The organism is Neobacillus nitrireducens, assembly GCF_030915405.1.
In the GTDB taxonomy this organism is placed as follows: domain Bacteria; phylum Bacillota; class Bacilli; order Bacillales; family Cytobacillaceae; genus Neobacillus.
On the sequence record NZ_CP133262.1, the window covers coordinates 2537539 to 2595209 of the forward strand.

Annotated in this window: 47 protein-coding genes and 2 pseudogenes (1 of these 49 running past the window's edge); 9 read left to right on the top strand and 40 right to left on the bottom strand. The window is 39.5% G+C overall.

Features of this window, described 5'->3' with window-relative positions:
• Nucleotides 1-265, bottom strand: the 5' portion of a protein-coding gene (locus RCG22_RS12245) for a hypothetical protein (RefSeq protein ID WP_308107028.1). It extends 5 nt beyond the left edge of the window; the window shows 265 of its 270 coding nt (coding positions 1-265); its start codon is at nucleotides 263-265; its stop codon lies beyond the left edge, outside the window.
• A gap of 175 nt (nucleotides 266-440) precedes the next feature.
• Between RCG22_RS12245 and RCG22_RS12250 the strand changes: the two genes are divergently transcribed.
• Complete coding sequence (locus tag RCG22_RS12250) at nucleotides 441-1343, top strand: DMT family transporter (RefSeq protein WP_308107029.1); 903 nt, start codon at nucleotides 441-443, stop codon at nucleotides 1341-1343.
• 33 nt (nucleotides 1344-1376) lie between these two features.
• On the opposite strand, the gene RCG22_RS12255 is transcribed toward RCG22_RS12250, so the two are convergent.
• From RCG22_RS12255 to mvk, 4 genes are all read right to left on the bottom strand, one after another.
• Nucleotides 1377-3737, bottom strand: a complete 2361-nt coding sequence (locus RCG22_RS12255; protein WP_374049451.1) for a nitric-oxide reductase large subunit — start codon at nucleotides 3735-3737, stop codon at nucleotides 1377-1379.
• A 101-nt stretch (nucleotides 3738-3838) separates the two neighbouring features.
• On the bottom strand, nucleotides 3839-4987 hold the full coding sequence (locus RCG22_RS12260) for a phosphomevalonate kinase (protein ID WP_308107031.1): 1149 nt from the start codon (nucleotides 4985-4987) through the stop codon (nucleotides 3839-3841).
• Between the two features lie 59 nt (nucleotides 4988-5046).
• The gene (gene mvaD, locus RCG22_RS12265; RefSeq protein WP_308107032.1) at nucleotides 5047-6021 is read right to left on the bottom strand and encodes a diphosphomevalonate decarboxylase; all 975 of its coding nucleotides are present in this window, start codon (nucleotides 6019-6021) and stop codon (nucleotides 5047-5049) included.
• A gap of 64 nt (nucleotides 6022-6085) precedes the next feature.
• Entirely contained in the window at nucleotides 6086-7036 is a 951-nt protein-coding gene (gene mvk / locus RCG22_RS12270; RefSeq protein ID WP_308107033.1) for a mevalonate kinase, read from the bottom strand.
• An 821-nt stretch (nucleotides 7037-7857) separates the two neighbouring features.
• On the opposite strand from mvk, the pseudogene RCG22_RS12275 reads away from it, so the two are divergent.
• A pseudogene (locus RCG22_RS12275) lies at nucleotides 7858-8999 on the top strand (IS110 family RNA-guided transposase).
• Between the two features lie 339 nt (nucleotides 9000-9338).
• Here RCG22_RS12275 and RCG22_RS12280 read toward each other — a convergent pair.
• The 7 genes from RCG22_RS12280 to RCG22_RS12310 form a co-directional block, all read right to left on the bottom strand.
• Nucleotides 9339-10049: a Crp/Fnr family transcriptional regulator gene (locus RCG22_RS12280; protein WP_098262999.1), complete on the bottom strand. Its 711-nt coding sequence runs from the start codon at nucleotides 10047-10049 to the stop codon at nucleotides 9339-9341.
• Between the two features lie 25 nt (nucleotides 10050-10074).
• On the bottom strand, nucleotides 10075-11979 hold the full coding sequence (locus RCG22_RS12285) for a heavy metal translocating P-type ATPase (RefSeq protein WP_374049452.1): 1905 nt from the start codon (nucleotides 11977-11979) through the stop codon (nucleotides 10075-10077).
• A gap of 187 nt (nucleotides 11980-12166) precedes the next feature.
• A complete protein-coding gene (locus RCG22_RS12290; protein WP_098262997.1) occupies nucleotides 12167-12388 on the bottom strand; it encodes a heavy-metal-associated domain-containing protein in 222 nt (73 codons plus the stop codon).
• Between the two features lie 84 nt (nucleotides 12389-12472).
• Nucleotides 12473-13336 (bottom strand): hypothetical protein, encoded by an 864-nt coding sequence (locus tag RCG22_RS12295; RefSeq protein WP_308107034.1) that lies wholly within the window; start codon nucleotides 13334-13336, stop codon nucleotides 12473-12475.
• Between the two features lie 192 nt (nucleotides 13337-13528).
• Nucleotides 13529-14032 carry a DMT family transporter gene (locus tag RCG22_RS12300; RefSeq protein WP_098262995.1) on the bottom strand — a complete coding sequence of 168 codons (504 nt, stop codon included), beginning with the start codon at nucleotides 14030-14032 and terminating at the stop codon, nucleotides 13529-13531.
• Nucleotides 14033-14066: 34 nt separating this feature from the next.
• Complete coding sequence (locus RCG22_RS12305; protein WP_308107035.1) at nucleotides 14067-14762, bottom strand: Crp/Fnr family transcriptional regulator; 696 nt, start codon at nucleotides 14760-14762, stop codon at nucleotides 14067-14069.
• 29 nt (nucleotides 14763-14791) lie between these two features.
• On the bottom strand, nucleotides 14792-15217 hold the full coding sequence (locus RCG22_RS12310; protein ID WP_308107036.1) for a DMT family transporter: 426 nt from the start codon (nucleotides 15215-15217) through the stop codon (nucleotides 14792-14794).
• 171 nt (nucleotides 15218-15388) lie between these two features.
• Between RCG22_RS12310 and RCG22_RS12315 the strand changes: the two genes are divergently transcribed.
• Nucleotides 15389-16594 carry a CynX/NimT family MFS transporter gene (locus RCG22_RS12315; protein ID WP_308107037.1) on the top strand — a complete coding sequence of 402 codons (1206 nt, stop codon included), beginning with the start codon at nucleotides 15389-15391 and terminating at the stop codon, nucleotides 16592-16594.
• A 38-nt stretch (nucleotides 16595-16632) separates the two neighbouring features.
• Here RCG22_RS12315 and RCG22_RS12320 read toward each other — a convergent pair whose 3' ends face one another.
• From RCG22_RS12320 to RCG22_RS12365, 10 genes are all read right to left on the bottom strand, one after another.
• The gene (locus tag RCG22_RS12320) at nucleotides 16633-17934 is read right to left on the bottom strand and encodes an MFS transporter (RefSeq protein ID WP_308107038.1); all 1302 of its coding nucleotides are present in this window, start codon (nucleotides 17932-17934) and stop codon (nucleotides 16633-16635) included.
• 106 nt (nucleotides 17935-18040) lie between these two features.
• Nucleotides 18041-18832, bottom strand: a complete 792-nt coding sequence (locus RCG22_RS12325) for a 2-keto-4-pentenoate hydratase (RefSeq protein WP_308107039.1) — start codon at nucleotides 18830-18832, stop codon at nucleotides 18041-18043.
• Between the two features lie 100 nt (nucleotides 18833-18932).
• The gene (locus RCG22_RS12330; protein ID WP_308107040.1) at nucleotides 18933-19823 is read right to left on the bottom strand and encodes an alpha/beta fold hydrolase; all 891 of its coding nucleotides are present in this window, start codon (nucleotides 19821-19823) and stop codon (nucleotides 18933-18935) included.
• Nucleotides 19824-19922: 99 nt separating this feature from the next.
• Nucleotides 19923-20906 carry a DODA-type extradiol aromatic ring-opening family dioxygenase gene (locus RCG22_RS12335; RefSeq protein ID WP_308107041.1) on the bottom strand — a complete coding sequence of 328 codons (984 nt, stop codon included), beginning with the start codon at nucleotides 20904-20906 and terminating at the stop codon, nucleotides 19923-19925.
• 22 nt (nucleotides 20907-20928) lie between these two features.
• A complete protein-coding gene (locus tag RCG22_RS12340; RefSeq protein ID WP_308107042.1) occupies nucleotides 20929-21744 on the bottom strand; it encodes an FAD synthetase family protein in 816 nt (271 codons plus the stop codon).
• Between the two features lie 21 nt (nucleotides 21745-21765).
• The gene (locus RCG22_RS12345; protein ID WP_308107043.1) at nucleotides 21766-22245 is read right to left on the bottom strand and encodes a flavin reductase family protein; all 480 of its coding nucleotides are present in this window, start codon (nucleotides 22243-22245) and stop codon (nucleotides 21766-21768) included.
• A 64-nt stretch (nucleotides 22246-22309) separates the two neighbouring features.
• Nucleotides 22310-23494, bottom strand: coding sequence for an acyl-CoA dehydrogenase family protein (locus tag RCG22_RS12350; protein WP_098262985.1), 1185 nt, complete (start codon nucleotides 23492-23494; stop codon nucleotides 22310-22312).
• Nucleotides 23495-23773: 279 nt separating this feature from the next.
• Nucleotides 23774-23929 carry a helix-turn-helix domain-containing protein gene (locus RCG22_RS12355; protein ID WP_308107044.1) on the bottom strand — a complete coding sequence of 52 codons (156 nt, stop codon included), beginning with the start codon at nucleotides 23927-23929 and terminating at the stop codon, nucleotides 23774-23776.
• Nucleotides 23926-25641 (bottom strand): V4R domain-containing protein, encoded by a 1716-nt coding sequence (locus RCG22_RS12360; RefSeq protein WP_308107045.1) that lies wholly within the window; start codon nucleotides 25639-25641, stop codon nucleotides 23926-23928. Before RCG22_RS12360 ends, RCG22_RS12355 begins: the two co-directional genes overlap by 4 nt.
• Before the next feature lie 207 nt (nucleotides 25642-25848).
• Entirely contained in the window at nucleotides 25849-26175 is a 327-nt protein-coding gene (locus tag RCG22_RS12365; protein WP_098262983.1) for a winged helix-turn-helix transcriptional regulator, read from the bottom strand.
• 261 nt (nucleotides 26176-26436) lie between these two features.
• Between RCG22_RS12365 and RCG22_RS12370 the strand changes: the two genes are divergently transcribed.
• Nucleotides 26437-27168, top strand: coding sequence for a GTP cyclohydrolase II (locus RCG22_RS12370; RefSeq protein WP_098262982.1), 732 nt, complete (start codon nucleotides 26437-26439; stop codon nucleotides 27166-27168).
• Between the two features lie 107 nt (nucleotides 27169-27275).
• On the opposite strand, the gene RCG22_RS12375 is transcribed toward RCG22_RS12370, so the two are convergent.
• The 4 genes from RCG22_RS12375 to RCG22_RS12390 all read right to left on the bottom strand — a co-directional run bounded on the left by RCG22_RS12375 (nucleotide 27276) and on the right by RCG22_RS12390 (nucleotide 33840).
• Nucleotides 27276-28094 carry a DUF2935 domain-containing protein gene (locus tag RCG22_RS12375; protein WP_374049471.1) on the bottom strand — a complete coding sequence of 273 codons (819 nt, stop codon included), beginning with the start codon at nucleotides 28092-28094 and terminating at the stop codon, nucleotides 27276-27278.
• Nucleotides 28095-28323: 229 nt separating this feature from the next.
• On the bottom strand, nucleotides 28324-28821 hold the full coding sequence (locus tag RCG22_RS12380) for a GreA/GreB family elongation factor (RefSeq protein WP_308107047.1): 498 nt from the start codon (nucleotides 28819-28821) through the stop codon (nucleotides 28324-28326).
• A 685-nt stretch (nucleotides 28822-29506) separates the two neighbouring features.
• Nucleotides 29507-32545, bottom strand: a complete 3039-nt coding sequence (locus tag RCG22_RS12385; RefSeq protein ID WP_308107048.1) for an efflux RND transporter permease subunit — start codon at nucleotides 32543-32545, stop codon at nucleotides 29507-29509.
• A 290-nt stretch (nucleotides 32546-32835) separates the two neighbouring features.
• Entirely contained in the window at nucleotides 32836-33840 is a 1005-nt protein-coding gene (locus RCG22_RS12390; RefSeq protein ID WP_308107049.1) for a DUF3231 family protein, read from the bottom strand.
• Nucleotides 33841-34451: 611 nt separating this feature from the next.
• On the opposite strand from RCG22_RS12390, the gene RCG22_RS12395 reads away from it, so the two are divergent.
• A complete protein-coding gene (locus tag RCG22_RS12395; RefSeq protein WP_308107050.1) occupies nucleotides 34452-35954 on the top strand; it encodes a malate:quinone oxidoreductase in 1503 nt (500 codons plus the stop codon).
• Nucleotides 35955-36560: 606 nt separating this feature from the next.
• On the opposite strand, the pseudogene RCG22_RS12400 reads toward RCG22_RS12395, so the two are convergent.
• The 3 genes and pseudogenes from RCG22_RS12400 to RCG22_RS12415 form a co-directional block, all read right to left on the bottom strand.
• Nucleotides 36561-37720, bottom strand: a pseudogene (locus RCG22_RS12400) (IS3 family transposase).
• 119 nt (nucleotides 37721-37839) lie between these two features.
• Complete coding sequence (locus RCG22_RS12410) at nucleotides 37840-38868, bottom strand: LacI family DNA-binding transcriptional regulator (protein WP_308107052.1); 1029 nt, start codon at nucleotides 38866-38868, stop codon at nucleotides 37840-37842.
• Nucleotides 38869-39051: 183 nt separating this feature from the next.
• Complete coding sequence (locus RCG22_RS12415) at nucleotides 39052-42237, bottom strand: glycoside hydrolase (RefSeq protein WP_308103186.1); 3186 nt, start codon at nucleotides 42235-42237, stop codon at nucleotides 39052-39054.
• Between the two features lie 514 nt (nucleotides 42238-42751).
• On the opposite strand from RCG22_RS12415, the gene RCG22_RS12420 reads away from it, so the two are divergent.
• Nucleotides 42752-44122 (top strand): MATE family efflux transporter, encoded by a 1371-nt coding sequence (locus RCG22_RS12420; protein WP_308103187.1) that lies wholly within the window; start codon nucleotides 42752-42754, stop codon nucleotides 44120-44122.
• Between the two features lie 144 nt (nucleotides 44123-44266).
• On the opposite strand, the gene RCG22_RS12425 is transcribed toward RCG22_RS12420, so the two are convergent.
• From RCG22_RS12425 to RCG22_RS12440, 4 genes are all read right to left on the bottom strand, one after another.
• On the bottom strand, nucleotides 44267-44614 hold the full coding sequence (locus RCG22_RS12425; RefSeq protein ID WP_308107146.1) for a VOC family protein: 348 nt from the start codon (nucleotides 44612-44614) through the stop codon (nucleotides 44267-44269).
• A gap of 145 nt (nucleotides 44615-44759) precedes the next feature.
• On the bottom strand, nucleotides 44760-45935 hold the full coding sequence (locus RCG22_RS12430) for a GNAT family N-acetyltransferase (protein ID WP_308103188.1): 1176 nt from the start codon (nucleotides 45933-45935) through the stop codon (nucleotides 44760-44762).
• 39 nt (nucleotides 45936-45974) lie between these two features.
• Entirely contained in the window at nucleotides 45975-46463 is a 489-nt protein-coding gene (locus RCG22_RS12435; RefSeq protein WP_308103189.1) for a peptide ABC transporter substrate-binding protein, read from the bottom strand.
• A gap of 135 nt (nucleotides 46464-46598) precedes the next feature.
• A complete protein-coding gene (locus RCG22_RS12440) occupies nucleotides 46599-46757 on the bottom strand; it encodes a hypothetical protein (protein WP_176525603.1) in 159 nt (52 codons plus the stop codon).
• A 417-nt stretch (nucleotides 46758-47174) separates the two neighbouring features.
• Here RCG22_RS12440 and RCG22_RS12445 point away from each other — a divergent pair, with 417 nt between their 5' ends.
• Entirely contained in the window at nucleotides 47175-48281 is a 1107-nt protein-coding gene (locus tag RCG22_RS12445) for a glycosyl hydrolase family 18 protein (protein ID WP_308103190.1), read from the top strand.
• Nucleotides 48282-48463: 182 nt separating this feature from the next.
• On the opposite strand, the gene RCG22_RS12450 is transcribed toward RCG22_RS12445, so the two are convergent.
• The gene (locus tag RCG22_RS12450; protein WP_308103192.1) at nucleotides 48464-49099 is read right to left on the bottom strand and encodes a LysE family translocator; all 636 of its coding nucleotides are present in this window, start codon (nucleotides 49097-49099) and stop codon (nucleotides 48464-48466) included.
• A 275-nt stretch (nucleotides 49100-49374) separates the two neighbouring features.
• On the opposite strand from RCG22_RS12450, the gene RCG22_RS12455 reads away from it, so the two are divergent.
• On the top strand, nucleotides 49375-50589 hold the full coding sequence (locus RCG22_RS12455) for a translocation protein TolB (RefSeq protein ID WP_308103193.1): 1215 nt from the start codon (nucleotides 49375-49377) through the stop codon (nucleotides 50587-50589).
• An 88-nt stretch (nucleotides 50590-50677) separates the two neighbouring features.
• Here the strand turns inward: RCG22_RS12455 and RCG22_RS12460 are convergent, their stop codons facing one another.
• From RCG22_RS12460 to RCG22_RS12480, 5 genes are all read right to left on the bottom strand, one after another.
• Complete coding sequence (locus RCG22_RS12460) at nucleotides 50678-50836, bottom strand: hypothetical protein (RefSeq protein ID WP_308103194.1); 159 nt, start codon at nucleotides 50834-50836, stop codon at nucleotides 50678-50680.
• A gap of 319 nt (nucleotides 50837-51155) precedes the next feature.
• A complete protein-coding gene (locus RCG22_RS12465; RefSeq protein WP_308103195.1) occupies nucleotides 51156-51881 on the bottom strand; it encodes a 3-ketoacyl-ACP reductase in 726 nt (241 codons plus the stop codon).
• Nucleotides 51882-52542: 661 nt separating this feature from the next.
• Nucleotides 52543-53205 carry a dihydrofolate reductase family protein gene (locus RCG22_RS12470; protein WP_308103196.1) on the bottom strand — a complete coding sequence of 221 codons (663 nt, stop codon included), beginning with the start codon at nucleotides 53203-53205 and terminating at the stop codon, nucleotides 52543-52545.
• Nucleotides 53206-53233: 28 nt separating this feature from the next.
• Nucleotides 53234-53587, bottom strand: coding sequence for a hypothetical protein (locus RCG22_RS12475; RefSeq protein ID WP_308103197.1), 354 nt, complete (start codon nucleotides 53585-53587; stop codon nucleotides 53234-53236).
• A 171-nt stretch (nucleotides 53588-53758) separates the two neighbouring features.
• A complete protein-coding gene (locus RCG22_RS12480; RefSeq protein WP_308103198.1) occupies nucleotides 53759-54175 on the bottom strand; it encodes a hypothetical protein in 417 nt (138 codons plus the stop codon).
• A gap of 163 nt (nucleotides 54176-54338) precedes the next feature.
• On the opposite strand from RCG22_RS12480, the gene RCG22_RS12485 reads away from it, so the two are divergent.
• Nucleotides 54339-54737 (top strand): (deoxy)nucleoside triphosphate pyrophosphohydrolase, encoded by a 399-nt coding sequence (locus tag RCG22_RS12485; protein ID WP_308103199.1) that lies wholly within the window; start codon nucleotides 54339-54341, stop codon nucleotides 54735-54737.
• 18 nt (nucleotides 54738-54755) lie between these two features.
• Here the strand turns inward: RCG22_RS12485 and RCG22_RS12490 are convergent, their stop codons facing one another.
• Nucleotides 54756-57569 carry a DEAD/DEAH box helicase gene (locus RCG22_RS12490; protein WP_308103200.1) on the bottom strand — a complete coding sequence of 938 codons (2814 nt, stop codon included), beginning with the start codon at nucleotides 57567-57569 and terminating at the stop codon, nucleotides 54756-54758.
• Between the last annotated feature and the right edge of the window lie 102 nt (nucleotides 57570-57671).

A 57671-nucleotide genomic window follows, 5' to 3' on the forward strand; every position in this document is an offset into this window, starting at 1 on the left:
AGAAGAACGGTGAAAATCCAAATCCAACAAATGGGAAAAAGACAGGTGGTCTAAATCTTCTAAAAAATGGGGGTCTAAAAAACGGTCTCCGACCAAAAAAGCCAAATCCATATCCATCATTAGCACTTGAAGAATTTAATTCTTCGATTTCAAGACCATCACTTTTTACCTTTGCAACCCTTCCAATGGACCATTCCCCTTGACTATTTTTAAACTTTATCATTTGACCCTCTAAACGACGCGCTTGCTGATAATCTAATTGCATGTAAATCCTCCTTCATAAGTGAACTTACTCTTAAAATATGAAGCAAGTCCTTAATGTGTAAAGGCAAACACCCTAAACCTGTCCAATTATATAAAGAGAGGAGTTTTATTCCCTTACTTCTGTTTGTATAATGGTAATATGTCATCTTATGGATTAAAAAATGGAGGAAATCGTCTTGAAAGGGAAAATGAGACTTATCATGACCATGCTTATTTTTGGAAGCATCGGGGTATTTGTAAAAAATATTGATCTATCTTCAAGTGAAATTGCATTCTTACGAGGGGTAATCGGAAGTCTCTTTCTGCTGATAGCAAGTTTCCTTGTCAAACAAAAGCCATCTTATCAAGCATTAAAAGATAATGCTCTGCTGCTGTTATTATCAGGGGCAGCGATTGGCCTTAATTGGATATTTTTATTTGAATCCTATCGGTATACGACGATATCCAACGCCACCATTAGCTATTACTTTGCGCCAATTTTTGTAATGATTTTAGCACCTTGGGTTCTGAAAGAAAAACTAACGAGTGTAAAAGTTATTTGCATCATTACGGCAATGATTGGTCTATTTTTAATCGTTAATCCTGGAGCTGGCAGTGCTAACAGTTCGCAGAATCATATCATAGGTATTATCTATGGTCTTTTAGCGGCCGCATTATATGCAAGTGTGATATTAATGAACAAATTCATCAAAAATTTATCCGGTTTTGAAACCACGTTAGTGCAATTAATGGCGGCCGCTTTGGTCCTTCTTCCCTATATACTTTGGCAGGGAAATCTTAATTTTACTAGTCTAAACTCTACTTCGATTATTTTTATCTTCATCCTTGGTATTGTGCATACGGGTTTCGCATATTTTTTATATTTTACTTCGATTCGAGAACTAAAAGGACAATCGATTGCGGTGCTTAGTTATATTGATCCGATATCAGCCGTAATCATCGCCGCGCTTTTTTTACATGAAGGCATGACATGGATACAAATAATTGGCGGCATGCTGGTACTTGGCTCCACTTTCTTAAGCGAAAAACGAGAATTAAAAGTTGCAAAAAAAGGGCAGACTTCCACTACCTCACCGTAATGGAAGTCTGAAAGGAAACCAAAGGAAAACCTATTAGTCTTCCTCCAACGTTAAATCCTTGACCGGCAGTGGCTCATTTTCACCATGTGTCGGTTTGCGAAGATTAAAGAACACTTTTATACAGAAGTAAACTAAGCCAATTACCCCAAGCAAGAAAATCGTATCTGGAACCGCACGTATTAAGAGCAAATTATGCACCAAATCTTGACCATAAAAGATTTTCGGATCACGCGAAGCCCAATAGCCCTGTTCATAAGCAAGCTTCAACTGAACCAAACCGATTGGCAGCAAGGTAATGAAGACCATCCCTGCTAATCCAATGTTTAACAACCAGCAAACAATTTTGAGCAATTTGTCATTCCAGACCTTCGGATCGACTACATTTCGTAAAGAAAACAGAAGTAAGGAAATGGCGAACATTCCATACACGCCCATCATCGCTGCATGACCATGAGCAGGGGTTAACTGCTGACCATGTTCAAAATAATTGACAGCGGGAAGGTTAATCAAGAATCCTAAGACACCTGCACCCACTAAATTCCAAAGTGCGGTTGAAATTAAGAACCAAAAAGTTGATTTATATGGGAAATCGACTCCGCCATCACGAAGCATTTTATATTGTTCATAGGCTTCAAGAATCAGTAAGGTAAGTGGAATAATCTCTAACGCCGAGAATACAGAACCTAATCCAATCCAAACTTCTGCTGAACCATTATAGTAATAATGGTGACCAATTCCGATTACACCACTGCCTAGTAATATCGTAATTTGGAAATATAAGGACTTAACCGTGGATTTCTTTGTTACCAGCTTCATTTGAACTAATAAGAACCCAATAATAACAACGGCAAAGACTTCAAAAATCCCCTCCACCCACAAATGAACAATCCACCAGCGCCAGTAATCTGCCATCGTATAGCTAGTATCTGGTTGAATTAAAAAGGCAAATCCATAGAATAACGGCACGGCAATTGAGGCATAAAAGAGCAGATGAACAAGACCGCCTCGATCGGACTCACGCTTTAGCGCGCTCCTTATTCCTCTATACACAATGAATAACCAAATAATCATTCCAAGTGCTAAAATATACTGCCAGAAGCGCCCTAACTCTAAGTACTCCCAGCCTTGGTGGCCAAACATAAACCAGTTGTTACCTAGGTATCCTTTTACTCCTAACCATTGCCCAAGCATACTGCCAAACACCAATACGACTAATGCCCAGAATAAAATATCGACAAGCAGCCCCTGGCGCTTTGGTTCGTGACCGCCCACAAGCGGGGCCACATAAATACCTAGTCCCAACCAGGACGTCGCAATCCAGAAGATAGCAAGTTGGAGGTGGATTCCTTTCGCGATGCTAAACGGCAGTAATTCTGCAATCCACTTTATTCCAAAGAAGCTCTCAGGTTCCGTATAATAATGAGCTAGAAGCGCCCCGAACATAACTTGAATAAAGAAGAGCAACGAAACGATTACGAAATACTTAACCGCTTTAACTTGTGATAAAGTAACAGGGATCGTATTCAAGTTTATTTTTGGAAAATTACCAGGCGTATACGCCTCTTTCATTCCTAAATGATATCGGTAGAACACATACAAAATCAACGCCATAAAGAGTGAAAAAACGGTAATACTGACCCCACTCCAAAGAATGGATGAGTAGGTCATTACATTCCCCGCATCTTCATAATAAGGCCAGTTATTAGTAAAGGAAATTTTATCGCCTGGACGGTTGGTACTTGATAACCACGCAGTCCAGAAGAAGAAATCGGCAACTTGTGTAATTTGATCACCTTTTGCTACCCATGCACGGTTAGTACCAGGTAAATCCTTTTCTTTAATTAACTTACCCTGTAGGCCCCAGCCATCACCTTTCGTAAATACTTCGTGATAATAACTTCTGACTTGTTGTAAACCGTAAACCTGCGCCTCTGTTAAAACAAGTGTATCCTTGTTTTTATGATAACGATTATGGCGCATTTCCTCCTTTACCGTTTCACGGATGACTATTTTCTCTGCTGCTGTTAGATTCTTAAATGGAGTATTTTCATTCTTTTGAGCATAGAATTCATGCATACCTTCTGTATAGATTTTTAATGCTTCCGCGGTATAATCTGGACCCATGTACGAACCATTACCTAATACACTTCCATAATCCATCAGGGCATATTTTTGAAAAACTGCTTGTCCGCCTTTAATAGAGTCTTTCGTAAAAAGCACTTCTCCATTTTCAGTGACCACAAGTGGTCTTGGTGCTTCTGATTTAAAGATCCAGAATCCACCAACTAAAAGAACAGTAAAAACCAATAATAACGTACCGACACAAATAGATTTCAAGAAACTATTCCTCAGGCCCTCTTGCCTTTTCCCTTGGTTTATACCCATTTTTTTCATTTCCATAACTAGCACCTTTTTCCGAAGTAGTTTTTCCACCCTTTAAAAGTTATAAGTTTGTTAAATAAATCACAAACAATTTTACGGGCATCTTAACAATGTTAAACACTAACTAAATATTCTTTTAAAGACATCTCACAAGTATATTCGGTAACAAGTGCCCCGTTTGAAGAAACGCTTAAATTTAACGGGGTAATTCCGTGATTTCGCCAAACATTATTTAATTCCTCTGCCTGATTTTCTTCTTCCATGAAGGCAATACCACAATCCCCGCCCCCGGCCCCTGATGGTTTACCACTGCCATACTTTTCAGCGGCATCGCATAAATCCTTTAATTTTGATGTTTCCAATCGGATATTGGCCTGTTGACTAAGCATCAACAACGCTTCCCGATTTTGTCTTATGCTTGAAATAGCTTCGAGACGATCGTCCTTCTGAAAGCTCTGCACTAAGCGGTCAACTGCCATTGAGCTTTCCACTAAGAATTGGTCGTATGGTTCTCGATTTCGTCTACGAAATTCTTGGACCATCTTAATCATTGGGGCTGTTGATGACGACTCCTTCGTCCAACCAACACTTAAATGGAAATGTGCTGCTGGTTTTATCGGGGTAATCGATAGATTAGGCCAAGTTTTTTTTACAAGCGCTCTTAAGGTGTTCCCTTCCAATAATTGCTTCAACACCCACTTAGCGTTGAAGGCTGAATAGACTAGCCATCCTCCATATGTTGAAGCGGCAATATCAATTCCTGAACCATTTTTTTGCGATTTTAAATGGGCGATTGCGGAAAGCTTAAAGATTTGATCAAGAGTAGGAGGAACATTCCCCCCACTATTTAACCGTAAAATGGCTGAAATGACGGCAACTACAAGAGCGGCACTGGATCCAAGCCCATATTTACAGCCCGTTGCGGGATCATTTAGCTCACTTCTAATCGTTAAATGAAATGGCCTTAGTGGGATTGAATTTTCCTGTAAAAATCGACAGGCCACTTCGATTGAACTTTCAATAAAGTGTAAGCGTCGATCAGAAACACTAAAGTGAACCTTGCTATGATTGAAATCCCAGATCACATTCTCCAATCCAAACAGTGGAAGCGACAGCTGGTTCTGCCAGCATGGTTCTATCGTTGCTGTTATATATCGATTGACGGCCATCACAATTGCTTGCTGCTTAGGTTCAAGAACAGCGTAATCACCAGCAATGACTAGTTTTCCGGGTACAGAAACCCGATAGCTTGAATAAGTCATATTTTCTCATCCCTTCGTTAGTACTCGATTAAGGTCTACTTCCAATTCCAGTGTTACGATTACAAATAGGTAAGACCAGGTCCCGGATGGCACAGGTAGGTATTTTGAACATTAGGTAATTTTTCTAGGGATTCCCTTACGGCCTGCTCATCTTTAGGTTGACAAAGAACCTTGACATTAGGCCCAGCATCAATCGTAAAATAGGCTTGGATACCGCCGGAGCGAAGCGATTGAACCTCTTTAATCACATCTAGTGTTGCACTATTCCAATACATAAAGGGAGGATTGGCTCCTAGGGTTGTTGCATGCATCTTTAATGCGTTTGACTCGATGATGCTGCCCAGTAATTCAAAATCATGATGGATTAGTGCTTCTTTTGCGTGTAGAAAATCTGCTTCAACACTGTCCAGCCAGCCCGAATAAAAGGGAGAAGTTTCAACTGTTCGTTTCATTCCCTCTCGACTAGAGACCGTCTTAGGTGTATCGGTTACTAGAACAGAAACGATACTTAAATCCCAATCCCCCCCCTCTAGAACTGGCTTGGCAAAGGAGTCCGTTCCATCATTCTTTTCACCCTTTTGCCATTCAACATACCCTCCATAAATGGATCGGCATGCGGATCCAGATCCCAGCCGAGCCAATTGGGATAAGGCTTTATTACCCAAATCTAGACCAATAGCTTTTGTCGAAGCCGCAGCTAATGCTGCATAACCAGATGCAGAAGAGGCAAAACCAGCAGCGGTGGGAAAATTGTTTGTAGAATGCACGACTGCATGCCAACTTTTTCCTGACATACCTCTGACCCGATCTAGAAAATGTGTAATCCTGGCCATTTCCGTGCTACTTGCTAATTGATTATTCATAATAAACAGATCAACTGGAAGACAGGGACAAAATTCAACCGCTGTTGTGGTGTGGAACTTATCCAATGTAATCGAGAGGCTGTTGTTCATTGGTAAGAACAGGGACTCATCACGTTTCCCCCAGTATTTAATTAATGCAATATTTGTATGTGCTCGTGCAGTCGCCTTCAAGTAGACCCCCACTTTCCTCAATTTTGAATCAGCAATTCCTTGTTTCCGCTAAACAGATGCCAGATTATCCATTGCCATCTAAGCGAAAATACCAGGTGTTTGATGCCCCAGCCTTTATTAAGGTATTGGCTATCCTTTTTGCATGTGCTAGATTCTTAGCAAGCGCCAGGACACAGCCGCCCCGGCCGCCACCTGTTAATTTTGCTCCGAGTGAGCCTGCCTTTTTGGCCGTATCTACTAGTCTATTAATACTGTCATCACTGACGCCAAGATCGACTAACTCAGCTTGAGCCTGATCAAATAAGCTTCCCAGCCACGTCAGATTGCCGGCTGAAAGTGCTGCCCGTGCCTCAAGCGTAATAGCTCCAAGTTGATTCACTGATTTTTGTGTACTTTCAGGGGAAGCTCTAAACTTATCCCTTACACTTAACACCGCAGCACGTGTATCGCCAAAATGACCTGTATCAGCGACAATTAGAAAAAGCGGCCCTCCCAATTGCAAATTCCTTATCTGTTTTCCTTTTTGAAACCAAATCGGGGAATCACTAAGCGCTGCAGCCATGTCTATTCCGCTTGGAGTTCCATGCGCAAAGGTTTCTGCCTTGTGGACAAGGGACATCAACACCTTCGGATCAAGATTTTGCCTATAGAAAGCAAACAGGCTTTTGACAATCGCAATCGCTATGGCCGCACTTGAGCCTAATCCGCGGCCAATCGGAATCGAGGAATGCAGTCGAATCAACAGTCCCTTCTCAGGCTGATTTAAAATGTGCAGCGTCTCACTAATACATGAGGCTATTCCTCTTAATTTTTGCGGGACTTGCCCAAGAGGACCACGATAGTAGTCACATATAAGCGTTATTTGATCAGATATTTCCTCAACGGTAGAAACCACTTCTAATAGCGGGAAGGGCAGGGCAATTGCCGGCATTCCATAAACAACGGAGTGCTCACCCAGTAATATCAACTTACTATGTGCACTGCCAATGGCGGGCCTTTGCGTGATTTGATTCATAGTTTTCTTTCACCTCATTAAAGGGGATTTCCCCCCAAAGATTTGCCTTACCCAACTAGTTCCGTAATGATCCAGGGAGCCGAGTGGATGTTGACAAGATCCTCCCATACTTCAATATTATTCTTCTCTTTCTCATCTCTTTGAGAATCACTATAATCTTTTTTGTAGATATCAATCGTATTACTGTACCTACATTATAGTGATAATGATTATCATTGTTAATTGACCTTCATCAAGTTTTCGTTTTTTATATATAAAAAGTCTCTGTTATTATTCATTGTTGATTTTCGTGTAGGTATGAGAATTCATAGGCGGAAAATTTCCGGCTAATGTATATAGAGGAAGCTTAAAAGCAGATATAAGCGGAGATATTCCGATTAACTGCTCTAAATAAGACAAAATCTAAAGATTTGGATATTATAAACGGAAAAACTCCCCTTATTTTTAAGGAAATATGGGTATTTCCCAATTTAAACGGAACTTTTCCGCTTATTTGATAGTCTCTTGCTGGATCCCCATTTGAATGGAAGATCGATAGACATAAGAAACCCACATGATTTGTCGACTCACACCCCTGGATGAAAATATTTCATCAGGGGTTTTTCTTTTTGCCTAATTCCCCATACTGATTAAGGCTATGGGAAGTAAAGTTGACGAGCGCTTTTGTGGTGGTTCTACCCTGTATAAGAAACTGTTTGGAATTTGCCTTGTGTACACCCCTATGTCGACTCTTTGTTTTTTGAAGATGTTCACGGACAGAAAAATGCTGTTTGACCAAGCTTATTCCACTTTCCATAGACACTATTTGGAGGTCGTTTCATTTGGAAGTTTTATTAACCAATGTCGCTGGCATGGATGTACATCAAAAGGAAATTGTCGTTTGTGTTTTATCAGGTACGGAAGATGGCTCTCTTCAAAAAGAAATCAATACCTTTTCTACCCTTACTAAGAGTTTATATGAACTATTAGAATGGCTAGAAGAAAGGCAAGTCACTCATATTGCCATGGAGAGTACCGGAATTTACTGGAAACCTGTTTACAATATTCTAGAGGGTTACTTTGATATTACCCTTGCGAACGCTCAAAGAATAAAGAATGTTCCTGGACGCAAAACAGATGTCTCTGATTCCGAATGGATTGCCAAACTTCTTCGTCATGGATTAATTGAGAAAAGTTTTGTCCCTTCACAGGATCTTCGTGAATTACGGGATTTGACCCGTTTGCGAAAAAAATGGATTGGCAACTTAACCGCTGAGAAAAATAGAATATCTAAAGTTCTTGAGTGTTCAAATATTAAACTTGGGTCTGTTATTTCCGATATTTTTGGTGTTTCAGGACGTAAAATGCTTACTCGTTTAGTAGACCAGGGCTACCTAGACCAAAATGATGTGGATGCATGTATACATCATTCTCTAAAGAAAAAGGCTAACACAATCTCCGAGTCACTTTTTGGAACTTTAAATGACCATCAAATTTTTATGATTAGAAGCTCTTGGAATCATATTGAATATATAGAAAAATCGATCCAAGAGTTAGAAAAAAGAATTGATGCCTTACTTCAATCTTATCAAGAAGAGAAAGAACTCCTACTATCTATACCAGGTGTTAAGGAGCATACAGTAGCTTGCATCATAGCTGAAATAGGTACAGACATGAGTCAATTTCCCACATCACGGCATTTAGCTTCATGGGCTGGAGTATCACCTGGCAACAATGAAAGTGCTGGTAAAAAAAAAGTGGAAAAAGTGTTCAAGGAAATCCCCATATCAAATCAGCACTTTGTGAAGTAGCTTGGGCAATATCAAGGACAAAAAGTACTGGAATGTCATCAACCTTTTGGGCATTATCCGCAAGGAGAGGAAAGAAAAAAGCATTACATGCCATAGCACACAAGGTACTTAGAATTATTTATACATTGTTAATTAATAAACAAGCCTATACTGAACCACGACTAGCAGTCTAACCCATAGAACCAATACTTTTCCAAGGTTGTGTTTTTTTAAAAATTTTAATTACACACCCTTAATTTCCTATTGCTTTTTTACCCCCCAAACCGTTTCCCTAAGAGAAGATCTATGCCCCAGTTTTGTTTATTTTCACAGAAAAAGCGCAAGCGCCCTGTTCAGCGGCGTATGGCCTGGAGCTCTCCAACTGAGATAAAGGAAACACGAAGAGCCGGAGGCGATTCGATGTTGACTTATCGTAGGGCGGAGAGCGAAGGACACTAGCCGCTAGGGAGCTGGAGCTGGACAATTTTCAAAGTCGAAATTTATACTTTCTTATCTACAAAATAAAAGCTCCTTTACACAAGGAGCAGTCCATCTAGATCTAATATTTCAATGATTTTGTGTGGCTTTTGTTTGATTAAACCCGCTGCTTCTAAGTCAGCTAACCTGCGGCTGATCGTTTCGGGCGTCGTCCCCAAATAAGAGGCTAAATCTTTTCTACTCATCGGTAGTTTAACCTCTTGTGGTTGGCCTCCATTTGGCAGACACTCTACTAAGAACAGGGCAATTCTTGTGTCCACTTTCTCGGTTGCAAATCGGGTCGTTTGTTTTTCCGACTGCTCCAATCGATTTGAAAACTCTGCTAATATTTTTAATGAAATCGAAGGGTATTTTAATAGAAACTCCTGTAAGTCTGAACGATTGATCATACAAACTTGGGTCTCTTCCATTGCTTCAGCAAAAGATTCATGAAGGGCTTCATTAAATAAAGCCAGTTCTCCCGTAAAATCGCCCGGATTGAGGATACGTACCAACTGCTCTTTACCCGATTCAGCTAACCGGTAAATTCTTATTTTCCCTTTATTTACAATATAAAGAGCGTCTGATTTGTCTCCTGCTTGGTAAATAATTTCTCCTCTTTTATAAGAAACGGAGTTTGTCGTCTTCATAATCTCGTTCATTTGTTTTTCTTCTAAGTGATTAAAAATCGGCACCAAAGAAACACACACTTTATGTGTTCCTTTGGAATCGGTATGATTACAGCAGTAGGCATTCGTTTCTACCATTTCCTTCACTCCTAGCTTTTAGATTTCATATGGATGGATGGATAACAGGTACCTTTCTAGACTCTTTTGTTCTTCTATTATTAAAGCGAATTAATCTCATCGCATTCAAAATTACTAGTAATACACTTGCTTCATGGATGAACATACCAGCGGCCAAGTGGACGGATCCAACCAAAACACCAATTAGTAATACAACTACAGTCAATACAGCAAAAGTGGTATTTTGTTTCATATTCCGCATCGTTGCTCTGGATAAGGAGTAGGCATGTGACAATTGCAATAACTTATCCGCCATTAGAACAATGTCCGCTGTTTCCATTGCTACATCCGTTCCACCTTCGCCCATGGCAAGTCCGATATCTGCAATCGCAATAGCCGGGGCATCATTTATTCCATCACCGGCCATGGCAACCACATAACCTGCTTCTTTTTGTTTTATTACATAATTGGCTTTGTCTTCTGGGGACAACTCGGCAAAAAAGTCATCTAATCCTAATTTCTTAGCTACCAATTCTGCTGTATGTTGGTTATCACCCGTTAACATGATCATCTTCTTTATACCACTGTTTCTCATAGCTCTTAGGGCTGCATGGGCATCCTCTCGAATTTGATCGGCAATCGAGATAATCCCCTCTAACTCACCGTCAACTGCTGCAAAAACAGCCGTATTCCCTGCCTTTTCTTGACTTTCCACATACTCAGCAGCCACTTGTGAAATGTGTATATGTTTGCTATCCATCAATTTTCGGTTCCCTGCAGCAAGGGTATGGCCATTAATGGTTGCGAGGATTCCACGCCCCCTAATGACCTCACCCATTTCCGAATCGCTATTCCAAGAAACGTGTAATTGTCTTGCCAGGGCTTCTTTAACAATCGTTTGCCCTAAATGGTGTTCTGAAATGGTCTCGGCTCGGGCTACCAGCTGCAAAAGTTCATTCTCTGGCCTTTTGTTAAACGTCTTAATAGCTGTTACTTCGGGCTTTCCTTTTGTTAGCGTTCCCGTTTTATCAAAAATGATCATATCCACCTTGGAGAAGGTATCGATGATTTCCCCTCCCTTCACCAGGACACCATTCTTCGCGCCATTTCCGATACCAGCGACACTTGAAACGGGCGCACCAATAACTAAGGCACCTGGACATGCAATCACTAGAAAGGTGATCGCCAATCTTAAATCCCTTGTGATCACATAGACCAAAACAGACAAGATAACGATCGTTGGGGTATATATACTTGAAAACTTATCAAGGAACTTTTCGGTCTTTGTTTTTGATTCCTGTGCCTCTTCAACCAGTTCAATAATCTTTGCAAAAGTAGTGTCATCCCCTACTTTTTCAGCAACAATCTCAATATATCCATTATCCACCATTGTACCACTAAAAACTTGGTCATCCGCTCTTTTGGTTGCTGGAATCGATTCACCCGTTATCGCTGCTTCATTTAAAGCAGCTTGTCCAGAAATAATCCTTCCATCAACTGGGACCTTCCCCCCTGAACGAACAATCACTTGGTCCCCTACTACTACTGCTTCGACCGGGATAATCGTAGTGGTTCCGCCCCGGATAACGGTGGCTTCTTGTGGGGCCATGTCAACTAGTTCCTTTAAGGAGGATCGTGTTTTTTCTAATGTACGTGCTTCCAAATAGTCTCCAAACAAGAAGAGAAATGTGACAACAGAGGATTCGGTATAGTCTTGGAGGTAAACCGCGCCAAGTACGGCGATACTCACTAATAAATCAATACTAAAAGCTTTCATTCGTAATGCTTGATAGGCTTTCATGAATATGGGGATGCTTGCTAGAATAGTAGCGGTGATTAACGCAAGATCGCTTATTTTACCACTTCCCATGACACTCGCTAAAAAACCAATCACGAGTAAAGCAAATGAGATAGCGGTAATATGGTTTTTATGCTTGTTAATGGTCTCCATTATTTATTCCCCCTGTAGCTCTTATTATTCTTATCTTAAATGGAACCTGTAGAAATGTAATTGACCGCCATCAAGTACCGTTTTTATTTAATAAAAAAAGACTTATTCCTAGTTAGGATGGCTCCTAAAACAGGAATAAGTCTTATCTATATCCTCGGGGGAGGGAGGTATCCATTGAATTGTTAATTTAAGAAACCTTTGATGAGAGCACTGGATATCCTAATTTTTTAATAGTTTCTTCTAATTTACTTGCTTTCACCTGAACCTCATCAAATTCTATTTTCACTTTGCTTGTATTGAATAGCACTTTAGTAGATTCTACTCCATTTGTTTTATTGAGCGTTGTTTCAATTTTTTTAATACATGATGGGCAAGTTAATGATTCTAATTGATAAACTGCTTTAGACATTTTCTTATTCCTCCTTGATTGGGTATGACTTTATCTTACTTCATACCCTTTTATAAAAAATTGATAAGAAACAAGATTTAACGGTTAATGGTAAATACTTTTCATCATTCTTGCTTCCTCTTCCATATCAAGGATGACAAAGTTTAGTTTAATATCAGTTAATTGTCTAAATGACTCCAATTCACTTTTTGAAATAAATCCTTTCATCATATAATGCATGAGACGGCCAATGTCCGGTTTCCCATATTCAATAAGTTTATTTATCGCTTGCTCATCGGTTATTTTGCGACAATTATAGACGATTGGTTTTTGGATTCTTGCAACCGAGCCAAATTTATGTTTGATTTTTCCAATGAGAAACAGTTGCTGACATCGTTCCATTTGCTTCTTTAACGCCTCATACTCCCCTTCAGCGGCTCTTAACCACAGCCAATTTGCCCTTTTTCTTATGGATGCCTCTTCTAGATCTAATTCAATTTCCAGAGGTTCTTCCACTCTCACAAATTCTCTACCCGCCTTATTAAAAGAAGGCTTGATATAGTAGTTCGGTTTCTGACTATACGGTTTAAACAGCTCAAGCAAATCTGGATTCTTTTGAAACTTGGAGCTCGACAGCTTCGTTAGTTTCTGTAGGAGACCTCGATCGTACAAGTACTCATTTAAACCCAGATAATCATAATTGAACTTCTTGACGGGTATAAATTTTGCTACTAAATTATTACCTATTTCATGCCTTTTGGTTTCATGATCCTTGAGATGCTGATAAATATTCCTATTAAGGAGATCCTTTTCGTGTGAAAGGATTTTCAAACGCTTATAGAAGCCTGATTCAATAAATTCCTCCATAAGCCTACCGGCATTTTGGTTGATAGGATCTACATTATCGATCGACAAAGCATCAGCCATTCTAACACACCTCACACCTGCTACCTCTAATGGGATTAACATTCCTAACCCCTCAACAGAATGATATTCCTCGATAAGAAAAAGAAAATTGATTTCAATCAAGTTCGCTTTGTTTTGTTATGGAACGATCACAAGACGAGATCCGGAATGTCAATTATGTAGTCGTTAAGGGGTATCTTATCATAAAAAAGAACCGTTCCAATTTCCTGAAACGATTCCCTAGTAAACTTAAGACTACTTTTGAATTTCGGAAACTTTATTCCCTTTCACAAATGGCAAGGTAAACACCTTCTGTTTCTCACCGCTGCCGCCAAATTTAAAGACGATAATTCCGCCCACAATAACCAGCACACCCAGCAACTGATTGAAAGTAAACGGGACTTTCGTCAACCCCAGCCAGCCTAACGTATCCCCCAATAGAGCAAACAGGAGCTGAGAGGTCAACGCAATCGCGATGGCATACGTTGGTCCCAGCCGCTTAATCCCTTGGACGAGACAAACCACCACACCGACTCCAAGCAATCCACTGAACCAGTACCACAGCTTCATATTTTCTAAGTGAAATAACTGTCTGCCTTCAAAGAGGAGGCCGAATGATAGCGAAGCGAGGAAGCCCATTCCTAATACCAAGGTAGTCGTTGCCCATGAACCCGCACGTTCATTGACCTTACTGTTAAAGATATTTTGCAAAGCTACCAGTGAACCGGCAATAATCGCAAACAATAATCCTAGAATCATCTGATTTCTCTCCCCTGTGTGCTATTTTTCAAGATTACTCATAAATATTGTCTCCTGCGAGATCCCTTAATCCGTTCCGATCCTTCACCAGAATGGAACCTCGCTTCCGCTCAATTAGACCATCTTCGCAAAATTGGGTGATAACCCGATTTAAATGACGATAACTTGTTCCAATTAAATTGGCTGCATCCTTGATACTGATCCGCAGCTGGTCTTTATCATCTGTATCTAATTCGTCAAAGGATACAGACAAGAGATAACTAGCCAAGCGCACTTCAACGGGATACATAATATTAAAGCTCATCGAATTGTTCTTCAGATGGAATTTTTTCGTAATAATATCCAATAAAAATTGCAGAAGCGGGGCATGGTCGCTTCCATATTTCTTCAACCAGCGATGGTGAATACCAATCATACAGACCGAAGATACCGCCTCCACCGTGTTAATAATATCAATGCCGCGGACATACTCAATATCCCCGATCACTTCCAGTGGTTTTTTAAAAGAAAGAATTAGTGTTTTTCCCTCAGGCGAGCTGGTATAGATTTTGACTTTTCCTTTAACAAGGACATACAAATTCTGTGAAGTCTCCCCTTGAGAACAGATGAGTTCCCCTTGGTCAAAGCCGACCAGCGATAAATGCGGAATCAACGGTTCATGAAATATCGAATCTAGTTGATAGGTTTTCATATAAGCGAGCAATTGCTCCTGATCGTTTAGTTCCTTCACTCGGATTCACCTCCGCCTTTCACCTGCGATTATGACCTTAGGATGACCACACCAGCGATCATCATCCCGATACCAATCAATTGTGGCAACTTCATCTTCTGCTTCTCCAGGCCGAACCAACCGTTACTGTCTATAATAAATGTTAAGGTTAGCTGAGCAATCAGGATGGCCGATATACTAAGGGTCACGCCAATCCTCTGAATAGAGGTGACATTGCTAAAAATAACAATCGCCGCAAAGGCGCCCCCAATTAAATATAATGGCTTCACTTGTTTGAAGTCCTTCCAATTACTATCTCGAACGAACATTAAGATGATGAAGGCCATGATAAAACCAGTGAACTGGGTAATGGTCGCTGCTTGCCAGGTGCCAATGTCTTCGCTAATCCGTGTATTGGCAATCCCTTGCAGGGTAATAAAGGCCCCGCCTATAAATGCAAAGATAAATCCCTTCATTATTTTCTCCCCTAATTTAGATTTCTCTTTATATTAAAGGATAATTCCAAGTAGTTTGGATAGGACATATGTCCTCAAATTGTAAAAATTTTGGAGGACGACACATTCTTCTCTCGTTCCGTCCACTATGATATACTGGAGAAAGTTTGTTTTAAGAGTGGGGGTTTATTATTGGAGTTACTTAAATCAAAATCATATACACAAACGAAATCAACCTATACATTTTGGCTCGTTGCTGGCATTATTCTCGTAGCATTTAATTTACGCCCAGCTATCACTTCATTAGGTCCGTTAGTTGGAATGATTCAGAAGGATGTTGGACTTGCCCATTGGAGTGCGGGTTTATTAATGAGTTTACCCTTACTTGTCTTTTCCATCATGTCACCCATCGTTCCAAAGATCGCCAATCGGTTAACTAATGAGCTGACTTTGCTTGCAGGTTTATTCTTACTTTTAATCGGAATAGGTCTAAGATTCATTCCGATGACATTTTTCCTATTTACAGGGACACTTTTTGTTGGAGTGGGTATAGCCGTCGGAAATGTTCTTTTGCCCGCCGTTGCGAAGGAAAAATTCCCACAGAAATTTGGTCTTATGACAAGTGTTTATTCCACCTCAATGGGATTATTCGCATCCTTTGCGTCAGGTGTTAGTGTTCCATTAGCAGTCGACATGGACCTGGGGTGGCAGGGGGCATTAATTGTCTGGGGAATTCCGGTCCTCTTAGCTATCTTGGTGTGGGCCTTTATTTTTAAAAACAGTCATGGAAGTCAATCCGAAATAAAAAGGATGGGTTCGAGCACTACTCAAATGTGGCGTTCCCCGCTCGCTTGGCAAATCGCCGTTTTTATGGGGCTTCAGTCTTTTTTATTTTATGTAACGATTTCCTGGTTACCAGAAATCCTTCATAGTCATGGAATGAGTATGGCGACCGCCGGGTGGATGCTTTCCATCTCCCAATTAGTCGGATTACCATTCAGTTTCTTCATCCCTGTCATTGCTGGACGTTTTCAATCACAAAAATGGATAGCCATGATATTAAGCATGTGCTCATTTATTGGTTTCGGGGGATTACTGTTTGGCTCATCCTATCCGATCTTAATCCTGAGTATTATTTTCATTGGAATTGCCTTGGGAGGAATCTTTCCATTATCGCTAACCTATATCGGACTTCGCACGAAGAATGCCCGTCAGGCAGCAGAGTTATCTGGAATGGCACAATCTTCCGGCTATATCCTTGCAGCCGTGGGTCCCTTTTTTATTGGGTTTTTATTTGATAAGACCCATGTATGGACCGTTCCACTTAGCGTACTCATCCTTATTTCTACAGTTGTTATGGTATTTGGTATGTTAGCAGGTCGCAATCGATATATTTAAAAAGCGAACAGTGTCACTGCTCGCTTTTTACTTTATTTCTAGATAACATTGGTTGAATTCACATCTAATAAGGCGGAACTTTCAGTTTTCTTAGGACGGACGGCCAGCCAAACTAATCCACCGAAAGCAAGAAGAATCAGCCCGCATAACTGGAACGCGTACTGGAACCCAACGGCTGGATTTGCTGAGTGTTCAATGAAATAACCTGTTACATAGGGTCCGACAATCCCTCCCAACGAAGTAAGCGCCATAAACCATCCTTGAATTTTACCTTGATGTTTAGGTGAAACCAAATCTACTAGAATTGCAGGTCCCATAACCAAGGTAATACATCCAAACGTCAAACCAAGTGATAATAAAACAATAGCAAGAATATTAGAGCTGACCATGGCTCCAACAAAGTAACTGACTGCTCCGGCTAACATGACTGGTCCAAGGACAAAAATTCGTCCCTTTACCATACTTTTCGTCTTATGATAAAGTCGGTCAGAAATGGTTGAAAAGATTATTTGAGATAGGGTAATCATAATCCAAGGCAAGGCTACAACAATTTTTAAAGTACCTTCGCTTAGATGGCGGACATTTTCTAAATAATTGGGAAGCCAATTCAGCCCAATCGTAAAGGACCAATACGTAGCAAAACCACATAGGGCAACTAAGATGAAATTTTTCGAAAACAAGACAGAGGTGAATTTTGTTTCAGTTTGAATAGTTGATAACTGTGCACTGCCTTTTGTGGCAACAAGTTCAGTATCTGTAACTGCCTTCTCTTTTGCAATCCATAACCACACGATAATCCAAAGAAAGCCTACTACCCCAGTTGAAATAAACGCCGAACGCCAGCCATAATTTATGATGAGGTGCATTAAGGCAGGGGCTGAAATGGCAACACCAAGCGGTCCGCCAACTGAGACTAATGTTAACCCAATCCCCAACTTTTCTTTAGGAAGATACTTTGAAGCTGCTGTCATCGCTAATGCGTAAGACGGGCCTTCCCCAGCCCCTAAAATGATTCGGGTTACCAATAAATAAGTAAAACTGCTGACAAAGATTGTTGAGAATTGAACGATGGACCATATTGCGACCATACCGGCAATGACCTTTTTCGCTCCTATTTTATCCGCAAGACTGCCGCCTAAAATAGCTGAAAGCGAATATAGTAAGAAGAAAACACTCCCAACAACTCCCCATTGCTCGGGCGATAAGCCTAATTCCTTGATAATGGATACTGAAGCAAATCCAATAATCGCCTTATCGGCATTACTAATGACCGTTAATAAAAATAACAAGAAGATGATCACCCATGTTTTTTTTGATACTTCATTTTTCTTCTTTTCCATAAAGGACCTCCTTAAAATTTCACCCTTTTCCCTCGTTCGTAATCCTACCGGTTCACGCAATTTCAAGGCCCTTCCTCCCTAATAACGGAAAGATCCTTTTAGGTATTTACTTAAAGGTAACTTCCACCTTACCAATATGTGAAAACCCTGCAGTAAACCGATCCCCTTTTTCCGCCACCACCGCTGCAGATAGTGCCCCTGATAAAATCACTTCTCCAGCTTTTAGAACGACATTGTATTCGGATAACTTATTTGCTAGCCAGGCCACACATTTAGCAGGATGCCCGAGTACATCTGAACCATATCCTGTATTGATCAGGACACCATTTTTAAACAAATTCATTTCAATCGATGGTAAGTCGAGATCCGTTAACGAGAATCGCTCATCACCAATCACAAACAATCCACTGGATGCATTATCAGCAATCGTGTCTGCTAAGGTAATCTTCCAGTCAGTTATCCGGCTGTCAACGATTTCTAAGGCTGGGGAAATATACTCTGTCGCCTCAAGGACTTCCTCGATAGTTACAGAGGGACCCTTCAAATCCTTGCGGAGGACAAAGGCAATCTCGCCTTCAACCTTTGGCTGGAACAAGTCATCTAAATGGATGATTCCGCTATTACTTACTTCCATGGAGTTCAATAAATGACCGTAATCCGGCTGGTCTACACCTAGCAACTGCTGCATGGCAACAGAGGTTAAACCAATTTTTTTCCCAACGATACGCTCGCCGCTCCCAACCTTCTCATTAATTGCGAGAAGTTGAACTTGATACGCCTCATCAACGGATAATTCTGGATACATATCAGAAAGTGGTATAATCGATTGCTTAGCAGCTTCTGCCTGCTGCAAAAGTTCATATACATGTTGAACTCGATGAATGACTTGACTGCTCATAGAAAACACTCCTTTAACAAAAATAGAGAGCACTTTTTCATAGATTCAAAATCATGTTAAACTACGAATCATTGAATAGCGCTCTCAAAGGTTGGTCTGATTATTTGGTTACGAATGCTGTTTCATCTTGTTTAGTAGCTTTCTTTTCGCTTTTTAATAAGAAGTCTATTAATACAGTGTTAAACTCTTCTGGTTTCTCCCATTGCGGCCAGTGTCCGGCGTCTTTGATGACAACCAACTCACTATTTGGAATCATATCCTGTATCGGTTTGGCTTCTTCAACAGTGGAAGTTGGGTCATGGTCTGTCCATGCTAACAATGTCGGAACATTGATTTTACCGCACCAAGATGGGTCCCAGCTGAACAGCTTTCTAACTTCGATATCCTGCAGGCAGACGATATGATGTACCGCCTCTTGATAAGAGGGCTGTGTATAGATTTTGTAACGAGATTCAATTAATTCATCGGTTACTTGGCTCTTATCATACATTAACCACTGAAGTCTTGTTTTGACATTTTCATAGTTGGCTTCAAGAACCGCTTTTAACGTGGAATCCTTCAGCTTTTGCATAACTTCAGGTTTGTTATTAACATTTCCTGGCGTGTTTAACACCATGGCTTTCACATATTCCGGATAATCTGCCGCAAACCACGCAGCGACCCAGCCCCCTAATGATTCCCCTGAAAGATATACCTTTGATAACCCTAATGCTTGAATAACGCCCAATAAATGCTCACTATAATAATCAATTCCGTATGGGCGATTTGGTTTGGCTGTGTAGCCGTGTCCTACCATATCAATGCAGATTACTCGGAAATGCTCACTTAACCCTCGGATGTTTCGGGCATATGCCTCAATATGACCGCCAGTACCATGAAGCAAAATCAATGGCTCCCCTGTTCCAGCTTCTAGTACTCTCGTTTTAATATCATTTGCATTAATATAATAGAGTTTATATTCCAAATCAGCTAAGTCTGTCCAAATTGTCATCTATAAATCGCTCCTTTTTTTAATAATACTGATATCGATGGAGATTCACCGCCTCCTCCACTGAAGTACCAATCCTGCCTTCTACAAGTAATGAGTTGATTAAATGTTGACCTCGTATGGTGTTGAATTCTTTGGATTGGTTTGCTCAACCGGCTGTTTAAACTGAACAATCGCCATACCTGTTACCCATTCTGGAATGGGCTCATAGCAAGCAACACTTGCCTCAAAGCTTTGCAATACACCAAGCAGGACCAGCCAGTTGCGAATTTCTTGTCCGCCGTTTCCTAAGTGTTCCTCGATATAATCAGCACTCCAGTTTCTTAATGCCGGATAATCCTTTTCGGTAATCAAGCGTAAAAACTCTCGGTCTATTTGCTCGTTAACTGGACCAGATTTAATTCGTGTGACATTTGTTTCCCTTAATTTTAAATATTCGTCAAGCTGGTCTATTTCCTGGCGGCCATTTTTCAACACCTGGATTAACGATTGATCCTCTGGTCTTTCACTCTCAATCTTTGGAATCGGCACCCAGTGAGATAAACCACCCGAAGCGACAATCGCCACCTTCAAATCGGTATCCCATGATTCGATCGCTTTACGGATCACTTCGCCGACTTGGAAACATCGGTCCATCGTTGGCAGCGGCGGCGCCGACGTATTTACAGCAATTGGCACTACTGGAATTTTTAAATCAGAATTTAAAAAATAAATTCCTTGGGTATGGCCGTGATCGACTTTCATTTTTAACGTAAAAGCAAAATCAATATTGTTTTCCAAGCTAGAATGAAGGATATGCTTGGCTAAATCTTGCTGAACAGGGATTTTGTATTTTGGCAGCTGCCAGTCTCCCCAGCCTTCACACTCGCCAACCCCAATCGTAAACGAAGGCATATGATCGTAAAAATAACTATTAAAATGATCATCAGATACTAATACAATCACATCGGCTTCTGTATCTTCGAGATACTGCTTCATTTCAGCCGCCGTTTGGAGAAAGCGCTGTCCCTTTTCTCCTCCTCCCGCTTCATTAGTCATGATCATCGGACTGTGCGACATTGCAACCCCGGCAATAATTTTAGCCATTCGATCATCTCCTTTTTAGTTTTTAAGATATCCGTAGTTTCCTAGATTCATCAATTTGTTTCTCCCAGACAATCGCTAGTTTTCCTTTTAAAAATAAGGGAATATCATCCGTACATTTGAGTGTTGTGCCATCGTTCATAACAGTGACTTCTGTTGGGATCGAACCGCTGCGATTTTCAAGTGTCACTCGATAGTTGCCTGGACCTGGAAGCGTATAATACGGATACAGAATGAATTCCGCTCCATTCCATTCGCACTTTGTTTCGTAGAAATGACCGAGTAAATCAGGCAGTTCCGCCACCCTCCCGTTTAACAGCCGTTCGCGAATACAGGTGGAACTGATTTTCTCGCCCCTAAGATCTACCTTAGCTACCTTCGTAACATCAATCCGGCCACTGGAGTCGTGCTTTAACCGATCCATATTTCCGGCACCACGAACGCCATAGGAAAAGTCAAATCCGGCCACTGCATGAACGACACCTAGTCCATTCAAGTATTGAGCAACAAACTGTTCTGGCACTAGTCCGGCAAACTCCTTATCAAATTCCACTATATAAAACGTTTCGACTCCCATACTCCGAAGTTTTGCCTCCCTTTCAGCAAGCGGCATTAAATAATGGACGTGAATTTTCCCATTAGAGATAACAGTCTTCGGGTGAGGGAAGAAGCTCATGACAGCTAGTGGTACCTGTTTTTCCCTTGCCTTTTGATAGGCAGTGTGGATAACTGCACAATGTCCATGATGGAGACCGTCGAAACAACCAAGTGCCATCACATTTGGCCTCGCCTTTTTCTGCCATTCTGCCAAATTACTCCGGTTTACACGAATTGTTTCCATAACAGTCTCCTTTCATCTTCCTTAGTTTGTCACAGGCTTAAGTTCTACTAGTGAACGATACTTTCCATTATAAAAAACGAGTGGTTCGGCATCTTCAAGGTGAATATCCGTTACTTTACCAATAAACAAGGTGTGATCCCCTTCCACATGTTCAGCTGATACTTCACATGCAATCTGTGCGACGGCACCAGATAAAACCGGCTTTCCATCCAGGCGTTCAAAGGTTACTTCCTTATGCTCCTTCAATTGTCCAGCGAAAATCATCGAAAGCTCTTCCTGGTCAGCGGCTAAGATGTTAACCGTGAAAATCTTACTTTCTTTGATTTTGTTTAGGACTTTTGCCTTTTCCCCGATGGATATAACCACAAGCTTTGGATCAAGCGATACGGACATGAATGCATTTGCAGTCATTCCGTGAATTTCTCCTTCTACTTCTGTTGTAATTACGGTTACTCCTGTGGCAAACTTACCCATTGCACTTCGAAACTGACGATCATCCATTTTAAAAAATCCTCCTGAAAAAAATTCTATTTAACTTGTTATCTATAATTTCATACTTAGGAATTTATCCCCTCACTCCACCGTCAAAACCAAATAAATCCTTACCGTATGCTGCAACCGCATCTTCGTATAAAGAGGTTTTATGCGTGGCAACCGCGATGACATCTCTTAAGAATAATTCCATTGTTCCGCCTTTATAAAGAGCGCCTCCACCTAAAGTTAACAGTGCTCTTACGGCAATATCCGTGCACATCTTAATCGCTTTTGTACGAATCGCAAAAAATTCAGATGGAGGAGTGATACAGCCATCTTTTTCATAGTTTTCTAGCAGATCAATATATTTGTCTAACAAAGCTTCCGCTACGTGGAAATCTGTTGTCATTTCGGCTAATACCCGCTGACTTCTTGGTGACTCACTTTCCCTTACTCCATCCATTAAGCGCACACGTTTTTCAGTAAGCACTTTAAATTCCTTAAGGATTCGTTCTGCCCCGCCCAGAGCCATGTAACCGAATCCCAAATAGAAGGAGGGAAAGAAGGGGACATGATAAAAAGGATAGTCTGTGTCATATTCTTCTACCGGTGGTCTTCTGGTCAGCTCTGCTTGATCTAAACGTAAAATCCGCTCCATTGGGACATACACCTGATCGGCAATAATTTGGTTACTGCCTGATCCTCTTAACCCAAATGTATCCCAATTATGGATTACTTCCACCTCGGATGTTTTTAACATGGGCAAACAATAGACAGGTTTTTCGCTATCAGGGAATTGAATCATAACCCCAACACCCACCCATTCACTATAATTGACGCCGCTGACAAAACTCCACTTGCCACTGATACGATAACCATCGCCATCTCGTTCTGCTTTTCCTAAGGCAGCAAAGATATCGCAAATTAATCCGCCTTCATGAATAATTTCGTCTGCACCTTTTTCTGGAAGAAAAGCTGGAAGCATATTGTGCAGCGGATAAAGATAGGTCAGCCACGCAGCTGAAATATTGTAATTGGCCACCTTACGAACGACCTTAGCAAATGTTTTCAAATCTGCCTGTGGTCCGCCATATTTTTTGGGAAGCATCATCCGTGAAATCTGCGTTTCTTGGATGAGGTTCACTACATTTTGTGATATCGTCGCATTTTTCTCCGCTTCTGGCGCTTCTTGCTCGGCCAATTTTCCGATTCGTTCTGCTCCGGCTAGTAAATCTTCAACTGTAACATCTTTCCCTTTTAATACTAAACTTGCCATCGTTCTACACCCCTTCTGTTTTAGTAGATAGAATTGTTGAGTAAAATAATAGGTTATGGACAACCGTCCGTTGATCATGGCTGACATCGCTTACATTTGCAATTGAATTAGGTTTTTACTATTTGAACCTTGTAAATATAGTTTATATAATTTGGAATTTTCAAACTAGAGCAAAAAATGTCTATGTTTCTTAATTTACTAGACAAAATTTGTTCATCACTGAAAAATCAGCGGTCGAAAAAGGCAAAAGAAAAACCACCCGGTTCCATCCGGATGGCTCTAATCTAATGTGAGTTCCCCTACTGCAATCAACGATTTGATAATCAGTAGTAATTGATGCATTTCATCTGAATCGCGAAGGTCTTTTTCTAATAAGCTTTCGATTCGGCTGATCCTATGCCGAAGCCCGCTCATCGATAAAGACAGATCACTCATCGTTTGCTCAAGCTTCCCCCGTTTAACAAAAAACTATACAAAGTTTTTAGAAGCTCCAGGATTTTTGGATCGGTCATGTTATATAGAGTTCCTAATTCTTGTTCAGCAATCAGTTTAATCCCGCTTATATTTTTCGAGTTAATCAGTACCCCGACGATTCCTAAGGATTGGAACGGGACGATAGGCTTCTTAACTGCTAATCGTAAAGCAATGGTTGCTTCCTCGTAACATCTGGATGCTTGGCTAATATCATCCTCTAATTGGCTGATACCGCATGTAAAATGGCTTTGTGGAAATTTTTTCAACAGATAATCGAGATATTCCTTGATCACATCATAGATTGCTTTCTTTTGAATCGTTTCATTGGTAATCAATAACACCATATTTCCATCACGGTGTCCAACCAAGATATTATGCTTTTTCTCATTGAAATACTGAAAGGTCGTTTCAAAAATCTGTTCCTGCAGAAGAAAGTCATCTTCAATCGAACGTTGGTTTTTTTTATATTCCACTACCGATAGATAATATTTCTGTTTAAGATCTACACCCGTATATTTCCCGCGATTGATGATCTCGTTTGTAGACAGCCTGCCCTCTACTATTTGTTCAAGAAAATTCCCCTTCATTCGCTCAAACGTTTCTACCTTTGTTTTCTCATTTAAGAGAATAAGTGAGGCCGCATTGGCAAATCGGTCTAAAAACAAATAATCCTCTTCGTGATGATGATTTTCCATTTCATCATAAAGTAAGGAACAATACCCGATTACTTCCTTTTGTAAAAGGATTGGGGCGATGAGACGTTCTTGAATCGAAGTTTTGATCACCTTTTTTCTAAAGGGTAAAAGTGACTTCGTGCTTAATCTAGTTTCTTGAAGATAAACTTCCATATCGTCTTGATAATCCAAAAGTTGTTCCTTCGATAGCCCTGAATAGGTAATCGTCCGATGTAACGTATCTTCAACGATAATGGGGATTTGAATCATTTTATATACCATAGCAGCCAGGGTTTGCAAATCACTGCCATTAATAATTTCTTCTGTTAATTTGTTTTGAAAATTGGCCAAGTGAGTGACGACATTTTTTTGATCCAATAATTGATCATAGGTTAACTCAAGTTCTTTTACAATCGGTGTTTCATTATAATAATCGAGTTCATGTTCATCTTGAAGTTCCTTTTCCCATTCTTTCTTGGGTTTCATCACCCATCGGCACTCCGAATCACCCTTCCCCACACATGAGATTTCTCTTGATAAAAGCGGTTCTCCAAAAATCGTTGTCATAAAACCGCTCGCAAACCCGCTCAATGTGTGACAAACCGGACCATCGGATACTCCGAGATGCTTTAAATGCTCCTCTGCCTCATAAGAATCAATCCATGTTCCGGATGAAAAGAAAGAATGAATCCGGTGTTGTTCATCTAATTCATAAGAGCATTCATGTTTAATCCCTCTGATATGCCCATTTTGAATGTGGAGAATCGGCCCATGTTTAATAAGATTTTCTAGTGAGGATTCGGTTTGCACCACTTCACTGGCAATTTTGGCACCCATTTCCCAGCCATAATGAAATAAAAATCCCTTTATCCTCTTAATGCCAATATTCTTTGCCAGCTGCTGCCTAAGAATCCCGAAAACGGATGCAGATGTAACAATCTTACGGTCACCTACAACTACCTCGTGGCTATAACTCTCCTCCGAAACTTTGACGCACATGCTAACACATCCTGTTTTCATGATCGATCAACAATTTGATATTTGTTCTATAAGCTAAAAAGTAAATGCATTCCTATTAAGAAAGCGCAGACACACTACTTCTTATTTTAATTCAAAAATTTACATAGTTCAAAATATTTAATGTATGCAAAAAAATAGGCAGCCTTTACTCAGGTGACGTACCGAGCAAAAGCTGCCAAAAATCATTTATAATGAATCGGATTCAACTGGAATCCAGGTTTGCGACCATTTTTCAATTTCTTTCACGATGGGCTCTAAGGCAAGTCCCTTTTCTGTAAGGGAATACTCAATTCGGACGGGCGTTTCCGGAAACACCACACGTTTAACAATCCCATGGTTCTCCAAATCCTTTAATCGCTCTGAAAGGACCCTGCCGCTCAACCCAATCGAAGATTCTAACGCGCAGAAACGTTTCGGCCCTGATAGCAGCTGATAAATGACTAATCCTGTCCAACGCTGGCTCATCATCCCCATCGCTTTTTGAAACCGAGGACACATGACAGACTCTTCCATTGTTCCTTCCCCTCCCAGCTCAGTGTGTTTTACACTATAATCACATTGTAAAACTATTTTAATTGACACAAATAAGTTTTAAAAATATAATTACTTACATAAAGTAACTAACTGATTAATATTTAGTAACTATAAATAGTTTACTTTAACTATTTGTGGTTCGTCAATATATCACCTAGAAGATTGGTTTTATAAAAAGCGCAACGATGTGATCCACAGAAAAAATGGTTGCCGTAAAAATATAAATTGGGGGAATCCAAAGTGGAACCAATACAAGTTCAACCAAACGCTCTTTCTATTTTAGAAGATAAAATTAAATTGATAAAAAAAGGCGAAGAAGCAATTTACCTAGTCGGCCCGATCAAACTTCCGGTCAATTTATACGGAGAAACGGTTGAATTTAAATGGTACAGCTGGTTAAAGAGTGAAAATGTGACAGAAGATTTCCAACAAGTCATTGATCAATTATCCTCTGCGAATTTAGCGGAATTTCAACAGTCAAGTGTGCTTGTCTATGGGGATTTCGAATACGGTGCGGATGCCTTAATCCGAATGCATTCAATTTGTCATACGGGGGATATTTTCGGAAGCAAGCGCTGTGATTGCGGCTTTCAGCTTAAACAATCGCTGAAAATGATTGCCGAGCATGGAACCGGGGCGTTATTTTATTTGGCCAATCATGAAGGCAGAGGAATCGGCTTATTTAGTAAAGCGATGGCTTATATTCTCCAAGAAAATGGCTATGATACGGTTGATGCCAATGAGGGACTTGGTTTCCCGGATGATTCGAGGAATTACGATGAGGCCATTGAAGTTCTTAAAGCGTTAAGAACCAAACCCGTCACCCTCATCACAAACAATCCAAAAAAACTCAAAGCCTTAAAAACAGCTGGTGCACCCGTCTCCGGGCGGACTCCACTATGGGGCGATGTTTCCGAGTACAATGAAAAGTACTTACAGACAAAGGTAAAAAAATCCGGACATATGGCGTAGTACCTACTATTTTTGCCACACAGTTCTCGCTAGAGAGTTGTGTGGCTTTTTTGAGGTTTCGAAAAGCTACTTTTAGCTGGAATTCACTTGGCTCATTACCTCAACAACTAACCGAGATAGGACGGTCTTTTAAGCGAGCATTTACTTGCTTCTTCCTGCAATCTTGGAGCATAGTAACTTAGCTTTTTTATAAAATAACAGGTTTCTGGAAAATGATGTTCTAAAAATCGCAACGTGGTTTTATTAAGCAATTTATTTTCCTTATATTTAATCACCATGCTGTAAACAAATTGGCTCATTTCCAATGTTGTTTTTCCGACCTCGTTAGCGAATTCTGTTTGGCGGGCAAAGCCAGGCTGTTTGAACCGCAGATAACCTTTCAAATGGTGATTTTGAAGGATAAACACTTGAAATCTGCTAATATATCCCTCTGCTTGCTTACTAGCAATAACTTCAATTGGATCAATAAGATTTTTAAAGAGAACGGCATGTCCCAGTTGGTCCTCAAGCCATAAATCCATTAGATCCTCTAAAGGAAGAGGTGCAGGTTCCTTTCCATGAATCAACTGACTTAATAGCCGCAGATATTCCTGATTTTCAGCTAACGTTCCGTTCAGGTAAGTTGGCGATAAGTTTAAATTCACCTGATTATCTATTCTAAGCGATTGCAACTTCCCTTCAAATTCGAAATATCCTTTGGCGATCGGCCATGCCCGCTGGGAAAAATAAATCATCGCTTCATCTGAATAAGTAACTGAACGAGGAATGGTACTTAATGTCGAAATTAAATCACCGAATAACTTAATATACTGTTGCGATGTGTTAACATATTCAACCTCGCTTGCTGAAAGATGGTCTCTTACAAAATAAGCATGATCTTGTAAAACCCCTAACCAAAATAAATGTTCGTCCCATAAAGGTATCATATTCCTGTTCACCTGTTTTCCCCCTCTATTCCCATATATATATATTTACAGAGGGGCTATGAAAGAATAAGTTTATTTTGGAAAACGCCACACAGTGCTCCCGAGAGAGCTGTGTGGCGCTTTGTTGTTTGGAAAACTTAACGATTCATCCCTCCTGTCGTGATTCGGAATCATGTTATTTGTTAGGGTGTCTTGCAAATTCATTTTTTATTGGCGGTGAATCTAACTACTATATCTCTTTAGCGGAAATGTCTTCAAAACAGCCACTCAAGCCTCTTTTGTCTAGCTCTAAAAGGTGCCCAACAAACGAGATTTCTTTAATCGTTACCTGAAGTTCCCCGGTTGGAATTTTCAGCGATATCCTTTCACCGATATTCTTAAAAAGAAGCTGCCTGCCTACAGGAGATAAAAAGGAAATAAAACCACGATCTGGATCAATTTGTTCCGGGAAACAAATGACAAAATCCTCTGTTTCGCTTTCCTCATCGTACAATACCGTAACCTTTGTCCCTATAACCACTTTTGGAAAAAGGGAAATAAAATTGGTATTTTGATTTACTTTTAATAAGTCCTCAACTTCTAACACGTATATATTAAAAAAGTGCTTTAATCGTTCTTGTATAGGCGTCGAAGAGATATAAAGGTTCGTTAATTCCTTGATGTTTTCATCAATATAATCTAACTGCTGCACGAAGTATTCTTTACTTTGATGGAAACTATGGTTCATAGTAGATAACCCCCAAGCTTGGATTAAACCTACTGCAAAACTTCATTGATTTTTTCATTATTAACTCCTCCTTAATAAAAAAATAAACCTTCGTACAAGAAATCAAATACGCAAAGGTTACATTGGCATTATTTGTATTTCAGGACAATAAGGGAGGACTATGCTCCTTTATCTTTTTGAAGGTATTAGAACTAATCTTACCATATATACACAGGAAAATCTTGGGGCATAGTTTTTGAATGATTATGGGATGAATTAGTTTTTTATTTTGATAAATACGGCATGAAGGACATAAGGGGCCGCAGAATCAAAGGTTTTGTCCTTCATAAGTGGTATGAAGGACAATAGTCGCTCCAAAATCAAATGTTTTGTCCTTCATAAGAGGTATGAAGGACAATAATCGCTCTAAAATCAAAGGTTTTGTCCTTCATAAGCGGTATGAAGGACAATAATTGCTGCAAAATCAAAGGTTTTGTCCTTCATAAGCGGTATGAAGGACAATAATCACTCCAAAATCAAAGGTTTTGTCCTTCATACTGGTCGCGTATATGCTTTTTATATTTATCTATATTTTAAATTTGTATTCTGGTTAGTTCCTTTCGGCGATATGCTTAAGAAATTAATTTCCATATAAAGTATAGATAACACAAAAAACAGCAAACCCTGGTCTGCTGTTTTTTGTGTTTTATATAGAAAACTCATTATGATTTTCTTCCGTCCCTTTCTTTACCCGCTGTTTTTTCGCTTTTCGGAAATGGAACAGTTCGTAGAACGTTGGAATGACGATCAGAGTCAGTAAGGTAGACACAATTAGTCCAAAAATAACCACGACGGCAAGTCCTTTGGAAACCAGATTCATACTCATGGCAGATTCATGCGCAAAAAGAAGCGGTACCATGGCAAATACGGTAGCCAGTGCCGTCATCAAAATGGGACGAAGGCGGACCGTTCCTGCTTCCATAATCGCTTCCCGAATGGTCATATTTTCTTCGTTATGACGGATTCGGTCGACCAAGACAATGGCATTCGTCACGACGATCCCGACAAGCATCAGCATGCCAATTCCAGAAGAGATATCAATGCTCGATTTTGAGACGACGAGTCCTAATAGCGAACCAATCGCAGCAAGCGGCAAGGATAGCAAGATCGCGAAGCTGGCTCGGAATGATTTTAGAGTGATTAATAGAATCATGAAGACAATTCCGATTGAGAACATCGCGAGCTTTGCCAGTTCCATTAAATCATCAGTAGACTGCATAGAGCTTCCCGTGAGTTCAGCACTTGTTTCATTCCCGAAAGTCTTGTCTTTATCCCATGTCAGTAATTGTTTGTTAATTTCTCCGGCCACGTTGACCATTTTCTTCGGATGAACCGTTGCATTCACCTGAAGATAATGTTGACCGTCTTTAGAATAAAGAGTGCCTGGCTGTTCAATCTGTTCGACTTCAGCCACTTTTGATAACAATACCGGACCGTCTTGTGTAAAAATCTCTAAGTTTTCTAGGTCTTTGGAGGTACGGATTTCCTTTAACGCACCGAGCTTTACCATTGTGGTCCGTCCGTCGATCTTCATGTTGCCGATAACTGCCGGCTGCAGCATTGCTTGAAGAGAGCCGGAAACTTCCTCGGCGTTTGCAACTTTCGAATCGACGGTGATGTTTACCGTTGGTTTCTTGTCCGCATCATTACTTTCCACTTTTTGAACACCTTTAATGGTGTTTAATTTTTTTATAATGATATCGGCTGCTTTTTTAATATCCGAATCGTTTTTACCTAGCACATCCACTGAAACAGTGGTTTTGTTTTCACCCATGAGCCCAGCTGTATTCGCGATTAACTCGGCCGTAGGGAATTGATTTTTTGTTTTCCTTAATGCTTGTGCGATCTTAGCGGAATCGACGCCTTCCTTCAAAAAGACCATGAATTGCACTTGATTTCCGTCCTGAAGCTCCCCAAACTGAGCTGCATCGGCATTGTTGCCAACCTGAACAATGTTATTGGTCACGCCTTCCTGCTTTGAAAGAATGGTTTCCAACTTGGAAAGACCCTCTTGAATGTCAGCAAATTTCGCCCCGTTTGGATACTTTAATAGAACGGACAGGTAAGCACTGTCTTTTTGGTCTACCGATCCTTTGGGAATCATGGTGAATAACCCGACAGCTCCGATGACCACTACCACCGACAGGACAATCGGAAGCCATTTATGGTTCAAAGACCACCGAAGAACTGAGGGATAAAAGCTTTTTGGTTTGTGTTCTTTTGTTTTGACATTTTTCATCAATCGTCCGCTCAGTGCAGGCACAACGGTTAAGGCCACAAGGAGGGAAGACAGCAGCGAACAGGTAATGGTAATCGCAAACGGCGCGATTAAATCTCGTAAACTGCCAGATGCCAATGTCATCGGAAGAAACACGGCGACCGTCGTAAGCGTAGATGACGTAATCGCAGCCGCCACTTCCTTTACCGCATCGATGATAAAGGACGGTGTCAATTGATTTCCTTGTTTTCTTCGGAAGATATTTTCCACGACAACGATACTATCGTCCACGAGTCGTCCGACAGATACGGCGATTCCGCCGAGCGTCAGAATATTTAAAGTGACCCCAAAGAAGGATAATAAAATCATCGTAATACATAGAGAAAGCGGTATGCTGATGATTGTAATTAGAGTCATGCGGAAGCTTTTCAGGAACAGCCAGATAATCAAAGTGGCAAATAAGGCTCCTGTCAGTACTTCTCTCGTCATCGAATTTATTGAATTCAGAACCGTATCGGCTAAGTTAATAAATACCGTTGCGGTTAATGTTCCTTTATAGTCATGGTTAATATCCTTTGCTAGCTTTGCCACTTCCTTACCGAGAGTGACAGCATTGCTGGTTGAATCTTTCTGGACGACGATTTCAATAAAACTCTTTCCGTTCATATGGGTAATACTGGTGGTATCTTTCTCCAACGTCACATCCGCAACATCTTTCAGTTTAGTACCTTTGTTTAACTGAAGGTTTTGAATGTCTTCGAGACTTTCTAATTTGCCTGTCACGATGATGCTGGTTTCTTGATTATTCAGGGTTTGTTCTCCGACGGCAACCGATGCATTTTTTCCTTTTAGGACGGTATATAGCTTTTCAAGAGGATATTGGGCAGCGGCAAGTTTGGCTGCGTCGACTTTAATCGAGACCTGCTGATTTTTACCACCATAGGTGATTACGTTTCCGACCCCTTTAACGTCTTTGAATAGTGGAAGGATCTCGTTGTCGACGAGGTTCAGCTCGTTATTTCCGATTTCTTTATCGAATGTGAGCCCTAAGTAAACAACTGGAATTTGCGATGTATTGAGGAGCACAACATACGGTTTCATGACTCCATTTGGCAGATTGACCATTGAGATGTTATCTTGAATCTGCTGCCTGGCTTCTTTCAGATTCGTGTCCGATTCAAATGTCACCGTCATCTGAGAAAAGTTATTGCCCGTTTCAGCAACCACATTTCGTTTCCCTTTGATCCCGGTTAACACCTTTTCAATCGGCTGCGTGACCTGTTCGTCCATACTGACCGCATCCATGCCGTTACCTACTACGGAAATCGTAATAAACGGCTGGTCTGCTGAAGGCATGAGCTCCATCGGGATCCGAGTATAACTGAAAATACCGAAGATAATTGAGGCAATAACAGAAAAAACAAGCGCCGGCCTGTTCCGCAATGCCCATTTGGTAAACCATATCATAAATAAACCTCCAAACATATAAAATTATCAAACTAGTTAAAATATACCATCCACTAATAGGTATTCTATCACAAAATTGTTAAAATTTACAAAAATATAATAATTGCTGATTTAGAGGAGAGTTGGATATACAAATTCCTGAGGATAAGTTAGTGGAAGATGATTTATTTTCTAAAATAAAATAGCGCCAAATAAAAAATGAACACGGCTACCTAAGCCAGTGTTCATTTTGTTCTCACCTAGTGGTCGCGGTCAAATTCTTCTTTCTTTTAATCCCTGGACCACATTATTTATTTTTCTTTTGCAATTTCTTTTCTATTAGGAGCAAGTGGTGGTTGTTCTAACCACTTATTTTGAACCATAATATTAAACCACTTCTTGGAGATTATAAGGTTTTTTAGAATTGTCGCCTCATAAGTAGTTACAAGGTCTGTTCGCATGGCAGATGCTAATCCTGCCCCATGATAGTTTTGTGCTGCTTGAAACAAGAAACCGATATGATACAACATTAACTTATCGGAAAAGGGAGAGTTTGTTGAAGTGGTTACTTCGGTTTCCCAAGATTTCGGCACTGGCAAATTATCCAATTGCATAATTTTTGTAAAAGATTTTATTTGATGATCAGCCGTTTTTTCGGCATCCTCTAAAAATTTTCTTACGTCTTTTGATTGTGCAATTTGACTGAATGCGATGGAAAGAGTTTTTGCCATAATACTCTTCTTAAGGTTGAAAGAAATACTAATAATCTCTATTGCAGATAAACGTCTCCCTTTCCCAAAAAATCCATCGGAATAATCTTCGCTGGAAATAAACTCTGGGTTCTCGGAAGGATAAAATAAAGGATCTCTCTGAAAGCTTCCTTTCTCAAGCAATAACTCAATGGTCAGATGATACATTCTTTTCGCGTCGTTATCACATGAATCGTAAAATAATCTTAAGTCCTTTCTGACAGAAACACCCAATGAAGTGGTATGTCCTAGCAAACCATGTAAAGTCATAATGTGTAAATAATTCAGGCAAAATATATCTGTGAATAAACGCTGTTTCCCTTTAAAGAGGTCTGATTCTGTAAATCCGATTGGAACGGGAAACCCTTCGTTCTCAATAAAAGTAACAATTTGTTGCTTTTGCTTTTCAAACGTCTGAATGGCATCCTTAAAAATAGTTTTAATGGACTCGTCCTCGATAATAGAAACCATATATCTATTGATAATATCAACGGCTGTTCCGTTTATATACTCTCCCCATAAAGTTCCTATTTCGGATGATGTGAGTTTTAATTTTTCCTTTTCCATTCTTTCACCTCTTGGTTATTATTTACCAATTCATCTTGGAGTATGAAAAATTTTATTTGATTTTTACGAAGCGAAAAAGGACTCATTAGAAAGCGAAATTACACCAAAAAAAGGTAAGCATAATTATGCTCACCTTTTTCTACAATGCGAAATCGTCGACACTTATAGAATATCCTTGCCTAAGTGAAAGATGGCATTCTTAACAAACATTTTAATCTTGCGGTCGTATGACTGATTAAGAATGCTGCTCTAATACCCATGAAAATTATGGTTAAAAATAGGCTAAAAAGAATATTCAAAGTCTATCCCTCCACATTGAAGTATAGTGCTAAAAGATAACACTATGGTTATTATTCATCTGAGAAACATATTTATTCATCGACATTCAGCTGCGACCACAAGATTTATTTGCTCCTAAACCTTGTGGTCGCACTTTCCACTTTAAAATAATTTGAAATTGTCATATAATAAAGATATTTTAATATATAAATAATTTCAATACAGTGAATATGGTAATAAATAAGACAGAAAAGGTGCGTGTTATTTTCGGCCTATGCTTGGTTTGAAGCCTACATCTTTTCTGCAAATTCCAGGAGAAAAGGTTGATAAAAATGAGCTACAGTGAAACTAAAACGGACGTCATATTAATTGGTGCCGGAATCATGAGTGCTACTTTAGGAACACTCTTGAAAGAATTAGTACCGGAATGGGACATTACAGTTTTTGAAAAGCTCGCAAACGCTGGAGAGGAAAGCTCCAACGAATGGAATAATGCGGGAACGGGGCATGCAGCACTGTGCGAGCTTAACTATACCGTCGAAAAACCAAACGGTTCGATCGATATTAGCAAAGCTATCAATATTAATGAACAGTTTCAGGTTTCTATGCAGTTTTGGTCATATCTAGTAAACAACAATCTACTAAGTAATCCGCAGGACTTTATCAGACAATTGCCTCATATGAGTTTAGTAGAAGGGGAACAAAATGTATCATTTTTGAAAAAACGTTTTAAAGCGCTGTCAAATAATCCCCTATTTCAAGGGATGGAATTCTCCGATGACCATGATAAATTAATAGATTGGATTCCGCTTATTATGGAAGGGCGTACTTTGAACGAACCGATAGCGGCCACAAAAGTCGATTCTGGCACGGATGTTAACTTTGGGGCTTTAACGCGCATGTTGTTTGACCATTTAGAGAGTAAAAATGTCGAGATAAACTACAATCATAGTGTTAATGATATTTCACGGACGAGCGATGGCTTGTGGGAATTGAAAGTGCAAAATCAATTCAGTGGCAGGATCGAACGCCATACGGCCAAATTCGTGTTTATCGGGGGCGGTGGAGGAAGCCTGCATTTACTTCAAAAATCTGGGGTTCCTGAAGGAAAACATATCGGAGGATTCCCGGTAAGTGGACTATTTATGGTATGTAACAATCCAGAAGTAGTCTCGCAGCATCATGCCAAAGTGTACGGAAAAGCTAAGGTTGGTGCACCGCCAATGTCTGTTCCGCATCTTGACACCAGATTTATCGACAATAAAAAATCATTGCTTTTTGGACCATTTGCCGGCTTCACACCTAAGTTCTTAAAAATGGGTTCCATGTTTGATTTAGTCACCTCCGTCAAACCGAATAATGTCTTAACGATGCTGGCGGCGGGCGCAAAAGAGTTGTCATTGACGAAATACCTGATTCAACAAGTCATGTTATCAAAAGAACAACGCATGGAAGAATTACGTGAGTTTATCCCGACCGCCAAAGCGGAGGATTGGGATTTAGTCGTAGCGGGCCAGCGTGTCCAAGTGATTAAGGATACGGAAGCCGGCGGCAAAGGAACGCTTCAATTTGGAACAGAAGTAATTACCGCCGCTGATGGGTCGATTGCGGCATTACTAGGTGCTTCTCCGGGTGCCTCTACTGCTGTTCACGTTATGCTAGAGGTAATCAAAAGATCCTTCCCGCAACATGTGAAAGAATGGGAAGCGAAAATCAAAGAAATGATTCCTTCTTATGGCCTCACATTAATGGACAAGCCAGAACTTCTGCACGAAGTTCATACTACAACAGCAGCGACGCTTGGTCTAAGCGAAAAAGAGCTGGTGTTTAGTTAAGACTGTTTCGTAAACTTTGTTATTTTAATAGACATACAATACCGTTATGGAGTATCTTTCCTTGATTGAACAATTTGAAGGACACCTCTCATGCTCCTGAGGCGAATTTTGTCCTTCATACGCTTGTGAAGGACATTTCTCTTGTTCACGAGGCAACTTTTGTCCTTCATACCGCTTATGAAGGACATTTCTCTTGTTCACGAGGCAACTTTTGTCCTTCATACCGCTTATGAAGGACATTTCTCTTGTTCACGAGGCAACTTTTGTCCTTCATACCGCTTGTGAAGGACATTTCTCTTGTTCACGAGGCAACTTTTGTCCTTCATACCGCTTATGAAGGACATTTCTCTTGTTCACGAGGCAACTTTTGTCCTTCATACCGCTTATGAAGGACATTTCTCTTGTTCACGAGGCAACTTTTGTCCTTCATACCGCTTATGAAGGACATTTCTCTTGTTCACGAGGCAACTTTTGATACTACGTCAAGAAAACGGACAAAATAAATTGAGATTTTTATAATAAAAACCCTACCGCACTTCGTTTGCTAACCTGTTAGAGTAGTGAGCCTTTTTAAAGGCTCACTACTCTAACAGGAAATAGTCCCAATTAAGCCAGAGGTAACTTTAATAAATACTGCTTTTCAAATGTATTTGGTAATACATATCCTAAAGTAGAATGAATACGTTTTGAATTGTAAAATCCCACCAAGTAATCGAAAATGCTCATTGTGGCCTCATCACGGGTTTTATATTTTTTTTGATAAATCAATTCTTTCTTGATCGAGCTATGAAATGATTCTATACAAGCATTATCATAACAGTTACCTTTACGACTCATACTAATGGTTATTTCTGCACCCTTAAGCTTATTAGTATAATCAATTGATGCATATTGACTTCCTCGATCAGAATGATGAATAAGTCCCTTTCTAGGCGGCTGATTAATCATAGCTCTTTCTAAAGCAGTAATAGTCAATTCTTTCGTCAAACGATTCCCCATATTAAATCCAATAATCTTTCGTGAATACAAGTCCATTACTGACGCTAGATATAGCCAACCCTCCTTAGTCCAAATATAAGTAATATCAGCCACCCAAACTTCACCTGGCGCTGTCGTTGTAAAATCTTGATTTATAATATTAGGATATAATGGGTTATTATGGTCTGAATTTGTTGTTGCTTTATACTTTTTTATAGTTTTAGAACGTATAGATTCATTTGCCATAATTCGTTGAACAGTTCTTTCGGAAGTATTTATTCCTTCATTTTTCAGCTGTTTCTGAATCTTAGGACTTCCATAAATTTGATTTGATTCTTCATGAACCCGCTTTACTTCTTTCGTCAACTGTTGTCGACGCCTTGCCTGATTACTCAAAGGTCGCTTTCGCCAGTCATAATAACCACTTTTTGAAACATTTAGCACCTTGCACATCTTCGCCACTCGAAACACTTTTACGTGCTCCTTTATAAACTTATAAATTACTTCGGGCTTTTGGTGAAGATGTGCATCGCCTTTTTTAGAATGGCATTCTCCTCTTCTAGATCCTTAACCTTTTTTTCTAAATCCTTTTGTACCTTAAAATCCGGATGAACATTTCCACTTCCGATAAAACCATTTTCCGTCTGGTCCCTATAAATTCTAGCCCACCTGCCCAATGTCTTGGGTGAAACATTTAACTCATCCGCTAACTGAGTTATCGTTCGCCCTTCCTCTACCACTAGCCTGGCAGCTTGTGTTTTGTACTCTCTATCATAATGTGTTCCCAATCTCGACACGTCCTTTATAAATTGGATATTTTTACTATTATGCCCAATTTATCGTGTCCATAATTTAGTCTAACATCAATGAAGGACATTTCTCTTGTTCCTGAGGCGAGTTTTGTCCTTCATACAGTGGAGTTCCGTTTAGTAAGAAAGGGGGCAATCGTTACTTTTTTCATTACATCAAGTGCTTCTTGTTCATTTTTTGAGTTGATAATTAAATCCAGTGCCACTGTTCCGAGTTTTTCGTAATCATGGTTAATGGAGGTCAGGCTCGGTGTTAAGATATCGGCGACAAACGAGTCATCATAGCCCACAAAGGCAAAGTTCTTAGGGTCAATTTTTTGATGATTGCACGCAACTAAAGCTCCAGAGGCAATCATATCATTCATACATATAATCGCTGTTGGCAGTTTCTCGTTTTCCAGCAGCTTGTCCATCGCCTTTTGTCCGCTTCCTACAGAAAATCCGCTGTAAATATGCCATTCAGGATGATAAACTAGCCCCTTCTCCATGAGGAGCTGCTTGAATCCTTCTACTTTGATATCGGTTGAAGTGATCCCCTGCTTTCCCCCCAGCAAGCCAATATTTTTGTGACCTATCTCAACCAAATGCTCCATTATCATTTTCATACCCAATCGCTCATCAGATCTCACTTGATAACATTCGACGCCCGCCATCGCTCCATTGACCATCAACACCGGGATCTTTTTCATAACCTCCAGTACTTCATCCGCCTCTTCCGTATCGGTTACCGATTTATTAATCCGGCCGCCCATCATAATAATCCCCTCGACCTGGCGCTCTGAGAGAACCTTTAGGTAAACCGACTCCATCTCGCTATCGTTCATGGAATTACATAAGAAGATTGTATAGCCCTTTTTTTGAGCGCATTTCTCCAATTCCATGCAGAAGCTTGAAAAGAATGGATTCGTGATGTCTGGTAATATCAACCCGATCATCTTAGTTTCTTTTTTTGACAAACTTCTCGCAATGCTGTTCGGCTGAAAATTATATTCTTGTATTTTTGCCAGTACCTTTTCTTTTGTTTTTCTGCTGACTGGATAATTACCATTTAGGACCCGCGATACAGTTGCCGGAGATACGTTTGTGGCCTCAGCTATATCGTAGATAGTAAACGTTTTTTTTTCCAATGGAAGACCTCCTTTCTTTAGAAAAAATAATAAAATTCATAGAAATCCGTTTTATCTTTCTTTCAATTGTATCTATTTTTATAGAAAAATGGTAGTCGATAAGGTGAAAGAGGGGACGGGGAGAAAAACGCAATAAAAGATCATAGTTAAGGATCTTGGCATCCTCAACTATGACCTTTTGGATTATCTAAATTTAACCGTATACGTTTCCGTCTGGAGCCCATCCTCCGATTTAACGGTGATCACAGCTGCGTCCTCTTGTTCAGATACTTGATAGGAAGCAAACAAGTCGTTGGTTACGGCTGTAACGACAGGTGATTTCGTTGCTTTATCGTTCACATCGTAGGTCAATTGGTCAGGTTGGAAATCCTTAAGCGGCTTTCCATCGATTAAGATGCTCTCAAGCGTAGCATCCTCACCAATGCTTGGTTCAGCTTTTGTGACATCTCCCTTTCCAAATACCTCTATTTCGGAAATTGCTATGCATGTATTTGGTATCGCCTTCATTACCACTCGAATCTTCGAGGTGGTAACTGGTGCAAAATTCACCGTTACGTCCTTTTTCGCCATTACATCTAATTGGGTAGCTTCGATGTACTTCCATTCGGTCCCATCCCAGTACTCCAGCTTTAGAGATGCAGGTGGTCTAGTGCCGCCCCCATCATCATAGAAATGGAAATCGAGTTTTGAAATCGTATCTGCACTGCCAAAATCGATTGCCACCCAATCTTCTGCCCTCCAGCTGTTGGGATCCCAATTCGTCCAGCGAACGGAGGAGATATCTCCATCATTGACATTGGTAGCTTTATCATACTGTCCAGTAAAGGAAGCAGATGCCTTTGGAAACTCATGCCCTGAGCCTGGAAGATTTAAGGCAATGTTCTGCAATGCCGGTTTAGTGACTTGCACATGGGCTGTTACTTTAACCGGACTCTTAGGAATCGAGCCTTTTACAGTAAATTTACCAAGAGTTTCATACTTACTTGGATCGATCGTTTCCCAATTCACACGGACGTTTCCTTCTGTACCATTTTCAAGTTTGGCAGGGGCAAATTCCGGCAGGACAGGCGCTTTGCCTGGAACAGTTTTCACTTGAACCGATTCCACGCTTTCCACCTTGCTAACTGTCACCTTTGCGACAGCAGGAATGTTCGTTCCTTCAACCGTGCCGTTCACGGTAAAAGTGGTTTCCCTGTCATATTGTTCAGGGTCAATCGACTCCCATTGCACGGCTTTTTGCACTCTTTCCCCATCACCATAAATTGTGGTAACAGTCTCAGGCATTTCTGGTGCAATTTTTTTCTTGATGACGACCACATTGACTGGCTCAATGTTCACAATTCCAGCCTTATGGATGATCCAGGTCTGATTCTTTCCAGCATTCGCTGACCAAACATCGACACCAGCATCCTCTTTTGTTGACGCACCGCCAACTTCAAGCAGCTGACCGTTTGCAGCGTTAATGAATGTGTATTGTTGATTGCCGGAGGTGGACATCATCCACTTTTGGCTCTTCGTGTTTTGATCGGATTGTACGACAGCTGCCCCATTATCTACACCAATTACTTTGCTACTGTGGGTGTCGACGATTTTATATAATTCTTTGGAGCTGTTTCCATTGGTTACTTTTTGAATGCTCCACTGCTGGCTCGCTTTATCGCGGTCATACGATTTTTGCACAATCTTTCCATCCTGAATGATATCGAGGACCTTGCCACTATTCTGATTGCTAATTTTGTAATGATCATCACTATTTATAAATCCAGCTTCGTTATTGACACCTGAAACACCGGATACGACGAATGTCGTAATCGATTGTGCTGGAACAACCGCCTCTAATGTATCTTCCTTTACCTTGATGTCTGCCTTTTTCTGTAAATTATCGGTGGCTGATGTTACATATGGCGTGGCCGTTGCTGTCTCATTTACCGTTTCAAATCCAGATAAGTCGAAGTCGACTGATTTTTGTTCTGCAGATGAATTGGTATAAACTACGACAACGGAGTCATCATTCTTATCAATCGCGGCTAGGGTATCCTTGTTGTTTGAATTTATAAACTGGTCGCCAGGGCGGATAAATTTACTGTAGTTGCCCACTGCGTAGTATTTTTTATTTTTGTAGATTTTAAATTTGCTGAAATCCTTTGCAGCAAAGTCAACCTGCATCAGACCCCAGTTCCCATTTTCATTTTCAGGTCTCATGTTAACTTCATCTTCAACTGCCTGCCAAAGTACCCATGCTTCCGGCTCGAGCTGCTGGATATCCGCCTGGATTCTTTCTGATATGGCAAGCCCTGTCTTGATGTCCTCATGATTCTGGCCGCCGACACTTAGGTCAACCTCAGACATCCACAGTCGTTTGTGCGCACCTTTGGCAATATCTCGGGCACCAATTCTTTCTCCAGTCCCGTACGTATGTACATTCAACTGCCCGATATTATTGCGGGTTTCCGTATTGTACGCATCCCAATTGGCGCGAAATTTTCCTGGATTGGTTTCGTCCATTGCCGATACAACGGTATCCAATCCTTTTGCGGTCAATTGTTTTTTCACTTCATTGATCATTTTCGCTTGTGATTCCGGGTTCCAGTGTGATCCTTCCTGTCTGCCCTTGGCTCCCCAGTAGTTCGTATTCGGTTCATTTACCGGTGAAAGCGTTTTAAATTGAATGCCAGTGTCTTTCTGCAGATGGTCGACAACTCCTGTTAAATAGCTGGCAAAATTCTTGTATTGATCGGATTTTAGGTTATCCTTATTTGAATCCCAGTTTCCGGATACATATCCGCTCTGTGTCATAAAGTATGGTGCTGAGTTCGAAAAGGCTTCAAACGTATCTGCTCCTCTCGACTTAGCTGCCGAGAGCCACCAGCGCTGGTTGGCATCAGCGTTCCAATTCCAATGGTCAGGATTGGTTGGGTCCCACCAATTTGGCTGCTCTGACCAGCCTTCTGTGTTGCCATTTGGCGGCCCAAATTGGGCAGGTCGATTCCAATAACCTGGAACTGCTCCGCCAAGGCGCATGTATGGAGCGGTCTCTGGTGAATCACCACCGCCTATATTATAACGAGCAATATTAAAATTAAGTCCATCCTCACCATAAAGAGCATCGGCTAATTGGTTTTTGACTTCATCTGGCCAGCCGCCCGTAATATTCGCAAACCATACAAGGGCTGTTCCCCAACCATCAAATGGTGCCTGTTGATAACTTGGGTCTAATTTCACCGTTTCTGCTAGTGTGCTAGATTGAGTTACTTCAGCGGCAGATACCTTGGGTGCTGCTGCAGGTGCGAGCAGACTAAGCGTAAGGGCCGTGGCCGAACCACATGTTAAAATCCTTTTAGTCATTTGTTTAAGATTAGCTTTTGCCATTTTGCTTCCCCCTATTACTATTTTTCCTAGAGTGAGACAGTTACGCTAAGGATCACCTCCTAAAAGTTCGGTATAGAAACCGGTTTCTATAAATTAAAAAAGTTCTTACTCCCTGATTAGCTGAGCATTTCTCTTTGATCAATTGAAACATGGATCTGCTGTATTTTTTCAAAAAAGAAACCGGTTTCTTTTTTGTCTATGTTTAAAGCGTGTATGTCTGTCAATTCTGAATACTTATCTTGTGTTTAATATAAAATCAGCTTTGGATGCTGTCAATATCAAAGGAAATATTCAGTTCATTGGACCTAGACAAAATAGGACTTGAGACCCAAAAAAAGTAGTTTAGAAGAAATGGAACAATAATACTAGTAAAAGAGCCAAAAAGATTATCCTTTGGCTTTATTTTTTTGTCCCTATATCCAACTGAAATTTATAGGAATAACCTTTTTATTTCAATTTCCAGTAAATGTAGTTAAAATAGGTTTTATATGATTTTAGTAAAGTAGGAGATAAATTGACTATAGAGAACAATAAGTACCAAGATCAATCATTGTTTCGCATCACATGGCCTCTTTTTATCGAAATATCGCTTCATATGGGTATGGGAATTGTTGCGACATTAATTTTAAGCGGATATTCAGACAACGCTGTTGCTGGAGTTGGGGTAGCCAATCAGATTCTTAATATTTTTATTTTAGTCTTTAACGTTACAGCCATCGGAGCGACCATCCTCATCGGTCAAAATTTAGGAGCAAACCGATTGGACCGGGCCCGACGCCTTGCAAGGTCTGCCCTGGGAGTAAATTTCTGGGTTGGAATTTTGATGACCATCGTTGTGGTTGCGTTTGGCGGTTTATTTTTAAAATTTTATGGACTTAGCGGCGAAGTTTATGATTTTGCTTACACCTTTCTGACCATCATAGGTCTATCTCTTTTCCTTGAAGCCATCGCCTTAGCATTAAGTTCTGTTTTGCGCAGCTACGGATATACCAGAGAAACCATGGTTGTTACTGTTATCATGAATGTGATTAGTATCATCGGTTCCTTTATCGCCATTAAAGGATGGTTCGGCCTTCCTGTAACAGGTGTTGCCGGGGTTGCCTATGCCATGTTTGCGGCCCGGATTTTTATCATTGCTGCACTTTTTTACTTTGTTTATAAACGACTATCTTTAAAGTTTCATATAAAAGATGTATTTAAAATCAATAAATCGGATGTGAAGGGACTTCTTTCTATCGGGGTTCCATCCGCTGGAGAGAACCTTTCCTACCAATTTTCACAAGTAGTAATTACAAGCTTTGTAGCACTTACCGGTGATGCAGCATTAGCAGCTCGGGTGTATATTTTAAATATATCGATGATTTGCTTCCTGTTTACCGTTGCCATTGCCCAAGGGACACAGCTCTTGATTGCTCGTTATATTGGAGCGAAGCAATATGACAGAGCCCTGAATAGGGGTCTTAAGACATTAAAAATTGCAGTGATTGTATCAGCTTCTGTTTCCCTTGCTGTTGCTCTAATTGGTGAGCCAATCTTAACTATATTTACCACCGATGCTAACATTATTGCTATAGCTCTCCCAGTATTATGGGCAATTGTGTTTATTGAACCCGGCCGTGCCATGAATATCGTTCTGATGGGTTCTTTAAAATCAGTAGGTGATGTACGATTCCCTGTTGTCATCGGTATGATTTGCATGTGGGGAATTGCCGTAGTATTTAGTTACTTTTTCGGAATTACACTTGGTTTAGGACTATTAGGAATTTGGCTGGCCCAAGGGCTTGATGAATGGGTCCGAGGATGTTTCGCCTTGAAACGCTGGGTCTCCAAACCTTGGGTAAAGAAGAAGGTTGTCAAACCAAATTTATCGTCAAGCGTGTCTTAGTTATCAATGGCAGTATTTTTATGAATGTAAAAAGAGCCAAAATACGCAAGTTGTGCATAAAAACTTGCATATTTTAGGCTCTTTTATATTAATCCTTATTGTCTTATCTCACCCATTAGCTTAATAGAAAAAGACTACAACCCACTATTTCTCCCAAAGCTCAATCAGTCGGCCTTCAGGATCTTTAATCCAAATAAACTTTCCAAATTCACTATTCTCTTCTTTCTTTACAAGAGATACACCCATTTGTTCAAGATGCTTAATAGTCTCGTTCATATTAAATACTTCGAAATTTAACATCACTTGTTGTTCTATTGGAAAATAATTGTTATCCTCGGTAAAGAGAGAAAAGATCGTCTCATTACCTGATTGGGGTTTAATCATAGTCATATTCCAATCATTTATTTCAATCTTCAACACTTCATTGTACCATTTTTTTACAGCTTCGAGATTCTTAGTTCTCCAAAATATTCCTCCGACACCTTTTATCATCATATCTAACCCCTGTCTTCTTTAATTTTTTAGTTTTTCAATTATTGTTAAGTTCCTTCTTCAACCAACCTGCCACGTTAGAGCAGTAAGCATCAGTTTTTTGTTTTCAATTATCTCCCGCCTTTGCTTTGCATAAACGCATAACTTAAAAGAAGTCAATAAATGATGATTTCAGTACCGGGACCTTTTTTTCAAAAAGTTCAATTTCAGGCTTGGATCCTTTCAGGTAGCCCATTTCATAAAGCTCCATCGGCCTTTTGTAACCAAATAGAATTGCGGAAAGGGAATTGATATTTAAGCGAATCCCTTTTTTAGGAGGATGAACACACTGACCTCCGGCTTTTTCTTTAAACACCTTTATTTCTCCCTTACCAAGTAAATAGCTCCCATTATTCCAAGGTGCATGCGAATCTTCAAGATGCAGGAATAGAGGCTCATTTTCATGTAGAAACGGAAATCTCCGCAGACAATCCTCCGCATCGACGACCCTTGCCATAAAATAAGGGTGTAGCTCTATTTTCACGTTGGGCTGCTGCAGAAAATAAGGGAAAGGATCTTGACTGGCAAGATGAATCGTTACGGTACCGACCATGGAATCATGCTGGCAAATGAAATTCCACAGACCAACTCTCGCTTCATGGTCAAGAGCAACCAGCTCCTGCACCTCCATTTTACTGTCCTTCACATGGTAAAGCATATAGCCCATAGCCTCTTTGTTGGGTTGATAATAGACTGCCATCTGCGAATCTTTATCATAAACATGTTGTTTCCACCAATAGGTCTCACGTTTTAACATCCCTGTAAATTGAGCGGAATATTGTTGATAAACTTTTTCGATATCTTCATTATGAGTCTCTCTTGAAAATCTTCTTATGAAACCTTGCTGGGGTTCGAGGAACCTTAAGTTCATTTTTTCAATCGTGACTTTTTTCGTTTCATTTAAGATCTCCCATCCATATTTTCGATAAAAGGAAATATCAAACGGGTGTAAAAGTGAGACAATCTGATCATTATTTCGCATATGTTCTAAGGAATCAATCATGAGTGTGTTTATATAACCGTTTCGTCTATATTCCGGGTATGTAGCAACTCCTGCGATACCGCCCATTTTCCATTCCGCATCTTTCATGAAAATACTAAGTGGGTAAATATGCAGTTTGGCAGCGAGTATGTCCTCGTCCCATATCCCTAAAACTTTATGGTTTCGCAATCGTTCTAATCTCGCTGGTATCTCTGATTCCGGAACCTTATATTGAAACGCATACTCAGAAAGTTTCAGTGATTCTATGTAATCCTTATCTGTCAGTTCTCTAACCAGCATAAAGCTCCCTCCCCTTTTCACGACCTGTAAATAATTAAATTAACTTATCCAAGTCTCTTTCGACTCTTTCAATTGCCAAGTACCATCTGTGTAGTGGACCGTACCTTCCATACCAATTGCACCTAATCCTGATCGATATTTAGAACCTTCAAAGAAAACATTATGATTCCATTTAAAATCAATTTTCTCAATCCTAAGAAGGACACCAGTCAAAGACATTTTATCGGGATCGTAGAATCCTTTTTCTTTCAGTTCCTCAAAAGTGACATCCATTACATCCACTTTATATTTATCTTTGAAAAAGATAAGTATATCTTTTTTATCCTTTTCACTTAATCCATCGTCGAAATTGCTCATATCAATCGCAATGAATTTCATATCACTACTCAACGCCTCGTCCTTTTCCATGATGGTGTCTAACGCAACGCTATAAATTTCACCTAAATGCTCCTTCGGGTCTACTCCAATGTTACAAGCCGTGAGAAAGAGCGAGAGAATCAATAAAATGGTCCCAAGTTTAATTTTCAATCTTTTGCCCCCCTTTTAATAAGAGACGAAACATATTTCCAAAGGTTCCAAAGGAAGGAGTTATTTAAACAACGTACTTGTTCACAAAAAACCGAATGGGTCCTTATGTCAGACGTCTTTTTAGATCTAAAATAGTTACTTACTACTATCTTTATTTTGCAAAAGCGAGATTATTTGTTTGTTTTGCTCCACTTGAATTTCACTATTTTTTTTAATTTGATAAACCCATCTAACAACAAATGCTAGGATGATTAGTGGCAAAAAGGTGATTAAAGGAATAAAAGAATTCATCATAAAAGACCCCTCCAGTTTTCTACTATTCTACTATTATTAGATCAACTATTTTTAAACCAACTCAATAATCGTTGAAACCTCTATTAGCATAAATTTTCCAAATGTTATCTCAATTATAACAAAAACCTCCAGACTTAATAAGAAAGGTATTTCTATCCTATAAAAAATTCTAATTTTATTTTCACTAAGTTATATCGTCTTTATGTCGTTACTAGGATATTTTAACTGGGCTACTTAGTATAAGAATAATGATAATAAGAAGGAACGAGGGAATTATAAGAAGAAAATAAGGAGTCCCTAATGATTATAAGTCCTTCCGATCAGGCAAGTCCGATCATTAAAGGGTTAATTAGGGGTGACAGAATTTCTAGCCGAATGTGATACGTAAGAAATATACAAATTAGAAGAAGGTGTATTATGGCGAAAAATTGTTACCGGTCATTCACCATCATTTCTTTAAGCATGGCATTATTACTAATGACATCCTGTAGTCAGTCACAAGCAAAAGAGGAATACAATAAGACTAAAACTCCTCGTGAAGTTTTAGGTTTCTACACAGAAAAGGAAGGATCGTATCCAGGATCTCAACCTACAGTTAACTCTCATTTCAACAGTTTAAGCATCATAGCACCCTTTTGGTATAAGCTTGATGATAAACGCCCGGGCAGTCTTATTGATTCCGTTAGAGCAGATCATAAGATTGAGGTTATTCAAAGTGCTCATAAAAAACATCTGAAGGTATATATGGTTGTACATAATCTCTTTTATGAAACCGTCGAGAAGGGCAAGCAGGTAGCGAGTAATGTACTCAATAACAATAACAACCGCAATGTTTTCATTCAGAACTTACGCAATGAAATGAATCAGTTTAAATTTGACGGTATTAATATTGACATGGAAAATTTGCATTTGACTGACCGAGATTCCTTTAGTCAGCTGATAAAAAAATTGTCAAATGCACTGCATCGTGATGGAAAGGTAGTTACGGTTTCAGTCCCGGCAAACACAGGTGATTCCCGTGCTAATCCCTGGTCTCCGTGGTTTGATTATGAAAAGCTTGGTCTATATTCAGATGGGTTAATGATTATGACATACGATGAACACAACCCAAGAACAAAACCCGGGTCAACTGCATCAGTTAATTGGACAGAAGCAACGATTCGTTATGCTTTGAAACATAAAGTACCACCATCAAAAATTTTACTCGGTATCGCTGGTTATGGATGGGACTGGGATACAACAGCAGGCAAAGCCAAATATAGCTCCTATGAAGAGTTAATTGGTCAGAAAACAAAATATAAGGCGAAAGTTCTATGGGACTCCCATTCGCAAACACCTCATTTCAGTTACGTAGATGAAGATCATCATAGCCATCAGGCTTGGTTTGAGGAAAGCCATAGTCTGCAGTTTAAGCTAAACATAGTAGAAAAATATAATTTACGGGGAATCGGGATCTGGCGGCTCGGTTTGGAGGACCCAAAGTACTGGAAGACTATACCCGAGAAAATAAAAGTTAAAAAGTAATGGAATGATCCCCCAAATCCTGTTGGGATGACTGCAGAGATCCCTTTTTACAAAGGATGAACACTTATTCTTAATCCACGAAAGAGCAGGATAATTGAACAAAGATACACAAAAACCCTAGCTTTTTAGGCTAGGTTATTTTTGTATCGGCAATTCCCCAAAAAATCATAACAACACTTCAACTAGTTATGAACCTTTTCTAGTGCTAGTTTTATACCAAAACCAATCAGGATTGTACCTGTGATTCCTTCAATGATTTTTTTTGTTTTTGGCCTTTTCATAAAAGCACTGATACGATTAATTAAGGAGACATAAAGTAAAAACCACACGGCAGTCAATATAATATAAGTGCTGCCCATTATGAGGAATGGAAAAAACGTATTACTTCCAGATTCCACGAACTGAGGCAAAAAGGTTAAGAAAAAGACAGCAACTTTTGGATTTAATAAATTAGTAAAGAAACCTTGTTTAAAACAAGATGTGTTTTTAAGTTGTCTTTTTGTGTCCACTTCAACACTAGCTGTTGTTTCATCATTCTTTTTCAAAGACCACAATGCTTTAATACCAAGATAAAGCAAGTAAACAGCACCAACGTATTTCAAGACAGAAAACAATAATGCTGATTTCATTATGATTGCTGAAAGTCCTAATGTTGCAGCAGAAGTATGGATACAAAGGGCACAACAAGTACCTAAAGCTGCTTTAAAGCCGCCCGATTTCCCCACTGAAATAGTATTTTTTGTAACAATTGCCGTATCTGGACCAGGTAAAATAATTAAAAAAACACACAACATGACAAACGCATAAAAGTTTACCATTTTACTTCTCCTTTCGGAATATTACATAGTAAGAATTCTTACACATTATTATATAGTAGTTCAATATTTGTTTGAACATTTAATTTTTTCGATTAATTCCCGTTAAACTATCAGGATAATTGAAAAAGCTTGGTTAGTTTACTCAAGCATCACGGGTCAGGACCTTTTTTAGTAAGAGTGTCTCAAGAATTGGAAAAGTTACTCTTTCAGATAAAAATACTTTTCTTACTAGTTACTGAGAATTCAGTACATCCTACTAGTAGGAGGGATTAATAATGATATTTCGAGTTTTACTACTTTTCATTCTTATAGGTGTTCCTTCAACAACGATGGTACATGCGGAAGGGCCACTCACAGCTGCATTTATTCGAGACCATCAGCTATGGATCAAAAAGGGAGATAAAGAAATACAACTCACCAAAAATCGTTATGTGAATTCTCCAAAATGGTCCTATGATCGCCGGTTTATTGCTTATATTGATGGCGATAAAAAAGGAGAAAAATCAAATTTATTCATTTACGATACCAAAGAAAAAGAAAACTACCAGCCTTATGTAAGGGTGGAAACATCGAACTTTAAATGGTCCCCGATCAAAAATCAATTGGCCTACAATGATCAAGGTTTATTAAACGTTACGAAAGTAGAGAATGGTCGCCCGCAAGGATTTGAAAATGTCTCACTTGGGGTTGGTGATTTTGAATGGTTTCCTAATGGGAAAGAATTTATCGCCTCCTCCCCATCCAGTTTACGTCCTACTGGTTGGGGACCCATCCCGCTTTATAGAATTCCAGTCGATGCCAATCTAGCTACAGATAAAATGAAACTTTTTTACACCATTCAAACAAAGGAGCCTGATTTGTTTGCAATCTCTGCTGATTATTTTAAATGGAGTTTTGATGGGAAGTGGGTGAGTTTCTTAGCCATGCCAACAGCTTCTTTGTCAAATGATAGTAATACCTTATGTGTTTTGTCCGCACAGGGAGAGCGATTTCAATCCATAGGAAAAATGCTTTGGTACCAAGACTGGATGAAATGGGCTCTCTCCGCTAATCAACTAGCCTATATTTCAGGAGAAGGAAGATTTTTCGTTGAAAACAAGAAAACCATGATTGCGGACATGCCAACAGCTAAGCAACAAAAGGAATATACACCGAAAGGATATGTGGATCTTGATTTGGAATGGTTCTCACCGGATCAAGTGATTGTGGCTCGTGCAAGCGAGAATAAAAAGTGGAAGGAAGGGTCTGTTCCAACGATGTTTACAGCACTTTATGCGATCAATATTAAAACAGAAGATCAAAATCAAATCTCTTTTCCAAAGAAAAATGAACTTGATGAAGATCCACAAGTTATTGGTTCTCATCTTACTTGGCTTCGAAAAAAAGTAAAGGATCATCAAGGTGATGTATGGGTGAAGGATGGGTTAAGTGGTCAAGAGCGGATTTGGCTTAAGAATGTTGATTCAGCTCCTGTGTTTTTTTTCAAATAGGTATTTATATTTGGCCATGTAAAAAGCCTTTAAACTGTTCAAGTAATTATTAAAACTTGCTTGCATTGTTTATGTTTTTTAGATCAACTCAAGATCCATAAAAAGTTGGACCATGTTCCGGTGGGCGTTCCTCTAACTTCTCCACTATTCTACCTTCCTCAGTCGAAATGGCCCCGGATTTTTTATCAAAATAAATAGCTATTGCACTCAATATAACAACAGGTGTAAAAATATATATCCAAATCATAACAAGACCCCCATTTACATAAACAGTTTATTAATATTATACACTGAATTTAACTTTATTTTCCATTCATTCATTAAACTCAACTCAACTAATTAAACGTTTGGTTAGTTTTTTCACTACCAAGGGATTTATTTAATCAATCGTTTGGTTAGTTTATTCAAACTATATGTACCAAGGGCTCCATCGATTTAATCAATCGTTTGATTAATGACGATTAGGTTAGATGAATTCTGAAGGGAACCTTTATAAAGGCAGACAAAAGGCCCAGTTCTGTAGCTGAGCCTTTACGAATAACCTATTGTTTATTTACACGCTTCAATTAGAATGGGTTCGTTGCCAGCATGCTTGCTGTTTTCACATAAATACGTGGATGCAATTTTAATTGAGCAACGATAAATTCAGCAATGTCTTCCGGCTGCATATATTTCTCATCATTATTTTCAGCGATTAAGTTCGTTTTAACCGCGAGCTCCGTAGCCACGGTACTCGGCGTTAATGCGGTAACGCGGATATTATTTCTTCGTACTTCTTGTGCTAATGATTCCGTTAAGCCGATGACGCCAAATTTGGAGGCACTATAGGCACTGGATGTGGCAGCGCCGCTTAACCCATTGGTAGACGAAATGTTGATGATATCACCACCGTTTTTCTCAATAAGTTGAGGAATAACCGCTTTTGTTACATAATAGGGGCCCATCAAGTTAACATCAATGATTCTCTTCCATTCCTGTGGATCCATCTCTAAAAGTGATTCAAACTTTCCAATTCCTGCATTATTTATCAGAATATCAGCGGTGCCCAACTCGCCCGTTATTTTTTTAATCGCTTGCTCTACTTCTTCCTGAGATGAAATATCAACGGCCGCGTAAGCTGCTTTAACTCCTAAACCTTCCACTTCACTTACGACTTCCTTTAAGGCAGACTCTGTTCTTGCGAGTAAACCAATGTTTACCCCTTCATTTGCTAAAGCGATTGCAACTGCCTTGCCAATACCTCTTCCAGCACCCGTTACAAACGCTACTTTTCCTTTTAGTGATTGTGTCATTATTAACAACTCCTTCTAGCTCTTATTATAGTATTGTGGGAAAATTATTCTAACAGTATGCTCACAAAAATAAAAAGAGGAAGACAAACCCCTGTTCATAATAAAAGTGCACTGGCATCATCCGCATTTTACCCAAAATCTTAACTAGTTAATTACTAATATCTTTATTTTGCAAAAGCAAGATAATCTGTCTGTTTTGCTCCACTTGAATTTCACTATTTTTTTTAATTTGATAAACCCATCTAACAACAAATGCTAGGACGATTAGTGGCAAAAAGGTGAATAAAGGAATTAAGGTATTTCATTTAAAAGACCCCTCCAATTTTCTACTATTTTACTATCTATTCGATTCAACTATTCTCTTTTTCCATATATACCAAGGAATCAAGAATTTAATCAAACGTTTGGTTAGTTTTGTAATACTAGTTATTGTATGATTCAGCTGGGAAAAATCCGGCCTATATGTTTGGTTGCAGCAGCACCCATTAATCTATATCGTCCCCGCGAAACTCGTTCTAGTACTCGATAAACTATTAATTTTTCTTTTAATTTTGGCTATGTTAATTCTCAATGTTGATTTTCAGCCAAAACTATAACCGCCCCGTAATGAAGGGGCGGTTTATTAAACTATCGTTCTCCGTTAGAAGAACACCTTGTACGGCTATTTCTCTAACTCATAGCGGGCCGCGATAATGCCCGACTTGAGCGTTCGGCTGGACAGCAGCTTGAGCCTGATTTTCTCACCGCCGCCGTCGAATACCGATTTTCCGCCGCCCAGGATGACTGGACAAATTGTAAACAGGAATTCGTCGATCAGGCCGAGCTTAAGCAGCGTCTTTGCCGCTCCCGGGCTGCCGAAGATAACGAGATTTTTGCCGGGCTGCTCTTTGAGTACCTTGATTTCCTCTGCGATATTGTCCTTGATCAGCATCGTATTGTTCCATTCCACCTTGTCCATCGTGCCGGAAATGACAATCTTCTTAACATCCTGCAGCCATTTGGCATGCTCCATTTCGTGCCTCGGCACATCCGGATTGTCCAGCATCGTGGGCCAGTAGCTCTCCATCATGCGATACGTCGTCCGTCCGTAAACGGGGGCCCCGACTTCGGCTACGACCTCCTCGGCGTATTTCTCTAATTCCTCGTCGTACGGAATCCAATTGAGTCCTCCGTTCGAATCCGACGCATACCCGTCCAGCGACACATGCATGAACAATACGAGTTTTCTCATGTCCGTTTTTCCTCCGATTTCGAATTTATTTTGTTCGATTTTTTTGGCCGTTGGCCCGCATTTCATCCAGCTGTTACGTTCATAATAAATCATTACGTTATGTAAGGGCCAAGTGGAAATCTTAATTTTTTGACTGTTCTAAAACTTTCTGTTTAGATGCCTCATCTATCAATGCATAAATATAGGCAGTATTTTGTGACTTTTTGATAGCCTCCTGACGACCACTATGATCACCTTTTAACCATCGTTCATTGCATCTGTAGACAAACTCAAAATCCTTGTAAGTTATTGCTCGATCCATCGAAATTTTTATACTAGGTGTATGGTTTTCAGCTTTTTTAATTACGAGATGTTTATCCGAAACACCCACTAAAAACCATAATGGGATACTTTTATTTTGTGGTACCGTATGTATTTCAAATTCTGACAATCTAGCTTTCGCTCTAAGATTCTCCCATACTTGTGTTACGCCCATATTTTATCTAATCCCCTTTGCAGATTCATTAAATTTCTTTACCACCTAATAATTTTGGTTATTTCTTCCGCTTTTTCATATACTTGATTTTATTTTCGGATGTTATTCCATCTACATCTTATTCAAGTAAAGTTAAAACTTTCGCTTTAAATCCATAGCAACTCACCCTGTTCAACGATAGTTTGGGAGGACTACTTTTCCTCTTTGATTCATGCATATACCTGCCCATTCTAATATGCAAGCGATAGGAGTAATTCGACGAAATACAGTCTGCCCTAATTGTTTCCCGTAGACCTTAAAAGCTATTCTTCCTTCAACAGAATCAATTGGCAGTCCTGTTTCACCTAATTTATTACTCATTGCATCCCCCTTAATTGCACAGCCACTTTTCTCATTTAACAGCATAATCGTTTCTTCAAACACTGACCAGGGTAAAAAAGGTTGGCTGGCTAAATTGCTCACGCTAATACCATCTTCATTCAAAACTGCTTGAAATGTTTTCTTCCCTTTTAATAAAGGTATTTCTGTCGGATTACCATTTTCTAAAAATTTATCTTTAATTCTCTCAATTACATTTATTATTTCCAAAATATCACTCCTCTAAGCAGATCATTCTACTATTTTAATGATAGAGCATAAGGGTTAATTTTCCAATAAAACTTTCGCAATAGAATGAAAAATCCCATCAAAGAATTTCTCCACTAAAAGTGATATATTATGACTAGTAAATCATTCATCAAGGAGGATCACATTGAAAAAACTCGTGAAAGTTGTCGCAGCAATTATTGAAAATGAACAGAATGAGATTCTTTGTGCTCTTAGGTCCCCAGAAATGTCCATTCCAAATATGTGGGAGTTTCCGGGCGGAAAAGTGGAAGCAAATGAGGACATCTACTCAGCTCTGGAGAGAGAAATTGATGAAGAACTTGACTGTAAAATCAAGACATCAAAAGAGGTATTTAACGAAAATGTCCATGAGTACGAGACGTTTATCATTAATTTAATCTCAATTAAATGTAAAGTTGTCGAAGGAACGCCAACACCAAGTGAACATTCCAAGCTAATTTGGCTGAAAAGAGAAAATATAGATTCGCTAAAGTGGGCCCCGGCTGACATTTCAGCGGTTGAACAATTAATCCATGAAAAATAGTCTTCTCGAATGAGAAGACTACACTTTTTTTGTAAACTCTGTATATAGGTTTGCAGGGATTTCGTGCTCTAATTTGATTTTCACCGTGATCGGTTTTTCACCTTCATATTGGACTGAATCTCCTTTACCAATATATATGAAAGGCTCATTTTTTCCATCTATCTCCCTGTACTTCCTCACAAATAAATGTAGATTAACACCACGTTGCTTATTAGAAATAATATTCTGCCCTCTTTCAGAATGCTGGGCAGTACTATTTTGTGATTGCCATTGAAAGTATCGCTCATTTATAAATTTATCTTTATAGTTAATACTTTCCTTTACATCCTCTTCTTTATGCAAATCAATAAATAGGAAATACTCTTTTCCGTTAGCAAGCAACCCTGAACCCCTAAAGGAACTATGGATTTTCCGATAGTTGGAAAGTAATGCGGCATCCATCATTTGATATTGCTCATATAGTTTAAAGTGTGGAACACCGTAGTATTCTGCCTTAAACTCTTTTTCGTAACGGAAAATCCCGTAGGTAATGGCATCTTCTATATATTTACGGCACTCCCTATTTTTTAGTAATTCATTAAAAATGGGAGCCTTAACAAGTTTTCCGTCTATATAATTACATAGTTTAGGTTTACTCTTCAATTGACCGCTATCATAGTAGTTCTGATTCAGGCACTCAAATGCATGTAATACACTATCATTGTCAACATCCTTAATCATCTTTAGGATTTGATGCTTAGCAATTTCTAAATCAACCTCTGCATGTTCTATCAAATATCTAATAATGATAAACTCATAAATCCTGTTCAGAGGAAGCTTGCTAGATAATTCTTTTAAAGCTCCTTCGAAAGCTTCATTTTGTAGTAAACCTTTTAAATAATCATCTTTTTCAACTTTTGCTACAAATTGAAGATACGTTTTTTCACGGTCAATAAATTTTGTAGGATCGGGTGCTCCATCATACTTGAGATAATCCAATAACAAATAAGGAATTCTTCCTTGATTGAGCTTTTTAAATTCAAAATACTCTTCCTTCAGATACTTCATCGAATTGAAGTTTTCATTATCAATCTGTGCAAGAATTCTTTCCTGCGAGATCTTATCCATTTGGATATGAGTACACCCAGGAATATTTGCAAATCCAGTCGCAATTGCTACCTTCAAACTTTCTTTATCGTAGTACCTACTTCCGTTAAGTGCCAGTGCAATGAGAAACGTTTTATTATGGTTTCCGATAAAATCAAGAACCGTTAAAAAGCTTTTATCGGAATGCTTCCGCAATCCCCTTCCTAGCTGCTGAATAAACACAATTGGCGAGTTTGTTGGCCTCAACATGAGTACTATATTAATAGAAGGAATGTCTACGCCTTCATTAAAAATATCAACGGTAAATATGAATTCTAAATCATCTTGATCATTTTCTAATTGATTAATAAAACGCTCCCGTGTGTCCGGTGAGTCGGCACCGTATAAACAAACACTTTTATAGCCTCTTTTATTAAATTCACTAGCCATATACTGAGCATGTTCAATACTGGCGCAGAAACCAAGGCCCTTTCTTTTCTCGCCATCATGACCGTAAAAATCCATTTTTTCAATTATAAAATCGACACGCTCATTAACCTTTAATCTCTTGGTTATTTCAGCAATATCGTCAATATTAACATCACTTAAATCAATGCCTTCAATATCCGTAATCCCAAAGTAATGAAAAGGAATAACTAACTCGTCCTCTAAAGCCTCATGTAATCGCACTTCTAATGCCACATTATTATCAAATAGATCAAAAACATTATAACCATCGCTACGTTCTGGGGTTGCCGTCATTCCTAATGTAAACTTAGGTTCAAAATAGTCCAAAACGGTTTGGTAGGTTGGGCTGGTCGCATGATGTGCTTCATCAATGATTAGATAATCAAATTCTTCTTTTTTAAATTCATGAAAACATTTAGAAATGGTTTGGATCGTAGCAAAAACATAATCCACATTTTTTTGCTTATGATTACCTGTTAGCAGGCCAAAAGTATACCCCTCATTCGTGATGAGCATTTCAAAGGTATCTTTTGCTTTCTTCAATATCTCTTCCCTATGTACAATAAATAGAAGTTTCTTCGGTTTTAAACTTTTGACATCGAAAGCCGACATATACGTTTTTCCTGTACCGGTTGCGGCAATGACAAGAGCCTTCTTTTCGCCAAAGCTTCTTAGTCTATCTAAATTCTCGGTTGCTCGCTTTTGCATTCTATTTTGGACGATATATTGCTTGTTTTCATATATCAGCTGATGTTTCTTTTGTGTATTTTTGAGGCTTTTTAGAAACTCCTCATATCTACTAATAAAATCCTGATCAGCTTCTTCACTCATGTTCCAGAGATAGTCATATTCCTTTAGGACATCTTGTATAAACCTGCCATCCTCTTTCGTGATAATTTCAACATTCCACTCAATATTGCTTTTCAGAGCGCTTTGAGTGATATTTGAGGAGCCGATTATCACTTTGTAGCTATCTTTGTACTCAAATATGTATGCTTTCGTATGGAAACCAATCTCTTTATCCGTAACAAAAACCTTTAGCTCAACATTATTAAACTCTCTAATTTTCTCAAGAGCCTTTGCATCCGTAAAATTGAGATATGTGGAAGTAATAATTTTTCCTTTAATCCCCTTTGACTCGGCTTCCTTTAATGGATCAAGGAGAAGTTGGAGTCCACTAAAGTTTATAAATGCAACACTAAAATAAAACCGCTCACACTCGTTCATCGATTTTACTAGCTCTCTTAATAAATTCCCCTTATCGGAATTTACGATTAGCTTCTTTTCGACCGCTTCCATTGGATTACTCCTGACTATATATTAACTATCAATACTTGTATTGTTATTTATTGGATATGTGGAAATTGTACTATATTTTTGGGTAAATAAAAAGATCCACTA

Excerpts from the sequence above, each read along its gene's own strand:
- RCG22_RS12255 (WP_374049451.1), bottom strand. The coding sequence starts at position 3,737 with ATGAAAAAAATGGGTATAAACCAAGGGAAAAGGCAAGAGGGCCTGAGG.
- RCG22_RS12260 (WP_308107031.1), bottom strand. The coding sequence starts at position 4,987 with ATGACTTATTCAAGCTATCGGGTTTCTGTACCCGGAAAACTAGTCATT.
- mvk (WP_308107033.1), bottom strand. The coding sequence starts at position 7,036 with ATGAATCAAATCACGCAAAGGCCCGCCATTGGCAGTGCACATAGTAAG.
- RCG22_RS12280 (WP_098262999.1), bottom strand. The coding sequence starts at position 10,049 with ATGGTAGAAACGAATGCCTACTGCTGTAATCATACCGATTCCAAAGGA.
- RCG22_RS12285 (WP_374049452.1), bottom strand. The coding sequence starts at position 11,979 with ATGGAGACCATTAACAAGCATAAAAACCATATTACCGCTATCTCATTT.
- RCG22_RS12290 (WP_098262997.1), bottom strand. The coding sequence starts at position 12,388 with ATGTCTAAAGCAGTTTATCAATTAGAATCATTAACTTGCCCATCATGT.
- RCG22_RS12295 (WP_308107034.1), bottom strand. The coding sequence starts at position 13,336 with ATGTTAATCCCATTAGAGGTAGCAGGTGTGAGGTGTGTTAGAATGGCT.
- RCG22_RS12300 (WP_098262995.1), bottom strand. The coding sequence starts at position 14,032 with ATGATTCTAGGATTATTGTTTGCGATTATTGCCGGTTCACTGGTAGCT.
- RCG22_RS12310 (WP_308107036.1), bottom strand. The coding sequence starts at position 15,217 with ATGAAGGGATTTATCTTTGCATTTATAGGCGGGGCCTTTATTACCCTG.
- RCG22_RS12320 (WP_308107038.1), bottom strand. The coding sequence starts at position 17,934 with ATGGAAAAGAAGAAAAATGAAGTATCAAAAAAAACATGGGTGATCATC.
- RCG22_RS12325 (WP_308107039.1), bottom strand. The coding sequence starts at position 18,832 with ATGAGCAGTCAAGTCATTCATCGAGTTCAACATGTATATGAACTTTTG.
- RCG22_RS12330 (WP_308107040.1), bottom strand. The coding sequence starts at position 19,823 with ATGACAATTTGGACAGACTTAGCTGATTTGGAATATAAACTCTATTAT.
- RCG22_RS12335 (WP_308107041.1), bottom strand. The coding sequence starts at position 20,906 with ATGGCTAAAATTATTGCCGGGGTTGCAATGTCGCACAGTCCGATGATC.
- RCG22_RS12340 (WP_308107042.1), bottom strand. The coding sequence starts at position 21,744 with ATGGAAACAATTCGTGTAAACCGGAGTAATTTGGCAGAATGGCAGAAA.
- RCG22_RS12345 (WP_308107043.1), bottom strand. The coding sequence starts at position 22,245 with ATGGATGATCGTCAGTTTCGAAGTGCAATGGGTAAGTTTGCCACAGGA.
- RCG22_RS12350 (WP_098262985.1), bottom strand. The coding sequence starts at position 23,494 with ATGGCAAGTTTAGTATTAAAAGGGAAAGATGTTACAGTTGAAGATTTA.
- RCG22_RS12355 (WP_308107044.1), bottom strand. The coding sequence starts at position 23,929 with ATGAGTGATCTGTCTTTATCGATGAGCGGGCTTCGGCATAGGATCAGC.
- RCG22_RS12360 (WP_308107045.1), bottom strand. The coding sequence starts at position 25,641 with ATGTGCGTCAAAGTTTCGGAGGAGAGTTATAGCCACGAGGTAGTTGTA.
- RCG22_RS12365 (WP_098262983.1), bottom strand. The coding sequence starts at position 26,175 with ATGGAAGAGTCTGTCATGTGTCCTCGGTTTCAAAAAGCGATGGGGATG.
- RCG22_RS12375 (WP_374049471.1), bottom strand. The coding sequence starts at position 28,094 with ATGATACCTTTATGGGACGAACATTTATTTTGGTTAGGGGTTTTACAA.
- RCG22_RS12380 (WP_308107047.1), bottom strand. The coding sequence starts at position 28,821 with ATGAACCATAGTTTCCATCAAAGTAAAGAATACTTCGTGCAGCAGTTA.
- RCG22_RS12385 (WP_308107048.1), bottom strand. The coding sequence starts at position 32,545 with ATGATATGGTTTACCAAATGGGCATTGCGGAACAGGCCGGCGCTTGTT.
- RCG22_RS12390 (WP_308107049.1), bottom strand. The coding sequence starts at position 33,840 with ATGGAAAAGGAAAAATTAAAACTCACATCATCCGAAATAGGAACTTTA.
- RCG22_RS12395 (WP_308107050.1), top strand. The coding sequence starts at position 34,452 with ATGAGCTACAGTGAAACTAAAACGGACGTCATATTAATTGGTGCCGGA.
- RCG22_RS12415 (WP_308103186.1), bottom strand. The coding sequence starts at position 42,237 with ATGGCAAAAGCTAATCTTAAACAAATGACTAAAAGGATTTTAACATGT.
- RCG22_RS12425 (WP_308107146.1), bottom strand. The coding sequence starts at position 44,614 with ATGATAAAAGGTGTCGGAGGAATATTTTGGAGAACTAAGAATCTCGAA.
- RCG22_RS12430 (WP_308103188.1), bottom strand. The coding sequence starts at position 45,935 with ATGCTGGTTAGAGAACTGACAGATAAGGATTACATAGAATCACTGAAA.
- RCG22_RS12440 (WP_176525603.1), bottom strand. The coding sequence starts at position 46,757 with ATGATGAATTCTTTTATTCCTTTAATCACCTTTTTGCCACTAATCATC.
- RCG22_RS12445 (WP_308103190.1), top strand. The coding sequence starts at position 47,175 with ATGGCGAAAAATTGTTACCGGTCATTCACCATCATTTCTTTAAGCATG.
- RCG22_RS12450 (WP_308103192.1), bottom strand. The coding sequence starts at position 49,099 with ATGGTAAACTTTTATGCGTTTGTCATGTTGTGTGTTTTTTTAATTATT.
- RCG22_RS12455 (WP_308103193.1), top strand. The coding sequence starts at position 49,375 with ATGATATTTCGAGTTTTACTACTTTTCATTCTTATAGGTGTTCCTTCA.
- RCG22_RS12460 (WP_308103194.1), bottom strand. The coding sequence starts at position 50,836 with ATGATTTGGATATATATTTTTACACCTGTTGTTATATTGAGTGCAATA.
- RCG22_RS12465 (WP_308103195.1), bottom strand. The coding sequence starts at position 51,881 with ATGACACAATCACTAAAAGGAAAAGTAGCGTTTGTAACGGGTGCTGGA.
- RCG22_RS12470 (WP_308103196.1), bottom strand. The coding sequence starts at position 53,205 with ATGATTTATTATGAACGTAACAGCTGGATGAAATGCGGGCCAACGGCC.
- RCG22_RS12475 (WP_308103197.1), bottom strand. The coding sequence starts at position 53,587 with ATGGGCGTAACACAAGTATGGGAGAATCTTAGAGCGAAAGCTAGATTG.
- RCG22_RS12490 (WP_308103200.1), bottom strand. The coding sequence starts at position 57,569 with ATGGAAGCGGTCGAAAAGAAGCTAATCGTAAATTCCGATAAGGGGAAT.